Source organism: Campylobacter sp. CNRCH_2013_0671h (assembly GCF_025773055.1).
Taxonomy (GTDB): domain Bacteria; phylum Campylobacterota; class Campylobacteria; order Campylobacterales; family Campylobacteraceae; genus Campylobacter_D; species Campylobacter_D lari_D.
Genome location: NZ_JAKMTG010000007.1, coordinates 1 through 57671, shown reverse-complemented (window position 1 = coordinate 57671; position 57671 = coordinate 1). Strand labels below are relative to the sequence as shown.

Below are 57671 nucleotides of genomic sequence, written 5' to 3'. Positions count from 1 at the left end.
CTTATATTATCCTCTAAAGCTATAGCATCGTATAGCAATGGATTAAAAGGAGTTGAAAATTTTTCATTAGTAGCACCTGGAAGTTTTGTTAATTCAGTTAATGCTGCTTATAATATACAACCCATTTTTGGAAGACCTGATAAAAATTTATATGTTAAAATGAGTGGTACTTCTATGGCAACTCCTATGGTAAGTGGAGCTGCTGCTTTAGTGTCAGAAAAATTCCCTTTTTTAAATGGAAAACAAATAGCTGATGTTTTATTAAGTACAGCAAATAAAAATTACAAAACTCCAAAACTAACAGTAAAAGAAACTCAACTTCTCAATACTTCCAATGGAAGAAAACAATCCTATTATACTATTATTTATATAGATACGCCTATCCCTGATGATAAAAATAAAATAAAACAAGATTTGATAGATGCTGGATATTGGAGTTTTGAAGCAGATAAGATATTAAACAATCTAATCGACAAATATCCACTTATGCAAAATGCCAATGAAGACTACAAAGGAATACAAACTCTCAAAAAAGAACAAATCTTAGGACAAGGCATTCTAGACATTAAAAAAGCCATAAATGGTATAGGAATTTTAGATGCAAATAGATTAAATTCACAAGATATTACCGATACTTATGGCGAAAAAGAAGCTTACTATACTATAAATACTCAAGGATATAACGCGACTTTTAGCAATGACATATCTCAAAAAAAATGGGATGATAGTTTACATAGACTCGATGCTTTAAATTCTCCAAAAGATGAAATACAAAATTTAAATATTGGATTTATCAAAGATGGTCAAGGGAGGTTAATTTTAAGTGGAGAAAATACTTATCTTGGTAAAACTATAGTAAAAGAGGGTGAGCTTTCCCTAATAAAAACACAAAATAATAAAGGAATTATAAGTGGGGAGGTTAAAGTTTTAACTAATGGTAAATTTAGTGGAAATGGTTTAATAAAAAATAATTTATACAATCAAGGAATTGTGAGACCTGGAAATCAAGACTTAAGTGATTTAATTGTAGAAGGTCTATATAACCAAAAAAACAATGCTGTTTTGCAGCTTGATTTTGGAAATAATGGTAATTCTAAACTTATAGCAAATTCTTATCAAATAGAAGGTGGTAAATTACAATACATACCATTACCTATGTTTTACACTAGTGGCAATATAATTACTATAAATTTAGCTGGATTAAAAAATAATATAAATGACTTTGAAAAAGTTGAAATATCAGGAAACAATAGTATTGATTTTGTTGCTGTATTAGATGAAGATAAAGTTAGTATTAATAAGCCCGCGCCTGAACCAAAACCTGAACCAAAACCTGAACCAAAACCTGAACCAAAACCTGAACCAAAACCTGAACCAAAACCTGAACCAAAACCTGAACCAAAACCTGAACCAAAACCTGAACCAAAACCTGAACATGATAACTCTCAAATAATAGTCAAGCCTATTATAAAAAACAATGCGTATAATACTCAAAATAGCACTATAGGACAAGCATTAAGAAGCATTAGAATGATGGATAACTTAAATGAAAACTATAAAAATTATTTTATTTTACTAGATAATGCAGATAAAAAAATCGTTCAAAGTAGTCTAAAAAGCTTGGAATCAAATGATTATTTATCCAATTCAATCCAATTATTAAACACCTACAGTAATTTCGGACAAAATAACATGCTCTCGACTCTTAATCCAACTTTCATAAATACACCTATGGAGGATATTAGATTAGCTAGTAATACTTATCCGACAAATTTATTATATCAAAGTGATGTAGCCAATTTTAATTTTTATGATAATCAAACATATATCTTCCAAATGGGACCTAGTTTTAAAAAAATATATGGTAATGATTTTCATGGAAGCTCCTATGGACTCAATCTTAGCGTAGGAAAAGAAATTAATTCTTCAATGTTCGCAACGCATTTAAGTACTTCATATTCTAATGTTGATTTTTCAACATCTAATATCAAAACAAAAAACGCAAATTTATCAAGCAATTATATTTTGAATTTAGAAAATTTTAAAATTTTAAGCGGTATTGGCATAGGATTATACTCAAGCAACATGCAAAGATATATACTAAATTCAGATACTTTAAAAGGAACATATAATGGATTGATAACTTCTACCCAATTAGGTGTAGCAAAAGAATTTAGTTATAATAAAAATTTAAATTTAACTCCTTTGGTATATTTTAATTACAATTATTTTCAACAAAATGCATTTAGTGAAAGCGGTGGAATTTTTTCAAAATCTTACGATAGCATAAAACACAACAGCACATCTTTAGTTTTAGGGATTACTTCTTCTTATGTATTACCAAATTTAGATGAAAATAAAAATACTATAACAGGTTCTATATTGTATGAAAAAAGATTAACAGGAAAAAAGATAGGCAACAATGCAAATTTTATTGATTTTAAAAATCAAAAATTTAAACAATACTATGATTTAGATACTAACTTACTCAACATTAACCTTGGACTAAATTTCAAACCAAATAAAACATTCTTTTTTGATATAAAATTATTAAATGAAATTTATAAAAATCAATATAATGTTAATTTGGTGTCAAATTTTGGATTTAATTTTTGATTAAACAACTTAAAAAGGAAAAGAATGCAGATTATAAAATCATTTTTTAAAGGAATTGGAAAAACCATTTCTTATATCAACACTTATTTTAAAACCTTTGTGTTTTTATTTATCGTGTTTTTAATCCTTACTCCAAGCGGGGATAATGCCAAACTTTCTAATGCAAACCTAGCTCAAATTAATCTTAAAGGCGAAATTAGCGATGCGAGCAATCTTTTAGAACAAATTTACAAAGTCAAAGATGATAAAGCTATAAAAGGGGTTTTGCTTTTTATAGATAGCCCTGGTGGAGCTTTTGCACCAAGCATGGAAATAGCCTTAGCTATACAAGATCTTAAAGCTAAAAAACCTGTGGTAGTCTATGCAGGTGGAACTATAGCAAGTGGAAGCTACCTAAGCGCAGTAGGAGCTGATATGATCATCGCTAATCCTGCTAGCTTTGTAGGATCTATTGGGGTAATTATGCAAGGTTTTGAAGTAAGTGAGCTTGTACAAAAACTTGGTATAAATGAGCAAACCATCAAAGCAGGAAGCTATAAAGAAGCAGGAACTTTCATGCGTAAATGGAGCACAGAAGAAAAAGACTTTTTGCAAAATTTAGCCAATCAAAGCTATGAACTTTTCACGCAATTTGTCGCTAAAAATCGCAAGCTAGATTTAAATCAAGCAAGCTCATGGGCTGATGCGAAAGTGTTTTTAGCAAATGAGGCTTTAAAATTAAAACTCATTGATAAAATAGGCAATTACGAGCAAGCCAAAAAAGAGTTAGAAAAACTAGCCAAAGTGCAAAACCCTATCTGGCAAAAAGAAGATGCTATAGATAAGTTTTTAAAACGATTAGAAGAGCAAAGTGCTAGCTTTTTTGCTAACACTTTAGCGCAATTTTTCACACAAGTAAGCTCACAAAAAATCTACTAAGATTTGATAATCTCATAAAACCCATAAGTATCATTTTCTAAAAAGCCTTTATGCAAAGGCTTTAGTTTTAAATCTAACTTAACATTTTCAAAGGTATTTAAATTCGAGCTTGAAAAAATCAAAAGCATATCCAACTCATCTTTAAAGGCTTTTAAAAAATTCTCCCCGCCCTCATACATGATGAGCTTTGCTTCACTAGGAATGCTTGTAAAAATTTCTCTTTCAGCTACGCTAAATAAAGGAATGTTTAAATCAAAACTTTCTAAATTTTGACGGCTTAGTATGCATAAATTTGGTGCTTTAGCTTGAGCTAGCCTTGCATCTAAAATAGGCCTATCATGCCTTATAGTTTCTCCACCTACTACTAGCAAATCAAGCTTTGAGCGCAATGCGTGAGCATAGGTTCTACTTGCTTTAGAACTTACGATTTTGCCATAAGCAGAGCCATTTAAAGAAAGAGCTAGTTTAAAAAATTTAAAACTTGATTTTTGCCATTTTAAAAAAGGCTTTAAAAGCTCTTTAGCTCTTTGCTCGCAAATTCCCATGTGAACTTTTATGCCTTGATCTTTTAAAAACTCTGCCCCACCGCTTGCAAGCTTATGCTCATCCTTAGTAGCGATAAAAACTTCACTAAAACCAAGTGTGCTAAAAAGTTTCGCACAAGGTGGGGTTTTACCCTGATGATTGCAAGGTTCTAAACTCACATAAGCACTAGCGCCTTTTAATAACCCTTGATGATTTTGACAAATAAACTCATGCAAATCATTTGCATTTTGTGGTAAATCTAAATTTGGATTAAGCACTTTTAAGGCTTTACTCACTGCTTCAAGCTCTGCATGAGCCTTACCTGCTTCTTTATGCGCTTCTATACTTAAAATTTTGCCATTTTTATCTAAGATTACACAACCTACGGCTGGATTGGGGTAGGTCAAAAGCTGATATTTCCAAGCTTCATCTATGGCTAAATTCATATAAAATTCGTGATTCATATTACTTCCTAAAAAGGTAAAGGCGCAAAAAATACCTTAAGCTTTACATGCTCATCACAAGCTTTTAAAAAACCTTGTGCTAAAAACTTAATATCTTTAGTTTTTAATTTCTCTCTTAAGTCAAAAGTTCTCTCACATAGAGGGTAAATAAGATAAATTTCCTTTATCTCGTATTTATTTGCATAAGCAAACATTTGATATAAATCGCTTTGCGATATGCCATGCTTTTTCTCATCTTCACTATCATCTAGAATTTTCCATTTTGTATCTAGGATCATTTTATTTTCTATATATAAATCAGGCTTTAACATAAAACATTTTTCATCATTTTTTGAGATTAAATACTTTCCACTACTTTTGGTTTTTATATTTTTGCTAGGATTAGCAAGTTTAAACATATAAGCCACATAGTTTTCAAAAAGTTTTTCCATAGGAAAAAGTAAAGCAAAGGCTTCGTTTTTACCTTTATATGGAGCAAAGCTTTGATTTTGTAAAAATATCTTACACCAAGAAAGTATATTTTCATAATAATCAAAATGTCTTGAAATTTTAAAACTAAAATCTTTTTCATAATTTGTAGAAAATTCTACCTCATCAAGCATTTGCATAGCTTTGATGATTTTAAATTTATTCAAGCTTGTTTTGGATTTTAAAAAATTTAATGTTGATTTTATCAAACGATTTGGTGCTATGTCTAAAACAAATTCATCGCTACTTGTGAAAAATCTTTCTATGTGTATTAAATTTGATTTTATATGCTCATTGAATAGTAATTTTCCTTTTAAGAAAGCTCTGTTTTCTTCGCTACTTACATAAGATCTCATCAAACCTTTTTTATACACACTATCAAATTCATCTAAAAACATCGTAATAAACACTTCAAACAAAGGTATTTTAGCAATTTGCAAAGATGAAATTTGAGACTTTTTAAAGGGAGAATTTTTTAAGGTTTTTAGCATGTTGATTAAAAGAATACTAGGATCATTTTTAAGATCTTCTTCACTAGAATCATCATTTTTAGAGATATTTTCTAATTCGTAGTATTTTTTTAATTTTTCTTTATCATAATTTGAGGATTTATCTTCTTTTTTATAGCTATCCAAATTTGTGCATTTTGGAAAGATCTCCAAAACACCGCTTTTAGTCTGTATAATGCCGACATAATTTTTTGCTTTTAAGGTATTTTTGTTTTTAAAGCCTAGAAGACTTTCATTATTTTTTGCAAAGTCTTCTAGCTCTTTATAAAATATTTCAGCTTTTTCTTTGAAAATTTCTTTTAAATCTTCTTTAGAAAAATCTTGGTATTCGATGATAGAAAAGGTGTTAATTGTTTTCATTATTCATATATTTTTTTAAAAGTAGCTTCATCCCATTTTTGACTATCACTAAACTTATAAATAACCTTATCACTTTCTATAAATTCTGTCATATTTTTTAAATAATCTTTATTTTCAACAATAACATTTTCCAACATACCATTTTTATTTAAAACTGCGTCAATCAAAGCATAATCATTATAAAAATACTCTTGCAATAATGGGATGATTTTATTTTGAAAAACATTTTTTAATTTCTCTAAATTCTCAATGCCTATAAAAAATGCATGTCCTATAGTCTTTTCTCTATCTAGCAAGTATTCTATGCGAGTATTAATAGCTTTTAATAATTCTTGCAAATTAACACCTTCGCAATTATCTGACAAAACATTAGGTTTAGGTATCATCTCGATAAATTCAAAGCGTCTTCGCAAAGCTGTATCAAGTGAAGTTATACTTCTATCAGCTGTATTCATAGTGCCTATGATATAAACATTTTTAGGCACTCCAAATTCATCTTTACTATAAGGCAAAGTTACCTTTAACTCTTCTTCTTTACCTATTCTTTTGCTAGGTTCTATTAAAGTGATAAGCTCACCAAAAATCTTACTTACATTACCACGATTAATCTCATCTATGATTATTATATAAGGTTTTAAAGAATTATCGTTGTTTTTCTTATTTTCATTCTTTGCAGTTGATTGTTTTTCATATGCTTTAAATTTTTTCACTAAATTAAAATAATAAGTATGAGTTCTATCGGCATAATCTCTATCAAATACTTTTTTAAACATTTCAGCGGCATTATTAAATTCATCTTTGTGTTTTAATAATTCCATAAATATAGATATACTTAAATTAAAATTTCCATCAAATCTCTCTACTCCTTCACTATAAATCATAACCGTTTTATCATTGATATCAACAACAAAGAAATTTCCACCCTTTGTTTTACCAATAGGCTCATTTGTTTCCAAAAGCCAATTTAAAAAATTTTCAACTTTTTCCTTTAATTCTATTTTTTTATTTAACTCATCTATATTTAAGATACTATTCTCATAATTATCCAAAGCTTTTTTACAAAGTTCTTTAAAAATTCCGTCTTTTATTTCGTATTCTACTTCCTTAGAATTTTCTTTGCTATCTATATGAGGCTTTATACCTTCTACAAATTCTTCATATCCATAGCTTTGATGAAAAGTAGTAAAAACTATTTGCCTATTTTTTACATATTCATCAAATTTTGCTTTTTTCTCATCTCTATCTTTATTTGCTAAATTTTCACCCAATATCTCCAAAGCTTTATCTATAGTATGATAAGTTTTTCCTGTCCCTGGAGGTCCATAAAGAATTTGATTTAAAGGTGGATTTTGATTTTCATTTGGTGTTTTTTTCATTTTCAAAAAATGCTCTTTGTAAAATTTTTCATTTTCACTTTGCTTAACTACACTAAGATTTGAGCTACTTAATATATCTCCAAATAATGGTTTAGCATATAAATCATCTTCATTTTTACTTAAAACACTATATTCTAAAAACCTATTTAAAGAATATAGCCCAACAGCATCAGCACTCGTTATAACTTTTATCTTTTGATTTTTTATTTCTACTTTAAATTCTTTCTCGCCGCCTCTTGTTTTCAAATACTTAACCATATCTTTTGAAACATAATTTTTATAAGCATTGACATATTTTACAAATTCCAAATAGTGAGAATTAATGCAAGCATGCGGACAACCTTTTCCGCTCTTAAAATTATATTCTTGTAATAATCCATCTTTCAGTTCAAATGACAAATTTATTAAAACTTCCATAGAGTTTATTTGAAATGTATCAAAATCATCTCTATTAACAATATTTAATCTTTTGCATTCTTTAATTGCATATTTTGCTGTATTGATATATTGATTAACAGTCTTTAATCTTTTTTCCAAAAATATTCTAAAAATTTTTTCGTTTGAGTTTTCTATTTGTGCTTGTATTTTATTTCCATTTGAAAAGTGAAATTCAACAACATTCATACTATTTTCCTTTAATCCACAATTGCAAAAAATTTACAATTTTTATAATATCTATAAAAATATTCACTATCTTTATGCATAGTTTTTAAATAATTAAAAACAGGCGAAGTCCATTTATAACCTTGACTTTTTGTATGAAATTCATCTATTAATTTATCATCTTGATAAACATATACACTCATGCCGCCATTTTTTACAACTGCTTCTTTAAATTCATCTTCATCTTTTGGAAAATGATAATACACATTGCCATTTTTATCTTTTTTGCTTATATTATAATCATATTTATTTTCAAGCATTATACGCCTTTTTGTTTTTGTATTTAAATTTAATTATATAAAAAATAAGTAAAAATTTAGAATTCTAAATTTTTACCATTGTATGAAGGTTTTAGCTTTTCTTATGTCGCTAAAATTTATAGTAGTTTTTTCTTGAGTTTCTAAATTTTCTAAAATGATATTTTCATCATCTACGGCGATGATTTTTGCTTCGATTTTTTCTTTTTCACTAGTTGTGATTTTTACAAGTTCGTTAATGCTTTTTGCAAAATGCTCGATTTTACTAAGTTTTCTTTCAAGCCCACAGCTTGATACTTCTAAAAAATACTCTCCACCCACAGGTGGCTCTACATCAAAAATAGGTGATAAAATCTCACTAAGCTTAGCACAATCATCAAGATTTACTCCACCTTCTTTTTGTACATAAATTCTATAAATCTTTCTACCATTTTCACTTACTAGCTCATCATCATAAAAGCTAAGCCCTGCTTCTTTACAAAGTGCTTCAAGATTCATTTTGTTCCTTTTTGATTTTTTCAAATAAAGCATCCATATGGTTTTGATACTCTAATCTATCATCAAATTTAAAGTGAAAATTCGGACATCTATACCACCCTTGCTCACTCATGCAATAATTTTGCAAAGCACGGGCGGCTTTTTTGAGTTGATTGAGTATGATTTCTTGCTCTTGGGTATTAAAAAACATTTTATCTAGATACACAAAAGCATCATATCTGCCTTTTTTACACTCCACATCTACTACGCACAAATTTTTTAAAGCTTCGTTGTCTAAATTTGCTAAAGCTTCTGGTATAAGTTCTTTTAAAATGCTTTCTGTGCGTAGCTTTTTGATTTCGGCTGGGTTCATAGGCTTACTTGTTCCTCAACTTCTTTATAACTTTCTATATAATCCCCCACTCTCATATCATTACAACCTTCTATGCCTACACCGCATTCATAGCCTTTTGCAACTTCTCTTACATCATCTTTAAAGCGTTTGAGCGAGCTTACATTACCTTCAAATACCACAACCCCATCTCTAATAAGCCTGATTTTCGCACCACGATTGATCGTGCCTTCTGTCACCATACAACCTGCGATTTGGCCTAATTTTGGTACATTGATCACTTGGCGAATTTCAGCTTGACCAAGTTGTTCTTCAGAGATGATAGGACTCATCATACCACCTAGTAAGGCTTTTACATCATCAAGCAAGTTATAAATAACATTATAAGTTTTTATCTCTACGCCTTTATCTTTAGCGCGTTCTTTGATCTCACCAGTTGGGCGTATATTAAAACCTAAAACGATAGAGTTTTCACTCGCACTTGCAAGCTCTATATCACTTTGAGTAATCCCACCTACCCCACTATGGATGATATTAACCTTGATCTCATCGTTTTTAAGTTTTTCTAAACTAGCCTTAATCGCTTCAAGCGAACCTTGCACATCTGCTTTTAAAATCACAGGAAGGGCTTTTAAATTGCCTTCTTTGATTTTTGCACCAAGCTCATCTATGCTTACTTTAGTGGATTTGCTTAGTTCTTTTTGGCGGTTGTATTCATGACGTTTATTAGCATATTCTCTTGCTTGCTTATCACTATCTACAGCTATTAGAGTTTCTCCTGCATCGGCTACTTCACTAAGACCTATGATCACCCCGCACTCACCTGGACCTATTTCTTTTAAAGCTTTGCCTTGATCATCACTCATAGCACGCACTTTACCATAAGCCTCCCCTGCTACGACTGTATTTCCCACTCTTAAAGTACCATTTTGCACGATGATAGTAGCCACAGGACCTCTACCTTTTTGCACTGAAGATTCTATAATACTTGCTTTAGCATGGGCTTTTGGATTTGCTTTAAGTTCTAAAATATCAGCTTGTAATAATACAATTTCAAGTAAATCCTCTATACCATCACCTTTTTTAGCTGAAACTGGCACAAATTCATGGCTTCCGCCCCATTCTACTGGCATGATGTCCATTTCTGCTAGTTGGGTTTTTACCATGTCAGGATTTGCGTTTTCTTTATCCATTTTATTAATAGCAATGATAATAGGTACATTAGCTGCTTTTGCATGATTGATCGCCTCTTTAGTTTGTGGTTTTACCCCATCATCTGCAGCTACTACGATAATAACAATATCCGTTATACTAGCTCCCCTTGCACGCATAGCAGTAAATGCCTCATGGCCTGGAGTATCGATAAAAGTGATTTTTCTACCATTTTTTTCCACCATATAAGCGCCCACATGCTGAGTAATCCCACCTGCTTCGCCACTTGCAATGCGTGATTTTCTTATATAATCAAGCAAAGAAGTCTTACCATGATCAACATGCCCCATAATAGTGATAACCGGAGCTCTTTGGCTTAAATTTTCTTCTGTTTGATTTTCATCATAATCTTTTACATAATCAAACTCATCAGCCTCATCAATGATATTAATCTCCACTCCAAATTCAGCAGCAAGAATTTCTATAGCATCCTCATCTAAAAAGTCATTTTTAGTCGTCATCATACCAAGCATGAAAAGTTTAGAGATAACTTCTCCGGTGTTTTTACCAAGTTTTTCAGCAAATTCATACACACGAATTTCTTTAGGTATGCTTACACTTGTTATAGCTTCACTTTCTTTTTTCTCTACCTTTTTAGGTGGTTTTTTACGACTTCTTCTTTGTATACCACCCTCGCCAAATGGGTTGATAGAGTTATTTAAAGATTGCTTTAAAATATTTGGTTGTTTTTTGTTTGCTGGTTGTGCTGGTTTGTTTTCTTTTACACTAAAATCAGGTAAAACTACCATATCGTCATCTTCTAAAGAAATATCAGCAAAGTCTTTATCTCCTAAAAGATCCATTTTAGTAGTGTTTTCTTTTTTACTTGCTACAGGATGATTTTTCTTTTCTTTTTTCTTTCTTTTTAAATTCTCATCTGAATTTGAAAAAATCATACTAAGGCTCAAACCTTGAGTATTTTGTATATTAGATTTTTCTTCATTGTTTATTTGATTTTCTTTACTTTCTTCTTTTTTCTTTTTAACGATAACTAAACCTCTTCTTTTAGCTAAATTTAAATTAGAGCCTAGTTTTTCATCGAATTTAATTTCTTCTTTTTTTTCTTCTAATGCTTCATTTTTAATAGGATTTTCAGGTTGCTTTTCTTCTTTTTTACTTTCTTCTTTCTTTTCATTTGTTGTTTTAACAGGAGTTTTTGTTTCTTTTTTAGTAGTTTTTTTCTCTTCTTTTTTGCTTTCTTCTTTTTTAGTAGTTTTTTTAGTCGCGCTTTCTTTTTTAGGCTTTGCCACTTTTTTTACCACATCTAGTATTTCACCTGATTGCACATATTGATAAATCGCTTCTGCGATTTCAGAAGATACTTTTTTGTTAGGGGATTTTATATCCTCCAAGCCTATTTCATTGGCTTTTTCTATAATTTCTTTACTAGTATATCCTAACTCTTGAGCGATTTCGCTAATCTTTACATCTGTCATTAAAAAATATCTCCTTTAAATCCTGCTGATTTATACTGCCATAAAAATTGCCTTTGCAAGCTCTCATAAAAGCCTTTTGCAATGTTTTTTCATCTTTTTCAAAACATGGATTACAAATATATAAACTCCTACCAAATTCCACTTTAGTGATAATTTGAGAATTTTTTATTTGAAATTGATGCAAACTTTGCTTTTCATAACGACCTTTGCAAACAATGCACATTCTAATGGGTATATGGTTTTTCAAAATTATATCTTTTTTTTGGAATTTTTAGCAAATTTTAAAGCCCTCATCATCAAATTCTAAAAGCTCAACTCTAAATTTAGCAAATTTATTTTTGATTTTTTCTTTGATTTGTTTAGCATCATCTTTATAGGCTAGAGTGAAAAAACTCGAACCTGAGCCTGAAAGCGTGCTCATGAGAGCATTATTATCTAAAGCTAATTTTTGTACTTCAAAAAGCTCAGGTAAAAGTTTCATTCTTTGATTTTGATGAAGTTTGTCTAAACTTGCATATTTCAACATGTCATATTTTTTTTCTAAAAAACAAGCTGTTAAAAATGAAGCATGACAAAGATTAAAAACAGCATCTTCTAGATTAATTTTTTTAGCTAAAACTGTTCTTGATTTTTGAGTATTCATCGCTACATTTGGTATAGTTATAACAGCTTGTAAGTCTTTATCTACTTCTTTTTTTATAGCTAAGACTTTTTGATTGTGATTTAATGCACACACAAAACCTCCAAGAGCTGCTGGAGCTATGTTATCTGGATGATTTTCATATTTTAAAGCTTCATTTAAAATGATATTTTTATCTGCTTTAAATCCGCTTAATTCATAAGCACAAGCAATAGCTCCAATTATTACAGCAGAAGAACTTCCCATACCTCTTGCTAAAGGGATATTATTTTGAAAAACAAAACGAAAATTATCTTTTTTACCGCTAAGTCTTTGATAAATTTCATAAAAAATATTAACAAAAGTATTATTTTTTTTAAGATAGATATTATTTTCACCTTCTCCATGTATGTTAATACTAAAAAATTTAGATTTTTCAACTATGGTTTGATTAAAATGTTTTAAACTCAAGCCCAAACAATCAAAACCAGGACCTAAATTTGCACTTGTCGCAGGAACTAAAATTTTCATTTTTTACCTTAATTAATTGCATCTAAAACATAAAAAGGTGTACTTTCTTTGCTTAAATTTAAACCTTTTAAACTTTGAGGCATAAAAAAACTTCCTGCTTGTGTCTTCTCTAAAATAATTTCACCATTGTCTTTTTTTACAAAACATAAATGTTTGTTTGCAGGTATAGGAGTGTTGTTATTTAACTCAAAAGCACTGATTGCTTTTAAAGGAATGTTTTTGACTATGGCTAATGTCTCAAAAGAAACATAAGAAATCTTTATACCCATGTAAGAACCTGGTCCATGTACATAAATAAGCTTTTCAAACTCATATTGCGAAAGTAATTCTTGCAATATTTTTGGTAAAACCTCGCTAACTTTTAAATCACTTTCAATGGTATTTAACAATAAATCATTTTCATAAATACCAAGCATTAAAGGTTTTGCTATGGCATTTAAAAGCAAAGTAACCTTTTTTATGCAAAAACCTTTTCATAAACCTTATGTGTGCTTTTTTCTAAGCTTACCACTTCATAGGCACTAGGATCTTTTAAAAGTTCTTTAGTTAAAAGATGATTAAGCTTGTGTGAACCTGCATAAGAAGTATAATCTCCAAAAACTCTACATCCAAGCAAGGTTAAATCCCCAATAGCGTCTAAAATTTTATGACGCACAAATTCATCCTTAAAGCGCAAACCTTCAGGGTTTAAAATACGATTATCATCAACCACAACAGCATTTTCTAGGCTTCCACCAAGACCTAAATTCATAGCTCTTAAAGCTTGAACATCTTTTAAAAATCCAAAGGTTCTTGCTCTTGCTATTTGCTCTATGTAGTTTTGTTTGCTAAATTCAAAACAATAATTTTGTTTGCCTATAATAGGATTATCAAATTCGATTGTATAGTTTATAATAGGCATATCCGTAGGACTTAAACGCACAAATTTATTGCCTTCTTTTACTTCTACACTTTTTTTAATCACTAAAATTTTTTTTGCCGCATCAAGCTCTTTTATACCTGCTTCTTCAAGCATCATACAAAAACCTATACTGCTACCATCCATTACAGGAGCTTCGTTTGCGTCTAAAACTATACGCACATTATCAATACCATAAGCATTAATCGCGCTCATTAAATGTTCTATAGTAGAAACATAACCCCTATGATCGCCTATTACAGTAGCCATTTGTGTATCGATGACATTTTCAGGCTTTGCTTCATAAGAAATTCCCAAATCACTTCTATAAAACACTATACCACTACCAGCTTCTAATGGCTCTAATTTTATACCAATAGGCTCACCCTTGTGCAAACCTATACCAACACCTTTAACTTCTTTTGCTATTGTTGTTTGATTCATTTTTATTCACTCAAAATTCTTTTTTTGCTTGATTCTAATACATTATAGATATTTTCTTTTATCCATTTTGCATCTTGCCATTGCTCAGGACGCACTTCAACACCTTGCACCAAAACACCAAAATGCACATGATCTCCAAGTGCTAAGCCTGTAGTGCCTGTAGTGCCTATAACATCACCCGCTTTAACTCTATCGCCCACATTTACATCCACATTAGTGCAATGTCCATAAAGAGTATAAATCCCAAAACCATGATAAATAATAATATTTAGTCCATAAATTCCATTTTCTTGTACAAATACCACTTCACCATCGTTATTGCTAATGATAGGCGCTTCTTTTACGCTTGCTAAATCAAGTCCCATATGATAAGAACTACTAAATGCTTGATTATTATAAGAATAAAATCTATGGTCAGCATAATCAGCCACTTTTTGGCCATTTTTTAAAGGCTTGAAAAGATTGACTTTAAAATTATTAATCATAGTATCAGGAACTTTACTCGTAATATCATGAATGATAACTTCATTAGAAGCTCTTAAGTCCTCATTAACAAATTTAAATTTTTCAAGCCTGCTTAACTCTCTATCTTTTGGAGCATATTTTTGTGCTAAAAATTCAATCTTTCCATCTAAAAATCTATCACTTACTTTTATATTAGATACTCGGTATTTTTTATTGGTAAAATAATATCTAATTCTTTGCTTGTTTACATTACCTGCTTTATCTACTGCCACTACATAAGCTCTAAAATGCTCATCAGTTGCCTCCCAAGGAATCAAAGCAGCATAATATCCTTCTTTCACATAAGGAGTTGCTTTAAAAATTTTATCTTTATCAGTTGTGATATAAACTTCTTGCAAATTCTCATCACTTGCTTTAAATACCACACTACCTACTCCACCTTGTTCGATTTGATAAGAATTGTCTAAAATTTCTACAAATGGTTTTTTGGTATCAATGATAACTTTCACTTCTTTAAGCGCTTGATTTCCTAAAAAGAAATTCCAAAAACTACTATCACTTGCTTCTATTACAAGCTTATAAGAATCAACATTTTCTTTATAAGCTGGTTTTGGTAGTTTTAAATCAAAATGGACACTTTTTTTATTACCTTTAACATGTTCATTAACAAGCATTTCACCATTTAATTCATTTGCTTTAAATAGTGTGACTTTAACATCTTTTAAAACGCTTTCATCGCTTATTTCTATAGATATAGGATCTGTTAAATTGCTATAAATAATATCTGATTTTGTTTGGATTAATGGAGGATTTTTTTCAAACAGCTTTGTATTTAACACAAAAACCCCAAAGGCTAAAAGTATTAAAAAAACTAGAAAAATCCATTTTTTATTTGATCTTTTACGCGTAAAAACCATATTCTCCACTTTCATTGTATAATTTTTGTAAAAATATATTATGCTTTAGCAAATTAAGAGTAAATTATAAAAAATTTTACAAAATTTCTCTTAACTTATTTGCACTTTTAATCCAAGCTTCAAGTTCATTTATATCACATTTTTCTATCATTTTTTTACACTCTTGTAATTCTTTTTGAAATAAATCAATAGAATTTAATAAATTTTGTTTGTTTTGTTCAAAAATACCACTCCACATTTGAGGGTTTGATTTTGCAATTCTACACATATCTTTAAAAGAAGGACCTCCTAGGTGGGCTATATTTTTTTTATTTTCTTCTTTCATTACAAAATTTGCCAAGGAAAAACTAATCACATGCGGTAAGTGTGAAATGATAGAAGCATGATGATCATGCGCGATACTATCCATAAATACAAGCTTCATTCCTAAATCTGAAAAAATTTCTATAGCTCTTTTTTGATGGATATGATCAGCATTTTGCACATCACATAAAACACAAACTGCATTTTTATATAAGTCTTTTATAGCTGCATTTGGACCGCTATTTTCTGTTCCTGCCATAGGATGAGCTGCGATAAATTGACTTTGTAAATCAGATGGTAAATTTTTAATAATTTCTTCTTTTGTACTTCCAAGCTCAATGATAGTGCAATCTTTAGAAATATCTTGAAATTCTTTTAAAATTTTTACAATAGCTCTTACAGGGATAGCTAAAAAAATTACATCACATTTTTTTAACTCTTCAAATGAAACAATTTTATCTATTAATTTTCGCTCTAGCGCGATTTGTTCAAATTCTTTGTTTATATCATATCCGCAAACTAAATCTATTAATTTATTCTCTCTCAAGCTAAGGCCCAAAGATCCACCTATTAAGCCAAGTCCGATTATACCTACTTTCATAAATTTTCCTTAAAAAGCATTAGTTAAAAATATTTTGGTATTATAACGATTTTGTATATAAAAATTTAGGTAAAATGATGAAAAAATGGTTTGTTTTCTTTGCACTCTCAAGTTCTTTATGTGCAGCTACGATTAAAGATATAAAATTTGAAGGCTTATCGCAACTTTCTAAAGAAAGTGCTATTGCGATTTCTAAATTAAAAATAGGACAAAAAATCGATCCTGCTAGTATAGATACAGCAATTAAAAACCTTTTTGATAGAAATTATTTTAAAGATATAGTAGTAGAAGAAAAAAATGGGGTGCTAACTTTTAAAGTAATAGAAAAACCTTCCATTGGAAAAATAGACATTCAAGGTATAGCAAGTAATGATAGAAAACAAATAGAAAGTCTTGTTGGTTTAAAACCTGGAATTTTATATGATGAAAATTCAGCTAAAGACGCAGCCGAAAAAATCAAGCTTTTTTATCAAGCCAAAGGTTTTTATGACACTGTTGTAGAAATCAAAGATGAAAAATTAAGTAATTCAAGCTCATTAAAACTTACTTTTGTTGTAAATCGTGGGGAAAATATCATCATAGAAAAAGTACATTTAAGTGGTGCAAAAAATTTAAGTTATTCAGATATTGAACCTGCGGTAGCAAATAAACAAAGAGAAGCCCTAGGCTGGATGTGGGGCTTTAATGATGGTAAGCTTAAAATCTTTGATCTTGCAAATGATAGCTCAAGAATTTCAGATGTATATTTAAAAGAAGGTTATCTTGATGTAAGCGTATCTCCTGCTTTTTTAAATACTTATACAGATACTTATCAAGCTGATTTAACTTATTTTATCAACGAGGGTGAGGTTTATAAAGTTAAAGAGATTAAAATTTTTAATCCTATTTTTAGTGATGAAGAAAATGAAGCTTTAGCAAATGATTTAAAATTAAGTGTTGGAAAAATAGTTAATATAGAAAAACTAAGAGAAGATATAAAAACTATAGAAACAAAGACAGCTGATTTGGGTTATGCTTTTGTACAGGTTATACCTGATATACAAAAAGATAAAGAAAACCATGAAGCTATGATTATTTTTAAAGTCATACCTAATGAAAAAGTATATGTTAGAAATGTTGAAATTTCAGGTAATACTAAAACAGTTGATAGGGTTATTCGTAGAGAGCTTTATCTAACCGAAGGCAATCTTTATAATAGAACTGATTTAATAGACTCAAGAAATGCTCTAAGAAGAACTGCATATTTTGAAAATGTAGATATTAAAGAACAAAGAGTAGATGATACGCATATTGATTTGATAGTAGAAGTCAAAGAAGCTTCAACTGGAGCTATTTCAGGTGGTATTGGTTATGGAACTAGTGATGGAATTTTACTTAGTGCTTCATTATCTGATGCAAATATCTTAGGCTCTGGCATGAAAGGAAGTGTAAGTATAGACAAAGGCGATGATACACTTTCAGGTAGAATATCTTTAAGAAATCCTAGAGTAAATGATAGTGATTATTCTCTTGGAGGATCATTATATTCAGATCGTTTAGAATGGGATAGTTATGATGAGAGAAACTATGGTTTTGATATAAGTGTTGGTAAAACTTTGGGAAGATATACAAGCATAGATTTAACTTACAATCTTGAGCAAAGTGATATTTATCATTTGAGTGATCGCTTAATCGCTCAAGGATATAAACTCGGTAAAACTTACAAAAGTTCTATCACTCCTTCAATAGTATTTAACAATACAGATGATTATTATCTACCAAGATCAGGTTTTATCGCTTCAACCTCACTTGAATATGCAGGCTTAGGTGGAGATCAAGAATTTATAAGCTCTACTACTAAATTTAATTATTATCAAGGCTTAGAAGAATTTATAGGTTGGGATTTGATTTATCGCTATAAAGCAAGTTTTTATAAGGTATGGGATCAAGGTTATTTACCTATCAATGAAAAATTATACCTTGGAGGCATAGGAACTATTAGAGGTTTTGATAGAAGAAGCGTGAGTCCTAAAAACGAATGGGGTGATGAAACAGGTGGTACAGTGGCTTTTGCAAATTCTGTAGAGCTTAGCTTTCCAATCTTTGATAGAATCAAACTAAGAGGAAGTGTATTTTTTGACTATGGTGCCATAGGTGAGAGTTCTTTAAGTCAAATTCAAAGATGGAGCACAGGTGTTGGCTTTGAGTGGCTAACCCCACTAGGTGCTTTAAATTTAGTTTTTGCTAAACCATTTAACACTAATTCAAAAGACGACTTAAGCAAATTCGAGTTTATGTTGGGTGCAAGATTTTAAAAATACTAAAATCTTGCTATAATTTTGAAATTTTATTTTAGGTAGAGATAATGAATTTTTTAGATATTTTTTCTAGTATAAGACGCAAACAAGCCGCTCCAAGCGAAGCTCCAAATCACTGGGTAAAATGTAATTCTTGTCATGCGTTAATGTATTATAAAGAAATAGAAACTTGTTATAATGTTTGTCCTAAATGTAATTTTCATATGAGATTAAATCCTTTAAAACGCATCGAGCTACTTAGTGATGAAGATACTTTTGTAGAAATGGATAAAGATTTACATGCAATTGATCCACTTAAATTTGTTGATAGTAAATCATATAAAAAAAGATTAGCAGAAAATGAAGAAAAAACAGGAAGAAAAAGCGCTATAATAAGCGGCGAGTGCAATATAGATGGCATTAAAACTCAATTAGTTGTTTTTGATTTTTCTTTCATGGGTGGAAGTTTGGGCTCAGTAGAAGGTGAAAAAATTCTTAGAGCTATTGAAAGAGCGATTGAGAAAAAAACTCCTGTTGTTATAGTGAGTGCAAGTGGTGGAGCTAGAATGCAAGAAAGCACTTATTCTTTAATGCAAATGAGCAAAACAAGTGCAGCATTAAAGCTATTAGCAGAAGAAAAGCTTCCCTATATTTCTGTCTTAACTGATCCAACTATGGGTGGAGTGAGCGCATCGTTTGCTTGGCTTGGAGATATCATTATGGCTGAACCTGGTGCCCTAGTAGGCTTTGCAGGAGCTAGAGTTATCAAACAAACTATAGGTACTGATTTACCAGAAGGCTTTCAAAAGGCCGAATTTTTACTTGAACATGGATTAATTGATGCTATTGTAGAAAGAAGTGAACATAAAAAATTTATAGCAGATTTTTTAAGATTTTTTTCTAAAAATTAAAAATGCATATTAATCTTTTAAGCATTCAAAAAAACAATAATAATGAATTTAGTAAAATAGATGAGCACTACACCAAGCTCATCAAAAAATTTTGCAATTTTAATGATATTTGTATTTTTAACAATAAAATTAATTTAGCACAAAATACCAATACCATAGAAGCAAAAAAATCTTATACAAACGCGCTAAATCCTTATAAAAAAGGTTTTTGCATAGCTTTAGATGAAAATGGTAAAGAGCTTACAAGTGTAGAATTTGCTAAATTATTACAAGATAAAAATGAAATTTCTTTTTTTATAGGCGGTGCTTATGGCCTTGAAAAAGAATTCATCGCACAAATGCATACAAGCATAGCTCTTAGCAAAATGACTTTAGTGCATAAATTTGCTAAAACTATGCTTTTAGAACAAATTTATCGTGCATTTTGCATTAATACAAATCATCCATACCACAAATAGGAGCATTTATGCAAGAGTTAAATCTTGAAGAATTTAAAAATATATTACTTCAAAGACAAAAAGAAATTTTACAAGAACTTCAAGGTAATATAGACAATATCCATGATCTGCAAGATAGTGAACCAAGAGATGAAGTTGATTTACAACAAATTGACAACAGCTCACATATTGACTTAAAAATCAATGAAAATTTAAAAACAGAATTAGAAGAAATTAAACATTCATTAAGCAAAATAGATAACAATACTTATGGAATTTGTGAGTATTGTGATGAAGATATACATCCTGAAAGACTCAAAGTAAAACCTCACGCAAAATATTGTATAAATTGTCGTGAAAACTTAGAAAAAAGGAAAGAATTATGAAAGTAAAATTATTTTTCTTTGCAAGTTTAGTTTATCTTTTAATCGTAGCAGCCTTAGTTTATAATCTAAATTTGGGAAATTACACTTTCACAATTTCTACTTTTGAGCTAAATTTACCTATCAGCTTATGGGTAATTTTACCTGCATTTATTTTGATGGTTTTAGCTTTATTGCATATGAGTTTTTATGGCTTTTTAAAACATTTACAATACAAAAATCTTATTAAAGACAGCAAAAATTATGAAAATTTTTTAATTGATGTATTTTTGAAAAAAATAAGCAAAATTAAATTTAAAACTCAAGAATTTCAAGATATAGCCAAAAACACTCAAGCTCTTTATTTTAAAGAAAAAAATCAAAATACAAAAATAGATGATATTATAAATATTTTAGAGCAGTTAGACAAAAAGGAATTTGTGGAATTAAAAAAATACAAACTCGATCCACATAATGAAATTTTCATTTTAAATGAAAAAAATCACTTCCAAAAAGATAGCGACTATGCTTTTTCTTTTATTAAAAATAAAGAAACTCTGACAAATGAATTAGAAAATTTTGCTTATAAAATGGTATTAGATAATGCACCTTATAGCCAAATTAAAACACTAAAAATACAAAAAAATCAAGATGATATTTTATTACTTTTGGATAGATTTGAAAAAGAAAATTTGGAATTAAATCATGCTGAAATCGAAGTTTTGCTTAGCATGAATACCTTAGATGATAAGTCATATTTACAATGCACAAAAATACTTTGTAAAAAAATAGAGCCTCAAATATTAATTGCTTTATTTAAAAAGTTAAAAGATAGTCATTCTCAAGCTTTAAGAGCTTATCTTTATACTTTAGCAGAATTTGGTATGTATGATGAATTGCTTAATGAATTAGGAAATGATCAAAACGAACATAAGGATTTTAGACTCTTGCTCTTTTTAAGAGAACATAATAAAAAAATAGAACTTGAAAAATTTATACAATGATAGATTTTAGTAAAAAACCTTTGTTTTTAGCTCCTATGGCAGGTTTTTCAGACTTGCCTTTGAGAAATTTAGTTAAACAATTTGGGGCTGATGTAACAATTAGTGAGATGATAAGTTCTAATGCTTTAGTGTATGAAAGCTCAAAAACTCTTAAAATGTTAGAAAAAGCTGAACTTGAAAATCCTTATATAGTTCAAATTGCAGGCTCGGATGAAAGTGTGATTCAAAGGGCGGTAGAAATATTAAATCGTTTTGATTTTATAGATGGGATTGATTTTAATTGCGGCTGTCCTGTAAGTAAAGTTATAAAACAATGTGCAGGTAGTGCTCTTTTGCAAGATCTTGATAAATTGCAAAGAATTTTAGAACTTATCAAAAAAACAAGCAATAAAAAGCTAACTAGTGTCAAAGTAAGATTAGGGTTTGAAAAAAAAGATCCTATTACCATTGCTAAAGCATGTGAAAATGCTGGGGTAGATTTTATCAGTATGCATGGTCGCACTAGAAAACAAATGTATAGTGGAAATTCTGATTATGAAGCTATAGCTTTAGCTAAAGAAAATATCAAAATTCCTTTAGTTGCAAATGGCGATATTAGCACAGAAAATGCTAAAGAAGTTTTTAAAATAACAAATTGCGATGCATTGATGATAGGGCGTGCAAGCATAGGAAAACCTTGGATATTTCACGAGGTAAAAACTGGCAAAAAAATCGATAAAATTTTAAAAAACAAAATCATCTTTACACATTTTGAAGAAATGCTAAAACATTACAAAGAACAAGGTATAAGCATATTTAGAAAGCACTTACATGAATATTCTAAAGGCTATGAAGATGCTTCAAATTTTAGAGATTGTGTTAATCGCATTAATGATGCAGAAATTATGCGAAAATATATGCAAGAATTTTTCAATAAGGAATGATTTTTGCTTGTAAAATTCTAAGCAATATGAATGAAGAGATACCATAAAACAAGGAAGGTTCATGGCAGCTCATATCAATTCAAAAGGGATTTACAAAGCATTAGGTGGCATTAGAACAAGTGCAAATAATCTAGCAGCACATGCTTCAAAGCTTAACAATCAAAGTTTAAATTTCGAGCAAGTTTTACAACAAACACAACCAAAATGTATAAGCACTTGCTTACAAAGCTCCCAAAAACAACTTGGAAATTTGCTTGAAGATATTAAAAATAGCAAGGAAGCTATTATAAAAAATACACATATTGATAGTGCAAATATCATCGCAAAATTAAGACAAGAGGCTATTATGATGTATGATATTACTCTTAAAAACCCTCTTTAATGATTTTATATAAATTATCAATATATTCATCGCTAAAATGCGATGAATTAAAATTTTCATAAAACCTCACAAGATCTTTAGTTTTAAACTCATAGCCAAAAGCACATTTTTTATGCGCAGGCAAAAAAGCCCTTACCAATACAACATCTTCTTTTATACACTCATCGCATAAAAAGCAAACAAAATCCTTATGCAAGCGCCCTTCAAAGTTTAGAATCTTTAAATAAGCATCCACAATCACACGCTTACAATCTTGTTTTTCAAAACGCTTAGCGCAATCTTCTAAAAGCTCAAAATAAAAACTATCAATCTCCTCAACATCTTTTAAATGCCAATAAAAAAGCCTGATAAATTCTTGCCAAAAAAACATTTTTTCTCTATCTAAAACCCAAGAAAATCCAATGTGTAAAACATCTTTTAAGCGCGGTAAAAATCTAGAACTTTCTTCAAGTTCAAAATCAATCTTATATCCATTTAGAATATTAGAATGTCTCATTCCGTAAAATCTATAACTTTTAATAACTTTTTTGGCACTTAAAAGATAAACAATCAAATCCTCATCTTTTACGCTCTGAGTGTGCAAAATAAAGCCTTGCATCTATAAAAGCTCTATGCCATAAGCTTGTAAAATTTCATAAGCACTATTTTCTAAAGATTCATTAAAACTTGCAGTAGCGTTTTTATGTAAAATAATTTTAGAATTAGGCGTGGCGCTTTGAGCTAAAATAATATTACTAAATACACAAATATGCGAAACCAAACCACAAAATTCTATACTTTCATAATGATTTTGTTTTAAAAAATTAGCCAATTCTAAACTACCAAAAGCATTCTTATAAAAGATTTTTTTTGCATTTTTTAAATACACATTAAAATCACTTGGCATTTGCCAACCAAAAGTATCTTTAATACAATGATAAATAGGCAGTTTTTTTCCTTCTTGGGTTTTTAAATAGCTCTCATCGTGCGTATCAAAAGTAAAAACAACATCACCTTGATGATTTTTTAAAAGAGTAAGAATATTATCTTTTATCTTGGTAGCTTTTTCAAAACCTAAGCTACCATCGATAAAATCATTTTGATAATCAACTATAATTAAAAGTTTAGTCATTATCCTTAACCATGAAAAAACTATCCGTGTGGATATTTTCAAATGCAGTTTTTAAGCTCGTAAATAATTTTGGATTTTCTTTTTCTAAATTTGCTAAAAGCTGTTTAGCTTCTTCTCTAGCATGAGGAAATTTTACATTTTTTTCACTTAATTTCATACCAGGACAAAATTCATTACCAATTACTTCTAATTCATTATTAATAGCATTTTCCCTTAATTGTCTTTCTCTTACAAAAATCAAAGGACGGATGACTTCTACACCTCTTTTACTTTTATATTTTGGCGCTAAACTTCTAAGAGCACCATTATAAATGAAATTCATAAAAAAACTCTCTACTGCATCATCTAAATGATGAGCTATGGCTAATTTATTAAAACCATTTTCTAAGGCGTAAGTATATAAAGCACCACGCCTCATTCTTGAAAAATAGCTACAAAAGCTTGAATTTTTTCTAATAGTATCACCTGAAATTTCATAAATATTAGAATCAATAACCTCATGGTCAATACCATGTTCTTTGCAGTGATTATGAAGTTTGGTGTAATCTTCACCCATGCCATAACTTAAAGTTACTGCTTTAAGTTCAAATTTAAAAGGTGCATGTGCTTGCATACGCTTTAAAAGATGAGCTAGAGCTAGAGAGTCTTTCCCACCACTAAGTCCTAATAAAACTTTATCATTATCTCCTATTAAGGAAAACTTGGCATTTGCTTTTGCAACTTCTCTGATTAGTCTTTTGCTAAGATTTATCATAATTTCTCACAAATTTTTAAAACAAAATTAGCTGAAATTTTAGCGGATTTTTCTACAAACTCATCAAAGTCAAATTCAGCTTTTTCACCTGCCTTATCACTCATTGATCTTAAAACCAAACATGGAATTTTTAAAGCATCACATACCAAAGCCACACTAGCTCCTTCCATTTCACAAGCATCTGCGTTAAAAATTTCTCTAATTTTTGCTTTTTTATTCTCATCACAAATAAATTCATCACCCGTAGCGATAATACCTGATTGTAATTTAACACCAAGTTCTTTAGCGACCTCTATGGCAAGATTATTAAGCTTATCATCTGTTTTTATAAAAATTTCATTACCAGGAACATAACCAAGCGGATGTCCAAAAGCTGTAATATCTAAATCATATTGAGCTAATTTTGTAGCATAGATTAAATCCCCTATTTCCAAACTAGGATTAAAAGCACCAGCCACTCCTGTAAAAAGCATAAGTTCAGCTTTAAATTTTTCTATCATAATAGTTGCGCTAAGAGTGGAATTTACTTTCCCTATCTTAGAATAAGCGATGATTAATTCATGATTTTTGTATTTTGCAATATAATAAGTATTATTTGCATATTCAATTGTTTGATATTCTTTTAATGTTTCGAGTAAAGGAGTAACCTCTTCGGGCATAGCTCCTAAAATAGCTATTTTCATTTAATCACCTTTAGAATTTCATCAATATCTTCTATTTTACTTAAAGCATAAGTTTCTTTTTGAGTGATTTTTTTATTTAAGCCCTTTAGCACGCTCGCACCAAATTCTATATAAAAATCCACTTCATTGTCTATTGTTTTAATGCTTTGTTTATAAAGAACAGGCTTTATAAGTTGCTCGCTTAAAAGTGTTAAAGCTTGAGTTTTATCACTATATATTTTTGCATTTACATTTGAAACTACACTTTTAAAATCATCTTTTAACACAAGCTCTAGTTCTTTTGTAAGTTTTAAAGACGCATTTTTTAATAATGGACAATGGCTTGCAACACTCATATTCAAAAGCATAGCTCTTTTGGCTCCTGCATTCTTAAACTCACTCTCATAAGAAGCTAAATCAGGCTTTAAGCCCGCTACTACAATCTGTCCTTCACAATTATAATTAGCTGCAAAAATACTTTTTTGCTCACTTAATGCCTTTTGACAAAGTTCTTCTACTACTTTATCTTCAAGTCCTAAAACCACCATCATACCAGCTTCGATTTTAGAGCAATCCTCCTGCATAAATTGGCCACGCTTGTTAACAAGTGCTATAACATCTAAAAAGTCAAATGCACCTTGAGTCGCTAAAGCACTAAATTCTCCTAGTGAATGGCCTAAACTATACTTAGCTTCTATACTAGCTTGCTCTTTTAAAGCTTCATAAGCCATTAGTGAGTTTAACACTATGGCCATTTGTGTAAATTCGCTTTTATTTAAATTTTCATTTTCCTTAAAAAGCAAATTTTTAAAATCAATTTTACAATAATCACTTGCACAATCTAATAATTCTCTTGCTTTAAGTGAATTCTCATAAAAACTAAGCCCCATACCAACACTTTGAGAGCCTTGGCCTGGGAAAATAAATGCACTATTCATTAGTGTCCACCGCAGCAACCGCCACCACCATGTCCGTGGCCACCACAACATCCACCACCATGTCCGTGATGATGATCATGATGATGTCCTCCACCACCACATCCACAACTTCTGCTACCTGCAATAATTCCTGTTAAAATTTCATCTTCACTTGCAGCTCTAACATCTACAATATTAATTGAAAATAACAAATCTTTTCCTGCGTAAGCATGATTATAATCAATAGTAACTTCATTCTCAGTAATTTCTCTAACAATTACTCTTACTGTATTACCATCTTCGCCTTCGCCAAAAAGCTCCATACCAACTTGCAAATCAATCCCTGCAAATTGTTCTTTTGGTAAAGTTTGCAATGCATTTGCATCATATTCACCCAAAGCATTTTCTTTTTTTATCACAATATCAGCATCACATGGGGCATCAAGTTTTTGAATTTCTTCTTCTAGTCCTTCTAAAATTTGACCCTTACCTAAAATAAAAGAAATAGGTTCAGCATAAATATTTGATTCTAAAACTTCATTTGTGTTTGCATCTTTTAACTCATAAAACATTGAAACTACACTATTTTTTTCTATAGCCATTTTATCTCCTTTTTTATTTTCTATCTGGCGAAACTTTTGCTTCAGGACTATCAGGATAAGCTGTCTTTAAAGCTTTGTAAAATTTATTAGCACTTTTTGGATCCCCAACTTTATCTAAACTAATAGCCGTATGATAAAGTAATTTTGGCACATAATCACCCTTGGTACTTATAGCAGAACTTTTTTTGTAAAATCCCAAAGCGCCTGCATAATCTTTTTGTTTATATCTTATCTCTCCAAGCCAAAAAGTAGATCTAGCAGGTTTATAATGGATACTAATTAAATGCTCAAATTTTTCTTTTGCATCATCAAATTGATTTTTATTGGTTTCATCAATAGCTTTTTTTAAAATTTCGCTAGATTGCAATTTTTTCCAACTATCATCTTTCACTTGAACAATTTCTTTTTCTAAAGTCGTATTTACTTCTTTAATGACTTCTTGGGTTTTATTGCTTTCACTAGCAATAGGAACAACTTGGATATTATTTGTTTGATTTTGCACTCTAGCTATTTCCGATTGAAAAAAAGTTATGGTTTGGTTCATATCTTCTTTAGAAACATAATCATCATTAATTTTATTAATCAAAGTTGTTATTTCGCTCAATACTTTTTGAATTTCTTGGTGATTTTTTTCTTGAATTTGCCTATTTTCTTCTACATAAGCTCTTAAATTTTGAATTTCTTTTGTGATATTTGCATCAAAATTTTGATAGTTTTCTTCTAGTGAAAGTAATTTTGTATTTGCTTTAGAATATTGAGCATTTAAACCCTCAGTTACACTTTGTAAACCTTCTATATTTTCTACAGCAGTATTGATCTTACTAGTCAAATTAGTATAATATTCATTTAAAGCTTTTAAGCGTTCTTGATTTTCGTATTGTAATTTTTCGTTTTGAGTTAAGCCATAAGGTGTTTTTGTATCTACTTTTCCTGCATCAAATGCTGAAATTTCAGCGTATAAAAAAGTAGCTCCTAAAAGAGCTACTGATAATAATTTGATTTTCATTTATTTAAAACTTATTTTGATAATTTAAATTCTGCACGACGATTTTGCGCATCACAAGCTTTTGTTCTTTCAGTACATACAGGATTAGTTTCTCCATAACTTTTTACGCTTATTCTATCTGCGCTAACACCTTGAGCTACTAAAGATTCTTTAACAGCTTTAGCTCTTTTTAAACCTAAAGCTTGATTATATTCATCAGTTCCCCATTCATCGCAGTTTCCCTCAACTACAATTGCAGCATTCGCGGCTTCTTTGTTGAAAATTTCAGCATTATCTGCAACAACTTTTTGCATATCTTTTCTAACATTAAATTTATCAAAATCAAAATACACATTTGCAATAGAATTTAAAGATTCAAGATTTTCAAATCTATCAGAACCACCACTACCTTTTGATCCATCTACACTACTTGAACTGCTTACACTAGTATTTTTTGTAGCACAACCACTTACAATAACAGCAAACGCAGTAATTGAAGCAAAAATGATTTTTTTCATTGCTTTTCCCCTTTTTTATTTAAAAATCATGTTTAATTATAACAAAAAAAATACAATTTTGATATTTTACCAATCAATTGATTGAATTTTACCCACCTTTAAACCATAATGAAAAGCCCTATTTGCATTAATTCTAATGACTCCTAAGGCACTTTGTGAACCTAAATATTTAATAAATACTACACTTTCTCCATCACTTGAAAATCTTGGAAAAAGATTTTTACCATTTGCAGTGAGTTGTCTTATATAATCACTTTGGGTTGACATTAAATAAAGATTAAAAACCCCACTTTGATTTACCTCCCTGCTAGAATAAACCATATAATGTTTATAGGTAGAAACTGAAGAATTATTTTTACCATGAAAAACTACTTGTTCTGTTAAATTAGAATCTAAATTTTGCATAAAAATATTTGGATAACCTAAACGATCTGATACAAATACGATTTTTTTATCATCATCTACAAAGTTGCCATTTACATCAATACCCGTATAATTTGTAATCTGTTTTAAATCTTTTGTATCTGTATCATACAAATACACATCTGGCTGATCTTTTGGCGCCATAGTAAGTAAAATTTTTTTACCATCATCGCTAACATCAGAAGCAACCATCATACCCTTACTAGCAATGATTTTTGTGATGTTTTTATTTTTCATATTATATTTATAAAGTGTTGGAATTTCATCTTCATAAGCAGTGAAATAAAATGCATCTTGTTCTTTATTTGCCCATTTGGGAAATAAATTTAAACCTTTTGATATTAATATCTTTTGATAAGTTAAAGTATAATCTGCTAACAAAATATCACTTTGCTTATTACCTTGAGTTCTAGCTATTAAAATTTTATGATCCATCCAATCAACTGGTGCAAAACCTAATTTTCTATTCATTTGAGCGACACTTCTATGTGCTAAAAATGGATATTCTTCAATGGAAAGAATTTGCTCATAAAATCTCGTTTTTGTTTCATTTGCAGCTAAAATTTCAACATCAATATCCAAAAGCTTACCATTTTTATTTAAAACATAAGAAAAAATATAATCACCTTGTTTTTCATCTTGAGTTAATTCAAAATTTGAACTCACTTTTATATCATTAACAAGCATATTATAAAAGCTTTTTTTAAGATCTAAATCATTCAATCTTGATTGATCTTTAATATAAATTTTAGGTAATTGCATACCTTTATTTACAACAGATATTGTCGCATCTTGCCCAAATAATACTGAACAAAAAAATAAAAACGCTAATATTTTTTTCATCACTTCTCCGTTTTAAACTCAATTATATCACTAAGTTTCATTTTAATTTTTCTTATTTTACCATTTGGAGGTAAAGTTATGTATTTTCCTTCTAAATTTTGTAAAAATTCTTTTGCCTTTTTATCAAAATTATCACTATGTGCACTAGTGGTACTTAACAAATAAAAATATCCGTTATTATCAATTACAAATTCTACTTCTATACTTAAATTACCACTAGGATTGTATATTCTCCATCTATCTTCAAGATGTTTTCTAACAGCACCTAAAAATTGATCATAAACTCCTATTTTTTGTTCTATAACAGATTGTCCTAGTTCTTGATTAATTTGTAGATTTTCATTTAATTGCTTAGAAAAATCATTGATTTTTTCTCTTTGAGTAAAAGTGGGTTTTTTCGATGGCATTGAAGATTGCACTTTTGTAGTTTTTTCTTCTTGATAGTCTTCTATTTTGCCAAATAACTCATTGAAAACACTAGCTTGTTGTTCTACATTTTGAGTATTAACATTTTTATTTGTAGTGTATTTTTGCAAAAGATTCTCTTCAAATAAACTTTGCAAATTTTCCTTTTGTAACTCTTGTATCATATTTACTTGATTTTGATTTATACTATCTCCAAGTTCTATATTAATAAAACTATTAGGATCATTAGTATATTCAATAGCTTTTGGCTTATATTCGACTAACTTAAAAAATACTAAAAAAACAACAAAAAAATAAACTAAAATCGCATAAGTAAAAGCTTTAAAATTATATGTAGAATTTTCTTCCATTTTTTACTCAGTTTGCAAAGCAACTTTTTGAAAACCCAAATGCTTCATTGTTCTTAAAACACTCATTACATCATCATATTTTAAATTCTTATCCGCTCTAATGAAAACTGTTTCTTGAGTATTATATTGCACTTTTAATGCATTCATATTATCCGCAAAACTTAAAAAATTAAATTTATCTTTTCCTATAAAAATTTCTTTTTTTGCATTAATTGTTATAATTAAACTTTTGATATTTGGAGCACTTGAAGTTTTTTGTGAACCTTGAGGAAGTTGAACTTTTTCTTCATATGTAATACTTGGTGCTGTTACCATTAAAATAGCAAGCAATACAAGCATAATATCCACTAAAGGTGTAATATTTAGTTCGGGTTTTTCTTCTAAAAACATCAATTAAACCTTTGCTGAACTTACTAATACTTTTATCTCACTATCTAAAATATTAATTAGTTCATAAGCTTTGCGTTTGATAATCAAATGAAAACTATATGCGGGAATTGCCACTAAAATTCCACAACCTGTAGCTACCAAAGCTTCACTAATTTTTGGTGCAATAATACTCAAAGAATTTTGCATTTCTAAACCACCAAAAGTTTCAAGTATAGAAATAACTGTACCAAAAAGACCTATAAAAGGAGAGGTTGAAGCAATAATACTAAGCCAAGTTAATCCAATTGTGGCTTTTTTTTCAACAGAATTTTTATAAATATTCATCTTAGTTTCATCAATCTCAATACATTTTTTTAAAATTGATGCACTTTGGCTTAAATCCCTCTCTCCTCTCATCAAAGCTTCTAAAGCCTGACTTTCATCTTGCATCCATTTATTAATAAGCATTAATCTTGAGAATAAAATGCTAAAACTAAGTATAAAATACACCGAAAGCCAAGCCAATACAATATAAGTAATTAAGCTTGTATTTTCAAAAAAATGAAAAATTGATTGAAAATCCACTATTTTTGCCTTACATTATTATCCATCTTAGCAAAAGTAGAAGCTAAAGCAACACTATCACTACTCATAGATTTGATTAAATCTTTTGCATCTGCTAATCTTTTTGCTATTTCACTATCACTATTTCCTCCAACCCACACAGCACCTTTTGCTAAAACACTTACTTTCGTTTCAGAAACTTTCGCATGACCTGAATCAATAGCAACTAACTCATGGGTAGAATCTGATTTTTCTATATCTATAATCCCTGCCCTTAAAGAAGAAATTAAAGATGCATGTCCTTTTAAAACACCAAATTCACCTTCACTTCCAGGAAGAACAATAGATTTTACATTATCATTGTAAATCATACCAAGAGGCGTTACCACCTCTATATGTATTAAATTATCCATTATTAAGCCTTAAGTTTTTCTGCTTTTTCAATAACTTCATCAATTCCACCTACCATATAGAAAGCATTTTCAGGTAAATGGTCATATTTTCCTTCTAAAATACCTTTAAAACCTGCTATTGTATCTTCTAAACTAATATATTTACCAGGACTTCCTGTAAATACTTCAGCAACGAAGAATGGTTGAGATAGGAATTTTTCAATTTTTCTTGCTCTTTCAACGATCAATTTATCTTCTTCACTCAATTCATCCATACCTAAAATAGCAATAATATCTTGCAAATCTTTGTATTTTTGAAGTACTGATTGTACTCCACGAGCTACTTTATAATGCTCTTCACCAATAATTTGTGGATCAAGCATTCTTGAAGTAGAATCAAGCGGATCAACAGCTGGATAAATACCTTTTTCAGCAATTGATCTATTTAAAACCGTAGTTGCATCTAAATGCGCAAAAACAGTTGCAGGAGCAGGGTCTGTTAAATCATCTGCTGGCACATAAACTGCTTGAACTGAAGTAATAGAACCTTTTTTAGTTGAAGTAATTCTTTCTTGGAATTTACCCATTTCGCTAGCTAAAGTTGGTTGATAGCCAACGGCTGAAGGAATTCTTCCTAAAAGTGCCGACATTTCAGAACCTGATTGTGAAAATCTAAAGATATTATCAATAAACATCAATACATCAAGTCCCATTTCATCTCTAAAATACTCAGCCATAGTAAGACCTGTTAAAGCAATACGATTTCTTGCTCCTGGTGGTTCATTCATTTGACCATAACATAATGCAACTTTATCTAAAACATTACTTTCTTTCATTTCATTGTAAAGATCATTACCCTCACGAGTTCTTTCACCAACACCTGCAAAAACAGAATAACCGCTATGTTTAAATGCAACATTGTGGATTAACTCCATAATAATAACGGTTTTACCAACACCTGCACCACCAAAAAGTCCTACTTTACCACCTTTTGCATAAGGAGCTAACAAATCAACTACCTTAATACCTGTTTCAAAAATTTCACTTTTTGTACTTTGCTCTTCAAATGGAGGTGGATCTCTATGGATTGACCAATGTTTATCAAAATTGATCTCTTCGCCCTCATCAATCAAATCACCTGTTACATTAAAAATTCTTCCAAGTACTTTTTCGCCCACTGGAACGCTAATTGGGTTTCCAGTCGCAACAGCCGTTAAACCCCTAACAAGACCATCAGTCATATCCATAGCGATAGTTCTTACTTTATTATCACCCAAATGCGCAGCTACTTCAAGCACTAGCTTGCATTCTTTTCCTTCTAATTCATAATTTACGATTATAGCTTCGTTAATTTGTGGAAGATACTCTTTAAATTCAACATCAACCACTGGTCCTAAAACTTGAGAAATAAAACCTTGCATCATCACTCCTAAATTTATTTCATTGACTCAACACCACTGATAATTTCTATCAATTCGGTGGTAATAGATTCTTGTCTTGCTTTATTATAAGCTAAATTGAGCTGTTTAACTCTAGCTTTTGCATTATTGGTTGCATTATCCATAGCTTGCATTCTTGCACTATGCTCAGCCGCCAAAGAATCAACTAAAGAAAAATACATATTATATTCAAAATAAGTTTTTAATAAATCATTTAAAATTTCTTCATCTTCAGGTTCTAAATCCATTAAAGATTGAGACTCTTGTTCTTCTTTGCTCGCAATAGCTTGCACTGGTAATAATTCATTAATACGAATTTCTTGTGAAATCATATTTTTATAGCCATTATGTACAATTACAACCTTATCTGTAACTTCATTTATAAAATCATCAACTGCATTTTCAATAATAGCACAAGCTTTTTCATAATCAGGGCTAGAGCTTGTGTCTAAATATTTTTCTAAAATTTCAATATTTTGAAAATTAAAATACTCTATACCTGTTTTACCAATAGCTCTTAATCTTACTTTGATTTTTTTTGCTTTACAATCTTCAAGCATTTCATTTACTGTTTTAATAGTTTTAATGTTAAAACCACCGCATAAACCTTTATCAGCAGTAATGAAAATAATATCCATTTTCTCAATATTGTCTTTTTTTCTAAAAAACGGAAGTTTATCATCAAGTCCTTCGTATTGATTAATCTTGAAAGCAATTTCAGATAAAACTTCATCAATTTTTTGAGCAAAAACTTTTGACTTTTTAGCTGCCTCTTCTGCCTTTCTTAATTTGGCAGTAGAGACAAGCTTCATAGCATTAGTTGTCTTTTGTGTATTATGAACACTTTTTATTTTTCTTTTAATTTCTTTTAAATTAGACATTTAAAAACCTTATATGTGGTTTGCTTTAAACTCACTCAATGCTTTAGCTAATTTTTCTTCTAAATCTTTATCTAAAGCCTTTTTGGTTCTAATTTGCTCAAAAATTTCTGGATATTTAGCTTCAATAAATGGATATAAAGCTGCTTCAAATTCTCCAATTTTAGAAACTGCTATATCATCTAAATATCCTTTAGTTCCCGCATAAATCATCACTACTTGATTTTCAGCTGAAAGCGGAGAATATGGAGGTTGCTTTAAAACTTCAACCATTCTTTGTCCGCGTTCAAGTTGCTTTCTACTTGCTTCATCTAAATCACTTGCAAATTGTGCAAAAGCTTGCAATTCTCTATATTGAGCTAAGTCAAGTCTTAAGGTACCTGAAACTTGTTTTGTTGCTTTAATTTGTGCAGCACCACCAACACGAGACACAGATAAACCAACATTAATCGCAGGACGAATACCTGAGTTAAACAAATCTGTCTCTAAGAAAATTTGACCATCGGTAATTGAAATAACATTGGTTGGAATGTAAGCTGAAACATCTCCTGCTTGAGTTTCAATAATAGGTAATGCTGTTAAGCTTCCTGCGCCAAGCTCATCACTTAATTTACTTGCTCTTTCAAGCAATCTTGAATGTAAATAAAATACATCCCCTGGATAAGCTTCACGACCCGGAGGACGACGCAAAATCAAAGACATTTCACGATAGGCAACAGCATGCTTACTCAAATCATCATAAACAATCAACGCATGTCTTGAGTTATCTCTAAAATACTCACCCATAGTTACACCTGTATATGGAGCAAGATATTGCAATGCAGCAGGATCTGAAGCACCTGCATTTACCACTATACTATAATCCATTGCACCGTATTCTTCAAGCTTTTTAACTACTTGAGCCACTGTGCTTTGTTTTTGACCAATTGCCACATAAATACAAATAACATCTTTACCTTTTTGACTAATAATTGTATCTATTGCAACAGTAGTTTTACCCGTTTGTCTATCACCAATAATTAGCTCTCTTTGTCCTCTACCAATTGGAACTAAAGCATCAATAGCTTTAATACCCGTATGTAATGGTTCATGAACACTTTTTCTAGCCATAATACCTTTTGCTTTTTCTTCCACAAAGCGATATTCACTTGTTTCAATCGCTCCTTTAGCATCAATTGGCTCACCTAAAGCATTCACAACACGGCCTATCAACGCATCACCAACTGGAACCTTTAGAAGTTTTTTTAATCTTTTTACAGAACTTCCTTCTTTTAAGCCAAGTCCCTTTCCTAAAATAACAATACCAACACTTGATTCTTCAAGGTTAAGCACCATTCCCTTTTCGCCATTTTCAAATTCAACCATCTCACCAGCCATAGCATTTTTAAGACCATAAACCTTAGCAACACCATCAGCAACTGAAATAATCTTACCAGTTTCTTCTATTTCAAGATTAAAATCAAATTTTTCAATTCTTTCTTTTATAATAGAACTAATTTCATCTGCTTTAAATTTCATCAAGTCTCCTTAAATTGCTTTTAATATATATTCATTCATTTTAGCTTTTAAGCTTTGCATTGAAAATGAAATTTCATAACCAAGTCCATCTAAGCTAATTTTTACACTGTCATTATCACTTATTTTACTATCTAATCTAATCTTTGCGTTGAATTTAAGACTAAGTTTTTCTTCTAAATTTTTAATTTCTTCTTCACTTAATTTTTCTTTTGAATAAACTTGCCCTAAAAATTCATTTTCTTTTAATGCTTTTTGTTCACTCAATTCTTTAGTAATGCTTGGAATTAACATCTCTCTATTGTTGCCAACAACTAAGCTCATAAAATTTTTAAAAGCATCACTTGGATTATCTAATAAAGAAAGTATAAAATCTAATTTTTTTTCTTGTTTAAGCTCATAAGCATTTAAAATACTTACAAATTTATCAGAAGCAAAAGCTGAACTAAGTTGTAATAAATTTGAATAAAAATTTTCAAAATCTTTTCTTTCTAATATAGCTTTTGCATAGGTTTTTGCAATTACACTTTCCATCAAGACACCTTTTTCATCATGATATTTAAAATTTCTTTTTGCTGAAGCTGTAAACTTTGATCTTCAAAAATTTCTTCTAAAACCGCTTGCACAACTTCTTTTTCCATTCTTCTTATTTCATATTCTTTATGCTCTTCATAAGTTTTTTCTAAAGCCTTAATCTCCATTTTTGTTTCAGCTTCTATTTTATCTGTAATGATTTCTGCTTCTTTTTTTGCAAGAGCAACTGCATTAATTGCTTCTTGTTTAGCTAAATCTAGTTTTTTCATCATTTCTAATTTATGATTTTTGCTTGCAATAAGTTTTTCTTGTATTTCATTCATCCTAGAGGCAATTTTTGCAATTCTTCCGTGGTAAAAATTTTTTAAAGGTGTTGCTATAAAATAATATAAAATAGCAGCAAACAAAACAAAATTAACTGCTCTTGGGATAATATCATACTCGCCACTTCCATTACCTGCTGCAAAAGCATAAAAAGGAAGCACCGATAATAATGTAATTTTTTTCAACATTTATCTTCCTTAAATTTTACTCAAGCTATCTTTAAAGCTTTGCTTAAATTCTGGCATTTTTAAACGCATCTCTTCTTTTAATTCTTTTTCTTTTTCTCTTAGACTTTTTAGAAAAACATGCATTTGTTCTTCTAATTCTTTTTTCTTTATTGATAATTCTTTTTCTTGTTTTATTTTAGCTTCTTCTACTGCTTTTGCTTTGATTTGATTAATCTCATCTCTTGTTTGTATATGAATTTTTTCCAACTCATTTTCTACATTTGAAACATCATCAGAATTTTTTTTCATTTTTTCTTCGTCATTTTTAATAGTCAAATCTCTAGAATCCATAAATTTAATCAAAGGTTTATAGAGTATAGAATTTAAAATTGCTATCATAAGCAAAAAAATGACACCAGTAGCTATCATGATGGAAAAATGTACATCATTAAACATTAATACTCCTAAATAAATCTAAATAAAACGCGCAATTATACCAAAATATACCTAAAAGCATATTTAATCTAGTATTTTTAAAAATTTTAAAATCTCATTTTCGTCAGAAAAATTAACAATAATTTTTAAATCTTTCACTACTGTCTTAAATCCAAAAGATTCTATTTTTTCTTTTAAATTTAATATAGATTGATTTTGCTTATCTAAATTTGTATTTTTTTCTAAATTATTTGAATTTTTAAAATTTTTAATCAGTTTTTCTGTATCTCTTACATTAAGTTTTTGACCTATGATAGTATCAACTATCATTTTTTCTTCTTCTTTTTCAAGTCCTACTAAAACTTTTGCATGACCTTGTGAAATTTTACCTTCTATAATGAAATTTTGTGTTTGCTCATTTAAATTTAAAAGTCTTAAGGTATTAGCAATTTGTGGTCTTGACTTGTGAATAAGATCTGCTAATTTTTCTTGAGTTATGTCATGAATTTCCAATAATTCTTTGTAAGAATGTGCCAATTCTATAGGATTTAAATTTTCCCTTTGGATATTTTCAATCAAAGCAAGCTCGCGTAATTTTATATCATCCACATTTAAAACTACGGCTTTAATCTGTTCTTTTTCTAAAAGCTTACATGCTCTAAATCTTCTCTCGCCAGCTATTATAATATAATCAAATTCATCTTTTTTAAAAACTACAATAGGCTGAATTAAACCATATTCTTTAATAGACCCCGCAAGCTCTTCTAAAGCTTGTGTATCAAAATTTTTCCTTGGCTGATAAGGATTTGGACTAATTAAATCTATATCAATTTCTTCTATTTTGCCTTCTTTTAATCCTAATTCTTTTTCATAAACCTCATCAATATCAGCCAAAATACTACTTAAACCTCTTCCTAATGCACTTTTTTTTGCCATTTTTTATCCTAATATAGAATGTGCTAAATTTTGATATGCTACTGAACCTGGGGATTTTATATCATAAAGTATAATAGGTTTTCCATAACTTGGACTTTCAGCAAGTTTTACATTTCTTGGTATGATGATAAAATCATCTTCATTATCACCTGTTCTAAATAGCTTTTGCTTGAAATTTTGCTTTAAATCTTCCACGGTATCTTTTGAAAGATTATTTTGTGAGCTATACATAGTTGGTAAAAAACCTTTTATTTTTAACTTTGGATTGATAGTTTTTTTCACAAATTTTATGGTGTTTAAAACCATCGCAACACCCTCAAGCGCATAAAATTCACATTGTATAGGGATAATAACACTATCGCTTGCTGCAAAAGCATTTACCGTAATGCTTCCAAGTGCAGGAGGTGAGTCAATGATAATAAAATCATAATCTTTAGCAATTTCTTTGATTTTTTCTCTTAAAATCGTTCTATATTCTCCGCTTTCTTTTACTACTTCTTGTTCAATTCCAACCAAAGAAATATTTGATGGAGCTAAGTATAATTGTGGAAGTTCAGTTTTTAAAATGATTTCAGAAAGTTTTTTCCTGCCTATAAAAACATGGTAAATATTATACTCATAATTACTTCTATTAAAACCAAGTCCTGTTGTAGCATTAGCTTGTGGATCAATATCTATCAAAAGAACCTTTTTTTCAGCTACTGCTAAAGAAGCCGCTAGATTAATAGCGGTAGTAGTTTTACCTACCCCGCCTTTTTGATTTGCAATAGTTATTATCTCACTCATCTTAAACTATATATCCTTTTATTATCTAACAATATAGAACCATCTTTATACAACAAAGCATCTTTTAAAGATAAAATCTTACCTTCATTATGTATAAAAAAATTTCTTGATTTTTCAAATTCTAGCATATACTTGCTAAAAATATTCTTCCATAAAATTTTCTCATCTACATAAGAAAAATACTCATTTAAAAGTTTTGCTATATCTACTTCTATATCTAAAATTTCAGCATTAAATGGAGCATATTTAAGATTAATCCCTATTCCTACAACCAAAAAATCATTGATTTTAGAACTCATCAGACCGCCTATTTTTTTATCTTCTATATAAAAATCATTGGGCCATTTAATCCATACTTTCGAATTTTTTCTTTGCAATACTTCTTTCATTAAAAATGCAAAATATATACTAGCAGAAGCCAAAGGAAGATCTTGTACTAATTCTTGAGTTTTTATGCAAAAAGATACATGTAAATTTCCTTGCTTACTTTGCCAAGCATTGTCCCTACTACCTATACCAGCACTTTGGATAAAAGCACAAATGGCTGTATTGTTAGTAATTTCTCCACTACGAATTTTATCACTTAAATAAATTTGAGTTGATTCAAGCTCATCAAAATAAACTATCTCCAAGTTTTAACCTTTTTCCATTTAAATAAGTCTTAGCGTCTAAAGCCTTTTTTCCACTTTCTTGTAAATTTTTAATCCTTAAAACACCTTTTTTACATGAAAGCAAAAAGCCTTCCTTTTCTATTTGTAAAATCACGCCTGATTTTTGAGTTTTTTCACTATCGACTAATTCTATATCTAAAAATTTCAAACCATTTTCTAAAAAAATTCCAGGCCAAGGTGTAAAAGCTAGAAATTTTTGATAAATTTCATTTGCATTATTTAAAGCAATCAAGCCATCTTCTTTTTTGATTTTTTTACAATGTGTAACTAAATTTTCATCTTGCTTTTTTGGGATAATTTTTTCAAAATTCAAAAGTGTAGAAACAGTAAGCTTAGCAGCTAAATTTGAAAGCATAATAAACACTTCAGCTGAATTTCTACCTGCGATATCACATTCTATACTTTCTAAGATTGCACCACTATCAAGTCCTTCTTCCATAAGCATAGTACAAACCCCGCTTATTTTATCCCCATTTAAAATAGCACTTTGTATAGGTGAAGCACCACGATATTTAGGAAGTAAGGAAGCGTGCAAATTGATACAAGGAGCAATATCTAAAATTTCTTTTGGTAAAATTTTCCCATAAGCAGCAACAACTATAAAATCAGGTTTTAGGCTTTTTATTCTATTGGTTATGTTTTCATCTTTTAAGCTTTTTGGAGTGAAAATTTCTATATTTAAATTATCTTCTAAAACAAATTTTTTAGTATCACTTGGGGTTAAAATTTGTTTTCTACCCACAGGTTTATCAGGTTGGGTAAATAAAGCTTGGATATTAAACCCTTTATCAACAAGCTCTTTTAAAATACAAGTTGCATAAGATGGAGTTCCCATAAAAATGATATTTTTCATAATACCACTATCCTTTTTTTATAAGTTTTTATAGCTTTTTGATATGAAAGCTCAAGATAATCTTTAAAAATTTCAAAATTTTTTCTAGAAGGGTTGTTGATGCAAATATATCCCATATAAGCATAAATTGGATGAGGCATGATAAAATCAAGCATAGAAAAATCATAATTTAAACTAACAACCTCACCCTTTAAAGCTTTTTTAGGTTTTTTGCCAAAAAGATTTTGGTAATCTTGATCACAAAGAGAGCAACTTAGACGAAATACACCTTCTCTATTTAAATTCGAAGCTTTATCATTTATGCCATCATTTTCTTTAATAGTGCAAAAATAAACTCCGTTTTTTAAAACCTTATCGGGGTTATAAAAAAAGCCATGTTCTTTATAAGTAAATTTATATACCAAGCCTTTAAAATTAGACTTGATATATTCTTGAATAAAATCTATAGTTAAATTTTCACTCATCAAAGATTATTTTGACTTCTAATTTTTTTAACTTCTTCTAAAAGCATAAATTTAAGCTCTTTAAGTCCAGTTTTTTCAAGGCTTGATACTTTAATAAAAAAACTTTGCGGATTATTTTGACTTTGCAAATAAGCTTTTAGCTCATTATAATTATCTTCCATTTTTTGTGCAAATTCTTCGCCTAAATTTACACTATCACTTTTTGAAAGCATTAAGCCAAAATTTCTTGCATAAAGCTTGCTTGAAAATTTTTCCAATTCTTTTCTTAAAATACAAAATTGCTCTTTTAAACTCATATCTCTTAATGGATCAAGCACAAAAAGCAAAAAAGAAGTCCTTTCTATATGTCTTAAAAACTCAAGTCCCAAACCCCTGCCATCGCTTGCACCTTCTATAATACCTGGGATATCTGCCATCACAAAAGAATTATAATCATCTACTTCAACCATACCAAGTTTTGGAGTTAAAGTAGTAAATTCATAATTAGCTATTTCAGGTCTTGCATTAGATACTACGCTTATAAGAGTGGATTTTCCTACATTTGGAAAGCCCACAAGTCCAACATCTGCTATGAGTTTTAATTCTAAGCGCACGCTTAAGGTTTTTCCTGCCACGCCTGGTTGGGCATAATCTGGGCGTTGATTAGTAGAGTTTTTAAAATGAGTATTACCAAGACCACCTTTACCGCCTTTTAAAAATAATTCTTTTTGGCCCTCTACTAACATATCAAGCAAAACTTCCCCACTTTGTGCATCAATTACTTGAGTGCCTTGAGGAACGATTAATTCTAAGCTCTCCCCTCTTTTGCCGTTTTTATTACGACCTAGGCCTGGCTGGCCATTTTGTGCTTTAAGTTCTTTTTTACCTTTAAAGTGCGCTAGCGTATGGGTATTATTATCACATATAAAATATACATCGCCGCCATTTCCACCATCGCCGCCATCAGGCCCACCGAGTGGAACATGTTTTTCACGGCGAAAACTCACAGCACCTTTGCCACCATTACCTGAACTTAAAACTAATTTCACATTATCTATAAACATACAATCACCAAAATATAAATTTTTAAAATGATATTATATTTTTTTTAATATATTAAGATTAAAAAGAAGAAAAAGGCTACAAAGTAGCCTTAAAATTATGCAGGATAAACAGAAACTTTTTTTCTATTTTTATCTTTTCTTTCGAATTTTACGAAACCATCAATTAAAGCAAAAATTGTATGATCTTTTCCTATGCCTACATTATTACCCGCATGAGTTGCTGTTCCTCTTTGGCGGATGATGATGTTGCCAGCGCGAACAAATTCTCCACCAAATTTTTTAACACCTAGACGACGACCTATAGAATCACGATTATTCTGAGTTGAACCTTGACCTTTCTTGTGTGCCATTCTTTACTCCTTAAGCTTTAATATCTACTACTCTAACGCGAGTAAATTGTCTTCTAAAACCGCGTTTTAATTTTGAGTCTTTTCTGCGTCTTTTTTTATAAATCACAACTTTTTTGTCTTTTCCATGAGCAATCACTTCTAAAACAACTTTTGCACCCGCAACAAACGGCGCACCTACCTTTAATTCTTTATCGCATATAGCAAGAACTTCACTTACTTCTATGCTTGATTTTGCTTCAGCTTCAAAACGATCTAATTTAAGCTCATCACCTTGGCTTACTCTGTATTGTTTTCCACTGTGTTTTATAATGGCATACATACAGCTATCCTTTCTTAAAATATTTTGGTAGCACCATAAAGCATTATGCATAAACATAAATTTAGAAAGCTTTAATGGCTAAAAACAGTAATTATATCTTGATTTTATATAAAGTAAGCTTAAGACGCAAAAAGCGTCTTAAGATTTAAATTAAAGCTCTGGTTTTGGAGTTTTTTCAGTTGCTTTTGGAAGTTGAGGGTAAGTAATGCTTGGTTTTTTACCTGTTAGGGCATGTAAGAAAGTTTCTATAGAAGCTGCTTCTTTATCAGAAATTTCTATGCCAAGTTGCACACTGCCCATTTCTTTGATTGCTTCTTGTAAAGACCAAATAGCACCATTGTGAAAATACGGAGCAGTTTCAGCAATATTTCTTAAGGTTGGAGTTTTAACTAAGCCATTTGCATCACCTTTAAAATCTCCTACATTTGCAAATTTATATCTAGCTGCTACTTGGAAAGCCTGCATACTACCACCTAAATTTACTCCTGTATGACAAGCTGTACAGCCTTTATCGATGAAAGTTTTCAAACCTTCTTTTTCTTTTTTATTTAATGCTTTTGTATCACCTTCTAAGAATTTATCAAATTTAGATGGAGTTAAAAGTGTTCTTTCAAATGTAGCAATAGCATCTGCAATATTATCAAAAGTTACTCCACTGCTACCATAAACTTTTTTAAATTCTTTTACATATTCTGGCATAGAAGCTATTTTTTCTACTGCTAATTTAGCAGGAGTTGCCATTTCAGGTTCTGCTTCAATTGGTCCTTTTGCTTGATCTGCTAAAGTTCCTGCTCTACCATCCCAAAATTGAGTTGAATTTAAAACTGAGTTATAAACTGTTGGTGAATTTAAATGATGAGGATTAGCTGTCCATTTATGTCCTACAGCAGCCGCTATACCATCAGTACCACCCATACCTAAATTATGACAGGTATTACAAGAAATCAAACCACTTTTAGAAAGTCTTGGTTCAAAATACAGCTTTTTACCAAGGTTAGCTTTCTCTTTAGAGAATTTACTAGCTTTAATACCCATTTCTTTTAATAGTTTTTCAACACCTGTCTGATCTTTTGGTAAAGGCGCCAAACCTGCAGCTTTTGCTTCATCAAGCAAAGCTTTATCGTTAGCAAAAGCAGTTGATGCAACTAATAATGATGATGCAACTAATAATGAAATTTTTTTCATTATCTACTCCTAAATAAGATAAAATAAAGCCTATTTAAAATAAACTTATTGAAAATATATCTATAATTTTCTTTAAATAATATAAAAAATTTATATTTAACAATAAAAATTATTATAGGATAAAATATCTCTTAAATATTTATTTCAGGGTTTTTTGCTATTATTACAGAGTTTTACAAAAATCTTAGGGAAAAGTAAATGGAAAATTTAATAATCTATCTTTTAGCTTATCTCATAGGCGCTATACCATTTGGGCTTCTGCTAGCTCAAATTTTTGCTAAAACAAACATTAAAAATATGGGTAGTAAAAGTATAGGCGCTACAAATGTTTTAAGGGTAGTAAAAGAAAGCGATCCTAAACTAGCTAAAATACTTGCTATTGCAACCGCTATTTTAGACGCATTAAAAGGAATCATACCTATATTAGTGGCAAAATTTATGGGCTATGATGAAAATGTCTTATGGACTATGGCTGTTTTAGCAGTATTTGGGCACTGCTTTTCTCCTTATTTAAAATTTGAAGGTGGTAAAGGAGTGGCTACAGGGGCTGGGGTTTTAGCAGTATTTTTACCTTTTGAAATAATATCTGCGGTTTTAGCTTGGTTTATCATAGGAAAGGTATTTAAAATTTCAAGCTTAGCTTCATTAGGAGCTTTAATTGTTTTAATAGCTACTTCATTTATTTTTCATTATAACATGCCTGTGATCAACACCCATGCACCAATTTTTGTTATTGCATTTATAGTAATTTATAAACATATACCAAATATTTTAAGGCTTATTGGAAAACAAGAATGCAAAGTCATATAAAAGTCAGTTTAGAATTTAAATGTATTATAGGGCTTTTGGATTTTGAAAGAATTCAAGAACAAAAAGTTATTATAGAACTAGAAGCTAAAAGTAAAAAATTTTTAGATTATGCAAAACTTTGTATTAGAATAGAAAAAATTTATAAAAAGAAAAAATTTAAAACTATAGAAAAATCTTTAAAATACATATGCAAGGATATTAAAAAACATAATAAAAAGCTTAAATTTATAAATATCACTTGTTACAAACCTGATATTATCAAAAATGCATGCGTTGGAGCTAGTCTGAGTAAAAAATATTAAAATTTTTTTAAAGAATTTTGAACATTTGCTTAATTTGTGTTATACTTTTGCACTAAAACTATCTTCAAAGGAATAAAATGCGTATTTTAGTTGTAGAAGATGAAGCATCACTTAATAAAACTCTATCAAATACCTTAAATGAGTTTGGCTATCAAAGTGATACTTCAGAAAATTTTAAAGACGCTGAGTATTTTATAGGTATTAGACACTATGATTTAGTATTATCAAATTGGACTATTGGCAATAATGATGCAAGTGATTTAATTAATGCCATTAAGCAAAAATCTCCAAGAACCGCTATAGTTACAATATGCGCAAAAGCAGATAAAGAAAATGAAATCAAAGCTTTGAAAGCTGGAGCAGATGATTATATAAAAAAACCTTTAGATTTTGAAATTTTAATGGCGAGAATTGAAGCTAGACTTAGATTTGGCGGAACAAATGTGATCAAAATCGATGATTTAGTGATTGATCCTGATGAAGAAAAAATCACTTATCAAGGAAAAGATATAGAATTAAAAGGAAAACCTTTTGAAGTTTTAACTCATTTAGCTAGACATTCAGATCAGATTGTGTCAAAAGAACAACTTTTAGATGCTATTTGGGAAGAACCTGAACTTGTAACTCCAAATGTTATAGAGGTTGCAATCAATCAAATAAGACAAAAAATGGATAAACCGCTTAACATCTCTACCATAGAAACCGTGCGTCGTAGAGGGTATCGTTTTTGTTTTCCTAAAAAAACTAACTAAAATTTTAGAATGATTTAATCATTCTAAAAAGTAGATTTTGTTTTTTCTTTCATTTTAAATTACCTATAAGTTTTTATATAGTATAAGTTTGCTTTATTACTTATAAAAAGGAAAAAAATATGTCACTTTTAATCACTAGAGAATGCATATCCTGTGATGCATGTAGGGAAGAATGTCCCGATGAAGCAATCTATGATAATGATCCAATTTATGTCATAGATCCTGATCTTTGTACTGAATGTGTGAATGAATTTTCAGAACCAGCTTGTATAGTAGCTTGTCCAGTAGATTGTATCATACCTGATCCTGATAATGTAGAAAGCATTGATGAGCTTCGTTTAAAACATAAAAATAAAGATATTTAATGGCTAAAAAAACAGCAGTAATTGACCTTGGCTCTAATTCCGTTCGTATGGTAGTTTTTGAAAAAACCTCAAGATATGGTTTTTTCATTTGCAGTGAGCACAAAAAGAAAGTAAGACTTGGAGAAAATGCTTACAATAATAATAAAATTCTTCAAGAAGAAGCCATGCTTAAAGCCGAAAAAGCTTTAACTTATTTTAAGGAAAAAGCTTTAAAAGAAAAATGTAGAAAAATTATTGCTGTTGGAACTTCTGCATTAAGAGATGCGCCCAATGCTAAAGATTTCATAGCTAGAATAGCAAAAAATGTAGGTTTAAATATAAAATGTATTAATGGAAAAACAGAGTCATTTTTAGGTGGGCTTGCTGCGCTAAATTTACTATCAGATATTCAAAATGCCACCACTATAGATATAGGTGGAGGATCGACTGAGCTTTGTTTAATCAAAGAAGGTAGGATTGTAGATTGTATTTCACTTGATCTTGGCACAGTAAGATTAAAAGAAATTTTTTACGATACAAAAAAATTTAATGCACTAGACCAATTTATACAAGAAGCACTAAAACAAGTTCCAAAGCATTTTCAAAATGAAAATATCATTGCCATAGGTGGAAGTTTAAGGGCATTGTCAAATTCTATAATGAAAAAAAACTCTTACCCGTTAAAAATGATTCATAATTTTAGTTATAGTTTTGAAAAAGAAAAAAATCACATAGAAAAAATTCAAAATGCTAAAAATTTAAATGATTTTAACATAAAAAAAGATCGTTTTGATACTATAAAAGAAGGATGTGTGATATTTTTAGCACTAGCAAAAAATTTAAAAGCTAAAAATATCATCACCTCTGCAGTGGGTGTTAGAGAAGGTGTATTTTTATCTAATCTTTTTCAAAAATATACTAAAATAAAAAATGAAACAACGGATTTTTCAAAATTTAATGCCAAATTTCCTCCGAATTTCAATCCAAGCTTAAAATCTATACAAGATCGTTTTAGTATAGATTATAATGATAAAAGTGCTTATTTTGCAAATAAATTATTTGATGCCCTTTTACCTATCCATAAAATTAATCTTGCTTTTAAAAAAGATCTTATAAATGCTGCAAAATTATCGCATATAGGCGAGAGAATTAATTTTTATTTTGCTAATGAACATAGTGCTTATATAGCTCTAAATAGCCTGCATTTTGGTTTTTCACATAAAGAAATTTTATTAATTTCTACTATTTTAAAAGCCAATGGAAAAAAAATCAATTCATTTGCGATAGAAAATATAAAAGATTTACTACCAAATAATCACATATTAGCTTGGCTTAATTTTATTTTAGCTTTATCAAAAAAACTTGCAAAAGACACTGATGAGAATCTTGATTTCACGCTAAAAAATCATACTTTGTATATATACTCGACTAAAAAACAAATTTATTTTTCAAAAGAAGAAATCAAAAAAATTTCAAAGCCAAAACTTATCATTTTAGCTTTTAATCAGCAAAATTAATTATTTTGTTTTAAAAGTAAATTTTGCAATCTTTGTTTATTTTCTTCAAAATAAGAGTCAAAATCTTTTTCTTTTGGCTTTTGAGGTGCTTTGTTTTGTTCTTCATTTTTTATCAAAGCTTCATTTGTTTCTAATAGCACATTAGAATTTCCTATAATCATAGTATAACGCTTTAAACCATATTCAAAAACTACAAGTTGATTGTGTCTATCAAGTGGTCTTTGAAAGATTAAATTAAAATTCCTATCTAAAGGGTGTTTTTGTCTTAGATATATTTTTAAAAACCAAAGTCCAACAAGCAAAAGTATCAAAACGCTTACAACTAAAATATAATTTGTAAAATCATATTCTTGCATTTTTATTTCCTCGTTTTTTTCCTCTAAGCTTTTTTTAGTACTTAAATTTACACCTTCTTTTTGAGCACGCAATCTTAAACCATATTCACCAATCGCATCAGCGGTAATTTGTATTTTATCACCTACACTTAAAGCTATAAAAGTTTTTTTATCTTCTGAAAAAATTTTAATTTTTTTTATAATATCAGAATTTAACGCTCTATCTTCCTCTTTTGCACTTTTAGCATTTAAAGTAAAAATAATAATACCATCTTTTTTCTTTTGACTAATACCTTCTTTATAAGGAACATCAAATGAAAAAGTAATATCCACCCTATCTTCTCTTGGATAAATATTGTAATCAAGAATTTTTGCCCCAAAAAGAGGTAAAGCAAGTAATAAAATCCAAATAAATTTCATTGCAATTCTTTTTTGAAATACTGCAATACTGATTTAGAATCTAAAATTTCATTAATCCTTATAGCAAGGTTTTTCTCATACACCATTACCTCACCTTTTCCAAAAATTCTTCTATTTAAATAAAGTTCCACGCTTTCACCCGCTGGCTTTTCAAGGTCTATCACAGAACCAACTTCTAGCTTTAAAAGTTCTCTTACACTCATATTAGTAGTACCAAGCTCACTAACAAAATCAACGCTAATATCTAAAATATCTTCATAAGATTGCAACAATCCTAAATGATCTTCTATCATAATTTTTTATAACCTATTCTAAAACGAGCATTTTTCATTTCATAAGTAAATTTTTCTTTGAGTTTGATTTTTGAAAATCCATCAATACGTCCTAAATATTCAGGAACACCCAAACGATATTCATCTTTGCCATTAGTGTCATTAAGTAATTTTTTGGCATAACCTATAATTTGATTAGCTACTTCTTTTACTAAATCTGCTAGATCATCTTCTTTTAACTCTTCATGCAATAAAAATTGCGCAATCTCATTAAGAGCCTTTTTTTGAAAAAACAGATAAAAACTATATTCTTCATCTTTAAAATACAAAGGTATAGAAGCCCCATAAAGCTCGCCTCTAATCACGCTTGTTGGTGTAATTTTAAGTTTTAAAATGTGTTCACAAAAGTGATAAATCGAATATTCTAGTGTTTTAGTCATAGTTTTTTCCTTAGATAACTTTATAGTAAATTTATTTTACTAAATAAACCTTTAATCACAATTAATAATTAAAATATAAAATATAGTAAATTTTTATTTAAATTAAAAAAGGTTTTTTGATGTTTATAGAAAATTTTAACATAAATGAAAAAGTTTTCATCATCGCTGAACTTTCAGCCAATCATGCAAATAGTCTTGAAATAGCTTTAAAAACTATACAAGCAGCCAAAAAAGCAGGAGCTAATGCTATAAAAATTCAAACCTATACCCCAGATAGCTTAACACTAAATTCTGACAAAAAAGATTTTATTATTGAAGGTGGTTTATGGCATGGACGCAAACTATATGAGCTCTACGAAGAAGCTAAAACTCCTTATGAGTGGCATGAAAAACTTTTTGAATGTGCTAAAAATGAAGGTTTAATTTGCTTTTCTAGTCCTTTTTCTAAAGAAGATGTAAATTTTTTAAGGCAATTTAATCCCCCAGCTTATAAAATCGCTTCCTTTGAAGCAAATGATTATGATTTTTTGCGTTATGTAGCAAAAGAAAACAAACCTACTTTAGTTTCTACAGGCATAGCCTATGAAGAAGAACTTGAAATGATTGTTAAAATTTTTAAAGAAGAAAACAATCCGAATTTGATTTTGCTAAAATGCACCTCAGCTTATCCTTCACAAATTTGTGATTTAAATTTAAATGTCATAAAAACTTTACAAGAAAAATTTAACACTATTATTGGTTTAAGTGATCATAGCGAGGGATTTTTAGCACCAACTTTAGCCGTAGCTCTTGGTGCAAGAGTTATAGAAAAACATTTTATATTAGACAAAACTTTAAATAGCGCTGATGCTAAATTTAGTCTTGATTTTGAGGAATTTAAGCAAATGTGTTCTATGGTGCGTTTAAGTGAGCAAGCTTTAGGAAACAAAGAATTTAGCATGGATGAAAAAACTTTAAAAAACCGCCATTTTGCAAGAAGTTTATACGCAAGCAAAGACATCAAAAAAGGTGATATTTTCACACGAGAAAATATAAAAAGCATAAGACCGAGCCTAGGTTTGCATCCTAAATTTTTACCTATCATGCTTGGTAAAAAAGCAAGTTGTGATATAGAATTTGCTAAAGCTTTAGAAGAAAAACATTTCAAGGAATAATCATGGAAAAACATATTTTTAATAAAAATTTAGAAGCTTTAAAAAATAAAAAATTAAAAGAAAAATTAGAAAATTTTAAACCCCAAAATTTCCAAATTCTACAAGGAAAAGACTCCCTAGATATTAATTTTATACATCATGGGGGGGGTATACACTATATAGCAATACTCTTAATGAGTTAAATGAAAAACTAAACTTATATAATGATAAATATCTTTTATATCCTGTGCTTTATTTTTATGGTTTTGGTAATGGAATTTTATATAAAGCCCTTTTACAAAACAAAAATAGACAAAAAATAGTTGTTTTTGAAAAAGAAATAGAATTTATTTATCTAAGTTTTCAATGTATAGATTTTAGTGAGGAATTAGAAAATAATTCTTTGATTATTTTAGATAATAATGATTTAAAAGCGATTGATTTTCAAATACTTTTCTACAATAACCCTTTCTTTAATTTTTTAAGAACATATTTTTTAGATTTACACTGCGATTATTATGAAAAATATCAAGAAGATATTTTAAAACTCAACATAAAAATGCAAGAACACATAAAGCAAGTTGTATTAAGCAATGGAAATTCATCTCAAGATGCCTTACAAGGTATAGAAAATTTTGTTTATAATCTTCCTGATATTATCTCAAATTATTCTTTCAAAGAATTACTTTTAAAAAGAAAAAAACAAGCAAAAAACGCAATCATAGTTTCTACAGGACCATCGCTAATAAAACAACTTCCTTTATTAAAGCAATATGCTAATTATGCTAGTATATTTTGTGCCGATAGTGCTTATCCTATACTAGCAAAACACAATATAAAACCTGATTATGTATTATCTTTAGAAAGAGTAATAGAAACTTCAGAATTTTTTAATAATGATTTTGGTGATTTTGACAAGGATATAGTGTTTGTTTTAAAACATTTAGTACACAAAAATACTTTTACACAGCTAATCAAAAAGCAATTAAAAATTATTAATATTATGGATTTTTCACCGATAGCACATTCTTTAAAACTAACTCATTTTGGATATATGGGCATGGGGAATAGTGTAGCGACTATGGCATATTTTTTAGCCCTAAATTTAGATTTTGAAAACATTATATTTATAGGCCAAGACTTAGCTTATGCTGATGATGGAGCTTCACATCCTGAAGAATATTACTATGGAAAATATGATACTTATGATCCTCAAGAAATTGATTATAGCTTAACAACATTAGCTTACAATGGGAATCTTTATGTAAAAACAAATGAAATTTGGATACTTTTTAAAACCCAAATAGAAGAAGCTGTTTTTAATGCAAAGAAATTTCTTAATATCACAACCTATAATTGCACCGAAGGTGGAGCCAGAATTAATCATACCATAGAAAAACCATTTAAGCAAGTATGCAAAGAACTACTAATAAAAGAACTCAAAAAACCTTTTGCTAAACTTGAAAAATTAAATGAGAACAAGCAAAAAGAATTAATGTTAAAAGCATTTTACAAAATTCATCAAGTTTTAAAACTAAGCCACACTTTAATCAAAGAATGCATTCACTTATCAAACAAATTAAATTTTATGGGAAATGATGAAAAGAATTTTTCATTATTGATTAAAGAATTAGATTGTTTTAAAACTAAATTTGAAAAAATAAATGTTTTAAAAGAATTAGTTAATCCTTTAAACACTCAATTTGAGCTTAATCTTGCTAGAATTTATGTACTTAACCCAAAAACAAAAGAAGATGTTTTTAACAAAAATTATCTTTGGATTAAAGAACACTTAGAATGGTTAGAACTTATAATAGGTCATATAAAAAAATTACAAGAAAGTCTAGAAAAAAATATTACAAATTTAGAAAAAGAATTGATAAATAAAAATCTCCAAAAACAAATTTCAAGAATAAAAAATACTTTGTTTTAATGTTTTTATAAAATATAGTAATTTTGATATAATAAAATAAAAATTTGGACTTTAAATGAATAAAGAATTATTTTTAAAAAACACCCAAGCTCTTTTTGAAGTAGATCAAATACTAGCTTATGAGTTGAGAAAAATCACTCAAAATCATAAATTTAAAATCATAAAAAATAAAATTTTTGATTTGCAAAATCAAGTTTTTTTAGATGAAAATCATTCTTTTGATTATGATAAATTTCAATTATATCCAGTATTATTTTTTTATGGTTTTGGCGATGGAAAATTTTTTATAGAACTTTTAAAAAATCAGAATTTAAAACATATTGTTATTTTTGAAGAAGAATTAGAAATTTTATATCTAGCTTTTCATATGATTGATTTTACCACACTTCTTAGAAAAGAAAAACTTATTTTGTTTTTTACACCAAATATCAACACTGCTCAACTTAAAGTTTTATTTAATTATCCGCAAATCAAACATACGCTGAAAATTTTCAATTTTCATTTTTATAATGATTTTTATATTAATTTTTATACACCCAATGCTCAAAATGTGATGCAAATTTTATTAAATCTCATAAAAACACTAATGCTTGCTCGTGGAAATGACCCAAAAGATGCTTTGCTAGGAATAAAACATAATATTATAAACTTAGAAAAAATCATCACTCATACGCCTTTTAAAAATCTAATAAAAGATAGAAAAGCAAAAGCAAAAAATGCCATTATAGTTTCAACAGGTCCTTCTTTGATGAAACAACTTCCGCTTTTAAAAAAATACCAAGAAAATGTTGTGATTTTTAGTGCTGATAGCTCTTATGCTATCTTAGCCAAAGAGGGAATTAAGCCTGATTATGTCTTTTCACTAGAAAGAGTAGATTTTACTAGCGAATTTTTTAATAATGATTTTGGAGAATTTGATAAAAATATATTATTTATCATAGCTTCTTTAACTCATCCTAAAACTATAGAATATTTAGAAAAAAACAATAGAAATTATATGCTTGTTTTAAGACCTTTGTTTTTTGAAAGCAAACTCGGCTTAAATGAATATGGTTTTTTGGGAAATGGCATGAGTGTTGCTAATATGGCTTATGAGTTAGCTGGAGCTTTAAGATTTGAAAATATTATTTTAATAGGGCAAGATCTAGCTTATAGTGATGATGGAAAGTCTCACCCAAAAGAACATTTATATGGTGATCAAGGAGACGAAGAAGTTGTTTATAAAACAATCTGTGCATATGGAGGCAATAAAGAAGTAAAAACACAACTCACATGGTATTTGTTTTTAAAAAGTTTTGAAAAAGATATAGCTCTAGCTAGAGATATATTAAAAATCAAAACTTATAATGCCACAGAAGGCGGGGCAAGGATAGAAGGAACCATAGAAAAACCTTTTAAAGAAATTTGTGAAGAGTTTTTAAAAGAAAAAATTGAAAAAAATATTATTTTAACAAAAGCAAAAAATCCACAAAAAAAACTAAAACAATGCAAAGAAAAACTCAACAAACAAATAAAACAAAGTGAAATTTTTATCAATGAATGTAAAAAAGCTATTAAAGATAAAAGCTTAGAAAGATTAGAAAAACTAAGACTTAAGCTCCCAAAAAGTGAATTTTTTTCAGATATTTTACAAGCTAGATGCTTTCAAAATGAATGTGAGGTTTTAAAATACAAAGTTGAAAAAGAAAAAAATACAAAATCTTTCTTAGAACAACAAATCGATTTTTTTGATGAGATTATTTTATATCTTGAAAATTATAATAAAACTATAAAAGAAAATTTAAAGGCATAATTATGAATCATGAGCTTTTTAAGAAAAATATCCAATCCCTTAACCCATCTTTTCAAAAACTTTTTAAAAACATCAAAAAAACACCATATAAAATAATACAAGGAAACGATTCTTTAGATATTAATATTAAAGATAAACAAGGAAAGATAATTTATGAAAATCCTATTTTAGAATTAAATACTATGCTGGCAAAATATGATCAAATGTATAAATTATATCCTGTGCTTTATTTTTTTGGATTTGGAAATGGAATTTTATATAAAGCTCTTTTACAAAATCCAAATTTAAAGCATATCATAGTTTTTGAAGACAACTTGGAATTAATCTATAGCTTGTTTTTTCATATAGATTTTTCAAAAGAATTAAAAACAAATAAACTAATTTTAGCACAATGCAATATGCCAAATTCTGCATTACTTTCTTTAATGTCAAGAAATCCTTTTAGAGAATTTATAAGAACATATTTTTTAGAAATACATTCTAGATACTATGAAAGATTTGCAAATAATATTTTAAATTTAAATCAAAAAATACTCTCTTGTATAAGATCTATTGCAACTATAAAAGGAACAGACACTAAAGATACTTTACAAGGGATAGAACAATTCATGGAAAATATTCCAAAAATGCTTTCAAAACCTTGCTTAAAAGAATTGCTAAATAAAAGAAATACATTGAGTAAAAATGCAATCATAGTATCTACTGGACCATCTTTAAGCAAGCAGCTACCTTTACTCAAACAATATCAAGATAATGTGGTAATTTTTTGCGCTGATAGTGCTTATCCTATTTTATATCAAGAAAATATCAAGCCTGATTATGTTTTTATGGTTGAAAGAGGAGAAATTACTGCGGAGTTTTTTAATAATGACTTTAAAAATTTTGATAAAAACACATTATTTATTTTAACTTCATTAGTTCATCCTAATGCAATTAACTATCTAGAGCAAAATAATAGAAAATTTATATGTATATCAAAAGAAACTTTTGAAACTTATTTTGGTTTAAATGCTTTTGGTTATGTTGATTTAGCAATTTCTGTTGCACATTTAGCTTTTATATTTGCTAATCTATTAAATTTTAAAAATATTTTTTTTATAGGACAAGACTTAGCTTTTAATGATCTAGGACACTCTCACCCTACAAACTACAAGCATAGTCCAACTTATGAAAGTCGATTGGAAAAAATTGATACTTTGGCTTATGGTGGCAAGGGCTATGTAAAAACACATATTGCATGGGATATGTTTAAAACTAATCTTGAACATTTAATCACAAATTCAAAAGCAAAAATTTACAATGCCACAGAAGGTGGAGCAAGGATAGAAGGAACTATAGAAAAACCTTTTAAAGAAATTTGCAAAGAGTTTTTAAAAGAAAAAATTGAAAAAGATTTTCCTATTTTAGAAAACTTTACTCCGGATAAAAAACAAGAATATTTGCTAAAGACCTATCATAAATTAATTAAATTATTAGAAGATATAGAAAAATACTTAAAAAAGTATCAAAATATAATCAATTTTATCAACAATTCATCTGATGTAAATATTACATTAAAATATCTAGACGAGCTTGATCTTGATGATTTTAAAGATAATACTTTAATAAGACTTTTGCTCGCTTGCTATTTAGATCAACTACGCTTTCATCTTGCAAAAATTTTTGTAATAATCCCAAAAAGCCAACAAATGCAAAAAGAAAAAAGTAAATTTTGGATCAACTCTCATTTAGAATACTTTCAACTCATTATTATCACCCTAAAAAAATTAGAAATAATTCTTTTAAACAAAAAATGTTTTATAAAAGACATTCTGACTAAAAATAATTTAGAAAAATATATTAAAAAATGACGATATTATTTCTTTAATCAAAAAGGATAAAAATGAAAACAGAGATTTTTAAAAAAAATTTAAAAGCCTTAAAAGGAAGTGATTATCAAACACTAAAAAGAAAATTAGGTAGAATAAAAGAAGCTAAAGATTATATTTATGTTTTTGATAAAGATCCTTTAAATTGTAATATATGTTATAAAAATATAAAAAATTTATATATAAATCCTTTAAAAGAACTACAAGAAAAAATTGAGCTTTTTAATAAAGAATACTTAAGATACCCTATACTTTTTTTCTATGGATTAGGCAATGGTATATTTTACAAAAGTTTGCTTGCAAATAAAGAACATAAAAAAGTTATTGTATATGAAAAAGACATTGAGTTAATATTTTTAGTTTTTAATATGATAGATTTTTCCAAAGAACTTTTAGAAGGTAGATTTATTTTAATCCATACAAAGGAATTTAACTATACAAAAGCTGATACATTGTGCTCTTTTTTAAATTTATTTTTAAAAACTTACACTCTGCATATTCATTGTGAATTTTATGAAGAAAAACAAAAAGAAGAAATTAAAAACATAAATGATTTAAATTCCAAAGTTATTAAAAATATTGCCTTAAGAAGAGGAAATGCCCCAATTGATGCTATGCAAGGTATAGAGCAATTTGTTCTAAATTTACCTAAAATGCTTACACATCCAAGTTTTAGCGAATTTAAGAAAAAAAGATCAAATAAAAGCAAAAATGCTATATTGGTAGCTACTGGACCTTCTTTAAAAAAACAACTTCCTTTACTTAAAAAATATGCTAATAAAGCTACTATATTTTGTGCTGATAGCGCTTATCCTATCTTAGCAAAGGCGGGTATAAAACCTGATTATGTTTGCATGCTAGAAAGAGATGATGTGGTATCAAAATGCTTTGACAATGATTTTAAAGAATTTGATAAAGACATTACTTTTATTTTAGTTTCACTAGTATATAAAGATAGTATAAAATTTTTAGAAAAAAATAAAAGAAAATATATTTTAGTTTCAAGATCATTACCTTTTGCTTATTCTTTAGGATTGCATGATTTTGGCTATGTAAGCGGTGGAATGAGTGTAGCACATTTAAACTATGAATTAGCACTTTTACTAGGACATGAAAATATCATCTTAATAGGACAAGATTTAGCTTATAGTGATGATGGAAAATCTCATAGTGAAGGATTTTTACATGAAAGTTATCACGAAGGAGATTTTGAACGCGATCATGGAAAATTTGAAACCTTAGCTTATGGTGGAAAAACTTATGTGCAAAGTTCAGAGGTTTGGATATTATTTAAACAAATTTTTGAAAGTTTATTTCACAAACAAACAAAGGCAAAAATTTACAATGCCACAGAAGGTGGGGCAAGGATAGAAGGAACCATAGAAAAACCTTTTAAAGAAATTTGTAAAGAGTTTTTAAAAGATGAAGTAAAAAAACCTTTTCCAAAACTAAATCCACCAAAACGCAAAGATAGCCAAGAGCTTATGCTAAAAGCTTACAAACAAATCAAACAAAATATAAAAGCTAATGAAAAATTCTTAAAAATTTGTAAAAAATTACATAAAGAATTAAACTATCAAAGCAAAACACACTATACCTTACATGAGTTAAATATAAAAATAGATCAACTAAAAGAGACTATAGAAAGTAATAAATACATTTTCTTAAGAGAAGTTTTAAATCCTTCTTTATTTCATCTTGAAAGTAATTTTTCAAAAATCTATGTTAATCCTATGCACAATGATAGTGATAAACAAAATAAACTTGTTGCTTGGATTACAGCACATAAATCTTGGCTAGAAGAAATCAGCGAGTTAGCTTTAGTCCAAGAAAAAGCTTTAAAAATAGCCATTATACCTTTACAAGATATTTTAGAAAAAAGAAATTTAATATAAGGCAAAACTGCCTTATATTATTTGGATTTATTGTAAGAGTTTTAAAACATTTTGTTGCACAGCATTAGCCTGACTCATAGCATAAGATCCACTTTGAGCTAGGATATTGTATTTAGAGAAATTTGCACTTTCTGCTGCAAAGTCTACATCTCTGATGTTTGATTCAGCTGATTTGATATTTACTTGGGTTACACTGATGTTATTTAGTGTAGCTGTGATTTGATTTTGCACCGCACCAATATCAGCTCTAATGGCATCTAGATTTGCTGTGGCGGTTTCTACTATATCCATCACAGCCATAGCACCTTTAAGAGTGGTAACACCTGGAGTTTGATCA

General features: G+C 29.0%; 65 protein-coding genes (1 of these 65 running past the window's edge). 20 read left to right on the top strand and 45 right to left on the bottom strand.

The features are described 5' to 3' along the window. Both L8X97_RS06140 and sppA read left to right on the top strand, forming a co-directional pair. A protein-coding gene (locus L8X97_RS06140; RefSeq protein ID WP_263662870.1) for a S8 family serine peptidase crosses the window boundary here: on the top strand, positions 1-2616 show its 3' portion. 723 nt of this gene lie to the left of the window's left edge; the window shows 2616 of its 3339 coding nt (coding positions 724-3339); the start codon falls outside the window, past its left edge; its stop codon occupies positions 2614-2616. 24 nt (positions 2617-2640) lie between these two features. Continuing rightward, the gene (gene sppA, locus L8X97_RS06135) at positions 2641-3534 is read left to right on the top strand and encodes a signal peptide peptidase SppA (RefSeq protein ID WP_263662868.1); all 894 of its coding nucleotides are present in this window, start codon (positions 2641-2643) and stop codon (positions 3532-3534) included. On the opposite strand, the gene ribD is transcribed toward sppA, so the two are convergent. The 13 genes from ribD to L8X97_RS06070 form a co-directional block, all read right to left on the bottom strand. Next, a complete protein-coding gene (gene ribD, locus L8X97_RS06130; protein WP_263662867.1) occupies positions 3531-4523 on the bottom strand; it encodes a bifunctional diaminohydroxyphosphoribosylaminopyrimidine deaminase/5-amino-6-(5-phosphoribosylamino)uracil reductase RibD in 993 nt (330 codons plus the stop codon). The two genes, sppA and ribD, sit on opposite strands and share 4 nt — an antisense overlap. 8 nt (positions 4524-4531) lie before the next feature. Beyond that, positions 4532-5860, bottom strand: coding sequence for an McrC family protein (locus tag L8X97_RS06125; protein ID WP_263662866.1), 1329 nt, complete (start codon positions 5858-5860; stop codon positions 4532-4534). Next, on the bottom strand, positions 5860-7860 hold the full coding sequence (locus L8X97_RS06120; protein WP_263662865.1) for an McrB family protein: 2001 nt from the start codon (positions 7858-7860) through the stop codon (positions 5860-5862). Before L8X97_RS06120 ends, L8X97_RS06125 begins: the two co-directional genes overlap by 1 nt. Positions 7861-7871: 11 nt before the next feature. Continuing rightward, the gene (locus tag L8X97_RS06115; protein WP_263660738.1) at positions 7872-8159 is read right to left on the bottom strand and encodes a hypothetical protein; all 288 of its coding nucleotides are present in this window, start codon (positions 8157-8159) and stop codon (positions 7872-7874) included. 72 nt (positions 8160-8231) lie between these two features. Next, positions 8232-8654: a ribosome maturation factor RimP gene (rimP, locus tag L8X97_RS06110; RefSeq protein ID WP_263660737.1), complete on the bottom strand. Its 423-nt coding sequence runs from the start codon at positions 8652-8654 to the stop codon at positions 8232-8234. Beyond that, a complete protein-coding gene (gene rbfA, locus L8X97_RS06105) occupies positions 8644-9006 on the bottom strand; it encodes a 30S ribosome-binding factor RbfA (protein WP_039617407.1) in 363 nt (120 codons plus the stop codon). The genes rimP and rbfA overlap by 11 nt, the downstream gene beginning before the upstream one ends. Further along, positions 9003-11633 carry a translation initiation factor IF-2 gene (gene infB / locus L8X97_RS06100; RefSeq protein ID WP_263662863.1) on the bottom strand — a complete coding sequence of 877 codons (2631 nt, stop codon included), beginning with the start codon at positions 11631-11633 and terminating at the stop codon, positions 9003-9005. Before infB ends, rbfA begins: the two co-directional genes overlap by 4 nt. Next, positions 11614-11880 (bottom strand): DUF448 domain-containing protein, encoded by a 267-nt coding sequence (locus L8X97_RS06095; RefSeq protein ID WP_133319640.1) that lies wholly within the window; start codon positions 11878-11880, stop codon positions 11614-11616. Before L8X97_RS06095 ends, infB begins: the two co-directional genes overlap by 20 nt. A gap of 24 nt (positions 11881-11904) precedes the next feature. Then, positions 11905-12783, bottom strand: a complete 879-nt coding sequence (gene thrB, locus L8X97_RS06090; RefSeq protein WP_263659729.1) for a homoserine kinase — start codon at positions 12781-12783, stop codon at positions 11905-11907. 8 nt (positions 12784-12791) lie between these two features. Next, positions 12792-13199, bottom strand: a complete 408-nt coding sequence (locus L8X97_RS06085; RefSeq protein WP_263659737.1) for a tRNA threonylcarbamoyladenosine biosynthesis protein TsaB — start codon at positions 13197-13199, stop codon at positions 12792-12794. Positions 13200-13240: 41 nt separating this feature from the next. Further along, positions 13241-14125 carry a UDP-3-O-acyl-N-acetylglucosamine deacetylase gene (lpxC, locus tag L8X97_RS06080; RefSeq protein WP_263659728.1) on the bottom strand — a complete coding sequence of 295 codons (885 nt, stop codon included), beginning with the start codon at positions 14123-14125 and terminating at the stop codon, positions 13241-13243. A gap of 2 nt (positions 14126-14127) precedes the next feature. After that, positions 14128-15507 (bottom strand): M23 family metallopeptidase, encoded by a 1380-nt coding sequence (locus L8X97_RS06075; protein ID WP_263659727.1) that lies wholly within the window; start codon positions 15505-15507, stop codon positions 14128-14130. 76 nt (positions 15508-15583) lie between these two features. After that, positions 15584-16411, bottom strand: a complete 828-nt coding sequence (locus L8X97_RS06070) for a prephenate dehydrogenase (protein WP_263659726.1) — start codon at positions 16409-16411, stop codon at positions 15584-15586. A 77-nt stretch (positions 16412-16488) separates the two neighbouring features. On the opposite strand from L8X97_RS06070, the gene bamA reads away from it, so the two are divergent. The 7 genes from bamA (at position 16489) to L8X97_RS06035 (ending at position 22706) form a co-directional block, all read left to right on the top strand. Further along, positions 16489-18705: an outer membrane protein assembly factor BamA gene (bamA, locus tag L8X97_RS06065; protein WP_263662862.1), complete on the top strand. Its 2217-nt coding sequence runs from the start codon at positions 16489-16491 to the stop codon at positions 18703-18705. A gap of 50 nt (positions 18706-18755) precedes the next feature. After that, the gene (gene accD, locus L8X97_RS06060) at positions 18756-19598 is read left to right on the top strand and encodes an acetyl-CoA carboxylase, carboxyltransferase subunit beta (RefSeq protein WP_263661930.1); all 843 of its coding nucleotides are present in this window, start codon (positions 18756-18758) and stop codon (positions 19596-19598) included. Between the two features lie 2 nt (positions 19599-19600). Continuing rightward, positions 19601-20056 (top strand): 23S rRNA (pseudouridine(1915)-N(3))-methyltransferase RlmH, encoded by a 456-nt coding sequence (locus L8X97_RS06055; protein ID WP_263662861.1) that lies wholly within the window; start codon positions 19601-19603, stop codon positions 20054-20056. A gap of 8 nt (positions 20057-20064) precedes the next feature. Further along, entirely contained in the window at positions 20065-20421 is a 357-nt protein-coding gene (dksA, locus tag L8X97_RS06050; protein ID WP_133319649.1) for an RNA polymerase-binding protein DksA, read from the top strand. Beyond that, complete coding sequence (locus L8X97_RS06045; RefSeq protein WP_220566495.1) at positions 20418-21401, top strand: hypothetical protein; 984 nt, start codon at positions 20418-20420, stop codon at positions 21399-21401. Before dksA ends, L8X97_RS06045 begins: the two co-directional genes overlap by 4 nt. Beyond that, complete coding sequence (locus tag L8X97_RS06040; RefSeq protein WP_263662860.1) at positions 21398-22324, top strand: tRNA dihydrouridine synthase; 927 nt, start codon at positions 21398-21400, stop codon at positions 22322-22324. Before L8X97_RS06045 ends, L8X97_RS06040 begins: the two co-directional genes overlap by 4 nt. A gap of 61 nt (positions 22325-22385) precedes the next feature. Then, positions 22386-22706 carry a hypothetical protein gene (locus L8X97_RS06035; protein WP_039617382.1) on the top strand — a complete coding sequence of 107 codons (321 nt, stop codon included), beginning with the start codon at positions 22386-22388 and terminating at the stop codon, positions 22704-22706. On the opposite strand, the gene recO is transcribed toward L8X97_RS06035, so the two are convergent. From recO to L8X97_RS05895, 28 genes are all read right to left on the bottom strand, one after another. Next, entirely contained in the window at positions 22690-23304 is a 615-nt protein-coding gene (gene recO, locus L8X97_RS06030) for a recombination protein RecO (protein WP_263659722.1), read from the bottom strand. The genes L8X97_RS06035 and recO overlap by 17 nt on opposite strands. Next, positions 23305-23817 carry a cysteine hydrolase family protein gene (locus tag L8X97_RS06025; protein WP_263662859.1) on the bottom strand — a complete coding sequence of 171 codons (513 nt, stop codon included), beginning with the start codon at positions 23815-23817 and terminating at the stop codon, positions 23305-23307. After that, positions 23810-24571, bottom strand: coding sequence for an ATP-binding protein (locus L8X97_RS06020; RefSeq protein WP_039627820.1), 762 nt, complete (start codon positions 24569-24571; stop codon positions 23810-23812). The genes L8X97_RS06025 and L8X97_RS06020 overlap by 8 nt, the downstream gene beginning before the upstream one ends. Further along, on the bottom strand, positions 24568-25254 hold the full coding sequence (locus L8X97_RS06015) for a 5'-methylthioadenosine/adenosylhomocysteine nucleosidase (protein WP_133319656.1): 687 nt from the start codon (positions 25252-25254) through the stop codon (positions 24568-24570). Before L8X97_RS06015 ends, L8X97_RS06020 begins: the two co-directional genes overlap by 4 nt. Beyond that, positions 25251-26171, bottom strand: a complete 921-nt coding sequence (gene fabD, locus L8X97_RS06010) for an ACP S-malonyltransferase (RefSeq protein WP_263660727.1) — start codon at positions 26169-26171, stop codon at positions 25251-25253. The genes L8X97_RS06015 and fabD overlap by 4 nt, the downstream gene beginning before the upstream one ends. Further along, on the bottom strand, positions 26171-26752 hold the full coding sequence (locus L8X97_RS06005; protein WP_263662858.1) for an FKBP-type peptidyl-prolyl cis-trans isomerase: 582 nt from the start codon (positions 26750-26752) through the stop codon (positions 26171-26173). The genes fabD and L8X97_RS06005 overlap by 1 nt, the downstream gene beginning before the upstream one ends. Positions 26753-26765: 13 nt before the next feature. Next, on the bottom strand, positions 26766-27758 hold the full coding sequence (locus L8X97_RS06000; protein ID WP_220566502.1) for a tetratricopeptide repeat protein: 993 nt from the start codon (positions 27756-27758) through the stop codon (positions 26766-26768). Between the two features lie 11 nt (positions 27759-27769). Further along, a complete protein-coding gene (pal, locus tag L8X97_RS05995; protein WP_133319660.1) occupies positions 27770-28255 on the bottom strand; it encodes a peptidoglycan-associated lipoprotein Pal in 486 nt (161 codons plus the stop codon). 66 nt (positions 28256-28321) lie between these two features. Beyond that, positions 28322-29521, bottom strand: coding sequence for a Tol-Pal system protein TolB (gene tolB / locus L8X97_RS05990; RefSeq protein ID WP_220566503.1), 1200 nt, complete (start codon positions 29519-29521; stop codon positions 28322-28324). After that, positions 29521-30297 carry a TonB C-terminal domain-containing protein gene (locus L8X97_RS05985; RefSeq protein ID WP_133319662.1) on the bottom strand — a complete coding sequence of 259 codons (777 nt, stop codon included), beginning with the start codon at positions 30295-30297 and terminating at the stop codon, positions 29521-29523. The genes tolB and L8X97_RS05985 overlap by 1 nt, the downstream gene beginning before the upstream one ends. Before the next feature lie 3 nt (positions 30298-30300). Continuing rightward, positions 30301-30690: an ExbD/TolR family protein gene (locus L8X97_RS05980; RefSeq protein WP_133319663.1), complete on the bottom strand. Its 390-nt coding sequence runs from the start codon at positions 30688-30690 to the stop codon at positions 30301-30303. Continuing rightward, positions 30691-31251: a MotA/TolQ/ExbB proton channel family protein gene (locus tag L8X97_RS05975; protein WP_220566504.1), complete on the bottom strand. Its 561-nt coding sequence runs from the start codon at positions 31249-31251 to the stop codon at positions 30691-30693. Further along, positions 31251-31643, bottom strand: coding sequence for an ATP synthase F1 subunit epsilon (atpC, locus tag L8X97_RS05970; protein ID WP_133319665.1), 393 nt, complete (start codon positions 31641-31643; stop codon positions 31251-31253). The genes L8X97_RS05975 and atpC overlap by 1 nt, the downstream gene beginning before the upstream one ends. 2 nt (positions 31644-31645) lie before the next feature. After that, positions 31646-33043 carry a F0F1 ATP synthase subunit beta gene (gene atpD, locus L8X97_RS05965; protein WP_133319666.1) on the bottom strand — a complete coding sequence of 466 codons (1398 nt, stop codon included), beginning with the start codon at positions 33041-33043 and terminating at the stop codon, positions 31646-31648. Between the two features lie 14 nt (positions 33044-33057). Next, positions 33058-33942, bottom strand: a complete 885-nt coding sequence (gene atpG, locus L8X97_RS05960; RefSeq protein ID WP_263659716.1) for an ATP synthase F1 subunit gamma — start codon at positions 33940-33942, stop codon at positions 33058-33060. Positions 33943-33951: 9 nt separating this feature from the next. Beyond that, positions 33952-35457 carry a F0F1 ATP synthase subunit alpha gene (gene atpA / locus L8X97_RS05955; protein WP_133319668.1) on the bottom strand — a complete coding sequence of 502 codons (1506 nt, stop codon included), beginning with the start codon at positions 35455-35457 and terminating at the stop codon, positions 33952-33954. 9 nt (positions 35458-35466) lie between these two features. Beyond that, the gene (locus tag L8X97_RS05950; protein WP_133319669.1) at positions 35467-35988 is read right to left on the bottom strand and encodes a F0F1 ATP synthase subunit delta; all 522 of its coding nucleotides are present in this window, start codon (positions 35986-35988) and stop codon (positions 35467-35469) included. Further along, on the bottom strand, positions 35988-36500 hold the full coding sequence (locus L8X97_RS05945) for a F0F1 ATP synthase subunit B (RefSeq protein ID WP_133319670.1): 513 nt from the start codon (positions 36498-36500) through the stop codon (positions 35988-35990). Before L8X97_RS05945 ends, L8X97_RS05950 begins: the two co-directional genes overlap by 1 nt. A gap of 9 nt (positions 36501-36509) precedes the next feature. Further along, positions 36510-36935 (bottom strand): FoF1 ATP synthase subunit B', encoded by a 426-nt coding sequence (locus L8X97_RS05940; protein ID WP_133319671.1) that lies wholly within the window; start codon positions 36933-36935, stop codon positions 36510-36512. A 63-nt stretch (positions 36936-36998) separates the two neighbouring features. Continuing rightward, positions 36999-37850, bottom strand: coding sequence for a ParB/RepB/Spo0J family partition protein (locus L8X97_RS05935; protein WP_263662857.1), 852 nt, complete (start codon positions 37848-37850; stop codon positions 36999-37001). A gap of 3 nt (positions 37851-37853) precedes the next feature. Further along, positions 37854-38636 carry a ParA family protein gene (locus L8X97_RS05930; protein ID WP_012660935.1) on the bottom strand — a complete coding sequence of 261 codons (783 nt, stop codon included), beginning with the start codon at positions 38634-38636 and terminating at the stop codon, positions 37854-37856. Further along, entirely contained in the window at positions 38633-39268 is a 636-nt protein-coding gene (locus L8X97_RS05925; protein ID WP_263662856.1) for a biotin--[acetyl-CoA-carboxylase] ligase, read from the bottom strand. Before L8X97_RS05925 ends, L8X97_RS05930 begins: the two co-directional genes overlap by 4 nt. Continuing rightward, positions 39249-40160, bottom strand: a complete 912-nt coding sequence (fmt, locus tag L8X97_RS05920; RefSeq protein WP_263662855.1) for a methionyl-tRNA formyltransferase — start codon at positions 40158-40160, stop codon at positions 39249-39251. Before fmt ends, L8X97_RS05925 begins: the two co-directional genes overlap by 20 nt. After that, positions 40157-40624, bottom strand: a complete 468-nt coding sequence (locus L8X97_RS05915) for a DUF6194 family protein (RefSeq protein WP_263662854.1) — start codon at positions 40622-40624, stop codon at positions 40157-40159. The genes fmt and L8X97_RS05915 overlap by 4 nt, the downstream gene beginning before the upstream one ends. Then, complete coding sequence (obgE, locus tag L8X97_RS05910) at positions 40624-41667, bottom strand: GTPase ObgE (protein WP_263662853.1); 1044 nt, start codon at positions 41665-41667, stop codon at positions 40624-40626. Before obgE ends, L8X97_RS05915 begins: the two co-directional genes overlap by 1 nt. Positions 41668-41762: 95 nt before the next feature. Further along, positions 41763-42017, bottom strand: coding sequence for a 50S ribosomal protein L27 (rpmA, locus tag L8X97_RS05905; protein WP_039649045.1), 255 nt, complete (start codon positions 42015-42017; stop codon positions 41763-41765). 10 nt (positions 42018-42027) lie between these two features. After that, positions 42028-42336, bottom strand: a complete 309-nt coding sequence (rplU, locus tag L8X97_RS05900) for a 50S ribosomal protein L21 (protein ID WP_263659711.1) — start codon at positions 42334-42336, stop codon at positions 42028-42030. 150 nt (positions 42337-42486) lie between these two features. Beyond that, positions 42487-43521, bottom strand: a complete 1035-nt coding sequence (locus L8X97_RS05895; protein ID WP_263662852.1) for a cytochrome-c peroxidase — start codon at positions 43519-43521, stop codon at positions 42487-42489. A gap of 198 nt (positions 43522-43719) precedes the next feature. Here L8X97_RS05895 and plsY point away from each other — a divergent pair, with 198 nt between their 5' ends. The 5 genes from plsY (at position 43720) to L8X97_RS05870 (ending at position 47246) form a co-directional block, all read left to right on the top strand. Beyond that, positions 43720-44331 carry a glycerol-3-phosphate 1-O-acyltransferase PlsY gene (gene plsY, locus L8X97_RS05890; protein ID WP_263662851.1) on the top strand — a complete coding sequence of 204 codons (612 nt, stop codon included), beginning with the start codon at positions 43720-43722 and terminating at the stop codon, positions 44329-44331. After that, on the top strand, positions 44316-44633 hold the full coding sequence (locus tag L8X97_RS05885) for a dihydroneopterin aldolase (RefSeq protein WP_133319680.1): 318 nt from the start codon (positions 44316-44318) through the stop codon (positions 44631-44633). The genes plsY and L8X97_RS05885 overlap by 16 nt, the downstream gene beginning before the upstream one ends. A gap of 77 nt (positions 44634-44710) precedes the next feature. Continuing rightward, positions 44711-45385, top strand: a complete 675-nt coding sequence (gene hsrA, locus L8X97_RS05880; RefSeq protein ID WP_133319681.1) for a homeostatic response regulator transcription factor HsrA — start codon at positions 44711-44713, stop codon at positions 45383-45385. Between the two features lie 119 nt (positions 45386-45504). Next, on the top strand, positions 45505-45750 hold the full coding sequence (locus L8X97_RS05875) for a YfhL family 4Fe-4S dicluster ferredoxin (protein ID WP_012660922.1): 246 nt from the start codon (positions 45505-45507) through the stop codon (positions 45748-45750). Continuing rightward, positions 45750-47246: a Ppx/GppA phosphatase family protein gene (locus L8X97_RS05870; RefSeq protein WP_263662850.1), complete on the top strand. Its 1497-nt coding sequence runs from the start codon at positions 45750-45752 to the stop codon at positions 47244-47246. The genes L8X97_RS05875 and L8X97_RS05870 overlap by 1 nt, the downstream gene beginning before the upstream one ends. Here L8X97_RS05870 and L8X97_RS05865 read toward each other — a convergent pair. The 3 genes from L8X97_RS05865 to L8X97_RS05855 are packed head-to-tail and all read right to left on the bottom strand — an operon-like array spanning position 47243 to position 48713. Continuing rightward, the gene (locus L8X97_RS05865; RefSeq protein WP_263662849.1) at positions 47243-48001 is read right to left on the bottom strand and encodes a hypothetical protein; all 759 of its coding nucleotides are present in this window, start codon (positions 47999-48001) and stop codon (positions 47243-47245) included. The two genes, L8X97_RS05870 and L8X97_RS05865, sit on opposite strands and share 4 nt — an antisense overlap. Next, positions 47998-48294, bottom strand: coding sequence for a flagellar motor switch protein FliN (gene fliN / locus L8X97_RS05860; protein WP_133319684.1), 297 nt, complete (start codon positions 48292-48294; stop codon positions 47998-48000). Before fliN ends, L8X97_RS05865 begins: the two co-directional genes overlap by 4 nt. Continuing rightward, complete coding sequence (locus L8X97_RS05855; protein WP_133319685.1) at positions 48291-48713, bottom strand: chemotaxis protein CheX; 423 nt, start codon at positions 48711-48713, stop codon at positions 48291-48293. Before L8X97_RS05855 ends, fliN begins: the two co-directional genes overlap by 4 nt. A gap of 119 nt (positions 48714-48832) precedes the next feature. Here L8X97_RS05855 and pseI point away from each other — a divergent pair, with 119 nt between their 5' ends. The 6 genes from pseI to L8X97_RS05830 are packed head-to-tail and all read left to right on the top strand — an operon-like array spanning position 48833 to position 57334. After that, on the top strand, positions 48833-49867 hold the full coding sequence (gene pseI / locus L8X97_RS05850) for a pseudaminic acid synthase (protein ID WP_263662848.1): 1035 nt from the start codon (positions 48833-48835) through the stop codon (positions 49865-49867). 2 nt (positions 49868-49869) lie between these two features. Further along, positions 49870-50049, top strand: coding sequence for a hypothetical protein (locus L8X97_RS08425; protein WP_373416666.1), 180 nt, complete (start codon positions 49870-49872; stop codon positions 50047-50049). 44 nt (positions 50050-50093) lie between these two features. Next, positions 50094-51779, top strand: coding sequence for a motility associated factor glycosyltransferase family protein (locus L8X97_RS05845; protein WP_412175784.1), 1686 nt, complete (start codon positions 50094-50096; stop codon positions 51777-51779). A gap of 55 nt (positions 51780-51834) precedes the next feature. Then, positions 51835-53571, top strand: coding sequence for a motility associated factor glycosyltransferase family protein (locus L8X97_RS05840; protein ID WP_258107792.1), 1737 nt, complete (start codon positions 51835-51837; stop codon positions 53569-53571). Positions 53572-53573: 2 nt separating this feature from the next. Next, entirely contained in the window at positions 53574-55421 is a 1848-nt protein-coding gene (locus L8X97_RS05835) for a motility associated factor glycosyltransferase family protein (protein ID WP_263662847.1), read from the top strand. Positions 55422-55453: 32 nt separating this feature from the next. After that, on the top strand, positions 55454-57334 hold the full coding sequence (locus L8X97_RS05830) for a motility associated factor glycosyltransferase family protein (protein ID WP_263662846.1): 1881 nt from the start codon (positions 55454-55456) through the stop codon (positions 57332-57334). 27 nt (positions 57335-57361) lie between these two features. On the opposite strand, the gene L8X97_RS05825 is transcribed toward L8X97_RS05830, so the two are convergent. Beyond that, positions 57362-57671: flagellin (locus tag L8X97_RS05825; protein ID WP_259443331.1), on the bottom strand; the 310-nt coding region annotated here is incomplete at its 5' end.

What these genes read in the sequence shown, in the direction of transcription:
- rplU (WP_263659711.1), bottom strand. Translation starts at nt 42,336, where the DNA reads ATGTATGCCATTATAAAACACAGTGGAAAACAATACAGAGTAAGCCAA.
- L8X97_RS06085 (WP_263659737.1), bottom strand. Translation starts at nt 13,199, where the DNA reads ATGCTTGGTATTTATGAAAATGATTTATTGTTAAATACCATTGAAAGT.
- L8X97_RS05895 (WP_263662852.1), bottom strand. Translation starts at nt 43,521, where the DNA reads ATGAAAAAAATTTCATTATTAGTTGCATCATCATTATTAGTTGCATCA.
- rimP (WP_263660737.1), bottom strand. Translation starts at nt 8,654, where the DNA reads ATGAATCTTGAAGCACTTTGTAAAGAAGCAGGGCTTAGCTTTTATGAT.
- atpC (WP_133319665.1), bottom strand. Translation starts at nt 31,643, where the DNA reads ATGGATAATTTAATACATATAGAGGTGGTAACGCCTCTTGGTATGATT.
- L8X97_RS06120 (WP_263662865.1), bottom strand. Translation starts at nt 7,860, where the DNA reads ATGAATGTTGTTGAATTTCACTTTTCAAATGGAAATAAAATACAAGCA.
- accD (WP_263661930.1), top strand. Translation starts at nt 18,756, where the DNA reads ATGAATTTTTTAGATATTTTTTCTAGTATAAGACGCAAACAAGCCGCT.
- rpmA (WP_039649045.1), bottom strand. Translation starts at nt 42,017, where the DNA reads ATGGCACACAAGAAAGGTCAAGGTTCAACTCAGAATAATCGTGATTCT.
- dksA (WP_133319649.1), top strand. Translation starts at nt 20,065, where the DNA reads ATGCAAGAGTTAAATCTTGAAGAATTTAAAAATATATTACTTCAAAGA.
- L8X97_RS06055 (WP_263662861.1), top strand. Translation starts at nt 19,601, where the DNA reads ATGCATATTAATCTTTTAAGCATTCAAAAAAACAATAATAATGAATTT.
- atpD (WP_133319666.1), bottom strand. Translation starts at nt 33,043, where the DNA reads ATGCAAGGTTTTATTTCTCAAGTTTTAGGACCAGTGGTTGATGTTGAA.
- L8X97_RS05950 (WP_133319669.1), bottom strand. Translation starts at nt 35,988, where the DNA reads ATGGAAAGTGTAATTGCAAAAACCTATGCAAAAGCTATATTAGAAAGA.
- L8X97_RS05830 (WP_263662846.1), top strand. Translation starts at nt 55,454, where the DNA reads ATGAAAACAGAGATTTTTAAAAAAAATTTAAAAGCCTTAAAAGGAAGT.
- L8X97_RS05885 (WP_133319680.1), top strand. Translation starts at nt 44,316, where the DNA reads ATGCAAAGTCATATAAAAGTCAGTTTAGAATTTAAATGTATTATAGGG.
- L8X97_RS06075 (WP_263659727.1), bottom strand. Translation starts at nt 15,507, where the DNA reads ATGGTTTTTACGCGTAAAAGATCAAATAAAAAATGGATTTTTCTAGTT.
- L8X97_RS05915 (WP_263662854.1), bottom strand. Translation starts at nt 40,624, where the DNA reads ATGAGTGAAAATTTAACTATAGATTTTATTCAAGAATATATCAAGTCT.
- recO (WP_263659722.1), bottom strand. Translation starts at nt 23,304, where the DNA reads ATGCAAGGCTTTATTTTGCACACTCAGAGCGTAAAAGATGAGGATTTG.
- L8X97_RS05855 (WP_133319685.1), bottom strand. Translation starts at nt 48,713, where the DNA reads ATGACTAAAACACTAGAATATTCGATTTATCACTTTTGTGAACACATT.
- lpxC (WP_263659728.1), bottom strand. Translation starts at nt 14,125, where the DNA reads ATGAATCAAACAACAATAGCAAAAGAAGTTAAAGGTGTTGGTATAGGT.
- L8X97_RS06015 (WP_133319656.1), bottom strand. Translation starts at nt 25,254, where the DNA reads ATGAAAATAGCTATTTTAGGAGCTATGCCCGAAGAGGTTACTCCTTTA.
- L8X97_RS06040 (WP_263662860.1), top strand. Translation starts at nt 21,398, where the DNA reads ATGATAGATTTTAGTAAAAAACCTTTGTTTTTAGCTCCTATGGCAGGT.
- L8X97_RS08425 (WP_373416666.1), top strand. Translation starts at nt 49,870, where the DNA reads ATGGAAAAACATATTTTTAATAAAAATTTAGAAGCTTTAAAAAATAAA.
- L8X97_RS05875 (WP_012660922.1), top strand. Translation starts at nt 45,505, where the DNA reads ATGTCACTTTTAATCACTAGAGAATGCATATCCTGTGATGCATGTAGG.
- ribD (WP_263662867.1), bottom strand. Translation starts at nt 4,523, where the DNA reads ATGAATCACGAATTTTATATGAATTTAGCCATAGATGAAGCTTGGAAA.
- L8X97_RS06035 (WP_039617382.1), top strand. Translation starts at nt 22,386, where the DNA reads ATGGCAGCTCATATCAATTCAAAAGGGATTTACAAAGCATTAGGTGGC.
- fmt (WP_263662855.1), bottom strand. Translation starts at nt 40,160, where the DNA reads ATGAAAAATATCATTTTTATGGGAACTCCATCTTATGCAACTTGTATT.
- fliN (WP_133319684.1), bottom strand. Translation starts at nt 48,294, where the DNA reads ATGATAGAAGATCATTTAGGATTGTTGCAATCTTATGAAGATATTTTA.
- rbfA (WP_039617407.1), bottom strand. Translation starts at nt 9,006, where the DNA reads ATGAACCCAGCCGAAATCAAAAAGCTACGCACAGAAAGCATTTTAAAA.
- L8X97_RS05840 (WP_258107792.1), top strand. Translation starts at nt 51,835, where the DNA reads ATGAATAAAGAATTATTTTTAAAAAACACCCAAGCTCTTTTTGAAGTA.
- L8X97_RS06070 (WP_263659726.1), bottom strand. Translation starts at nt 16,411, where the DNA reads ATGAAAGTAGGTATAATCGGACTTGGCTTAATAGGTGGATCTTTGGGC.
- L8X97_RS06005 (WP_263662858.1), bottom strand. Translation starts at nt 26,752, where the DNA reads ATGGCTATAGAAAAAAATAGTGTAGTTTCAATGTTTTATGAGTTAAAA.
- plsY (WP_263662851.1), top strand. Translation starts at nt 43,720, where the DNA reads ATGGAAAATTTAATAATCTATCTTTTAGCTTATCTCATAGGCGCTATA.
- L8X97_RS05870 (WP_263662850.1), top strand. Translation starts at nt 45,750, where the DNA reads ATGGCTAAAAAAACAGCAGTAATTGACCTTGGCTCTAATTCCGTTCGT.
- pseI (WP_263662848.1), top strand. Translation starts at nt 48,833, where the DNA reads ATGTTTATAGAAAATTTTAACATAAATGAAAAAGTTTTCATCATCGCT.
- bamA (WP_263662862.1), top strand. Translation starts at nt 16,489, where the DNA reads ATGAAAAAATGGTTTGTTTTCTTTGCACTCTCAAGTTCTTTATGTGCA.
- sppA (WP_263662868.1), top strand. Translation starts at nt 2,641, where the DNA reads ATGCAGATTATAAAATCATTTTTTAAAGGAATTGGAAAAACCATTTCT.
- L8X97_RS05930 (WP_012660935.1), bottom strand. Translation starts at nt 38,636, where the DNA reads ATGAGTGAGATAATAACTATTGCAAATCAAAAAGGCGGGGTAGGTAAA.
- atpG (WP_263659716.1), bottom strand. Translation starts at nt 33,942, where the DNA reads ATGTCTAATTTAAAAGAAATTAAAAGAAAAATAAAAAGTGTTCATAAT.
- L8X97_RS05835 (WP_263662847.1), top strand. Translation starts at nt 53,574, where the DNA reads ATGAATCATGAGCTTTTTAAGAAAAATATCCAATCCCTTAACCCATCT.
- pal (WP_133319660.1), bottom strand. Translation starts at nt 28,255, where the DNA reads ATGAAAAAAATCATTTTTGCTTCAATTACTGCGTTTGCTGTTATTGTA.
- L8X97_RS06045 (WP_220566495.1), top strand. Translation starts at nt 20,418, where the DNA reads ATGAAAGTAAAATTATTTTTCTTTGCAAGTTTAGTTTATCTTTTAATC.
- L8X97_RS06000 (WP_220566502.1), bottom strand. Translation starts at nt 27,758, where the DNA reads ATGAAAATCAAATTATTATCAGTAGCTCTTTTAGGAGCTACTTTTTTA.
- L8X97_RS05865 (WP_263662849.1), bottom strand. Translation starts at nt 48,001, where the DNA reads ATGAAATTTATTTGGATTTTATTACTTGCTTTACCTCTTTTTGGGGCA.
- L8X97_RS06020 (WP_039627820.1), bottom strand. Translation starts at nt 24,571, where the DNA reads ATGATAAATCTTAGCAAAAGACTAATCAGAGAAGTTGCAAAAGCAAAT.
- obgE (WP_263662853.1), bottom strand. Translation starts at nt 41,667, where the DNA reads ATGTTTATAGATAATGTGAAATTAGTTTTAAGTTCAGGTAATGGTGGC.
- thrB (WP_263659729.1), bottom strand. Translation starts at nt 12,783, where the DNA reads ATGAAAATTTTAGTTCCTGCGACAAGTGCAAATTTAGGTCCTGGTTTT.
- L8X97_RS06115 (WP_263660738.1), bottom strand. Translation starts at nt 8,159, where the DNA reads ATGCTTGAAAATAAATATGATTATAATATAAGCAAAAAAGATAAAAAT.
- fabD (WP_263660727.1), bottom strand. Translation starts at nt 26,171, where the DNA reads ATGAATAGTGCATTTATTTTCCCAGGCCAAGGCTCTCAAAGTGTTGGT.
- infB (WP_263662863.1), bottom strand. Translation starts at nt 11,633, where the DNA reads ATGACAGATGTAAAGATTAGCGAAATCGCTCAAGAGTTAGGATATACT.
- L8X97_RS05940 (WP_133319671.1), bottom strand. Translation starts at nt 36,935, where the DNA reads ATGTTTAATGATGTACATTTTTCCATCATGATAGCTACTGGTGTCATT.
- L8X97_RS06125 (WP_263662866.1), bottom strand. Translation starts at nt 5,860, where the DNA reads ATGAAAACAATTAACACCTTTTCTATCATCGAATACCAAGATTTTTCT.
- L8X97_RS05945 (WP_133319670.1), bottom strand. Translation starts at nt 36,500, where the DNA reads ATGTTGAAAAAAATTACATTATTATCGGTGCTTCCTTTTTATGCTTTT.
- atpA (WP_133319668.1), bottom strand. Translation starts at nt 35,457, where the DNA reads ATGAAATTTAAAGCAGATGAAATTAGTTCTATTATAAAAGAAAGAATT.
- hsrA (WP_133319681.1), top strand. Translation starts at nt 44,711, where the DNA reads ATGCGTATTTTAGTTGTAGAAGATGAAGCATCACTTAATAAAACTCTA.
- L8X97_RS06025 (WP_263662859.1), bottom strand. Translation starts at nt 23,817, where the DNA reads ATGACTAAACTTTTAATTATAGTTGATTATCAAAATGATTTTATCGAT.
- L8X97_RS05985 (WP_133319662.1), bottom strand. Translation starts at nt 30,297, where the DNA reads ATGGAAGAAAATTCTACATATAATTTTAAAGCTTTTACTTATGCGATT.
- tolB (WP_220566503.1), bottom strand. Translation starts at nt 29,521, where the DNA reads ATGAAAAAAATATTAGCGTTTTTATTTTTTTGTTCAGTATTATTTGGG.
- L8X97_RS05935 (WP_263662857.1), bottom strand. Translation starts at nt 37,850, where the DNA reads ATGGCAAAAAAAAGTGCATTAGGAAGAGGTTTAAGTAGTATTTTGGCT.